The sequence below is a fragment of the Chryseobacterium culicis genome, from assembly GCF_900108365.1.
GTDB classification, from domain to species: Bacteria; Bacteroidota; Bacteroidia; order Flavobacteriales; family Weeksellaceae; genus Chryseobacterium; species Chryseobacterium culicis.
The window spans coordinates 1-57671 of the sequence record NZ_FNWQ01000006.1; the positions used below are offsets into that span (position 1 = coordinate 1).

Below are 57671 nucleotides of genomic sequence, written 5' to 3' on the forward strand. Positions count from 1 at the left end.
CAGCGCCGATGGTACTGCGAAAGCGGGAGAGTAGGCCGCCGCCAGTTTTTATTTTATTTTTAAAAAACCTTTATCATAACGATAAAGGTTTTTTTTGTTTTATACCCTATACGATACAATACATACAATACAAAAATGCACGCTCTTTCTGAGTATCCTCAATGCGTGTACAGGGAAAGTAACTCAATAGGCCTTTAACCAGAATACCGAACCTCAAACAAACTTCCGCCTCTTATACAAAGTCTTTCAAATAAGCTCGTAAATCGGTTATTCCGTACAAGGCGGAATTGTGGCAGAGAATTGCAAATGAAGAGCCAGGATCTATCTTATTTTCATCGAGAAGATATAAAGAAACCGCTTCTGTGAAGAAACGGTCCTGTTTTTATGACAGAGGTATGGTCAAGATTACATATCACTGTTTGTTTCCGGGCACTTGAAATCATCGCTGCAGGTTGCACATACGATAACTCCATTACAATAATACATACAGAAATCCTGTTCAGGAAGATTAACTCCTCCGGAAATGTTTTTTAATTGGCCTTTTTGTAGTTTTTTTAAATTTTTCATATTGTTTTAATTAAAAATTTGTAGGTAAAGTAAATTTAATCAAAAAAAAATTAACTAAACAAGATATTTGTGATTAAAAAATAAAATTTAAATAGAGACAACAGAGAGGACAGATACATCAAAACCGGATTTTATTTAAATTTTACATATTAATAAAATAAATGCTATTTTTAAATAGCGTTATCCGAAAAGCTTATAGAGTAGGAATACCAAAAACCAAAAACTATGAAAAATCAAAAAAAACTTTCAAGAGAAGATCAAAAAGGCATTGTTGCGGGAGTAGACTTTCCTGCATTTTGTTTTGAAGGCGGGGGGCCTGGCGAAGGTGGTTGTTCCGCAGGAGAAATCTGTTCAGGCGGAAAATGTGTACCTTATGCAGGAAACCCGGGTGGAGGAGAGGAGGAAATCCCGGAGGCGGGGGTAATACGTATACTTGTATCTGTCCTTGGGGAACATTCACACAAGCTACTCCTTGTCCTGAATTCTATTGTATAACAGGGTAAGATACATTGTCCTTTATTTCATCAGGTTATTTACTACCGATCAATACCTGTATAATGGCATGTAAGTTTGGTCCATGTTTGTAAGAAAATAAACGAAATGAAACAAAAAGGGCTGCCTCCAACTGAGGCAGCCCTTCTTTTATTTTTTAATCAATCCCAGTTCGATCAGTCTCTCATGCAGGAATTCTCCGGCAGTAGTATCTTCGTATAATTTAGGATTGTTTTCATCTACACAGTTATCAAGTGCATTTAAAGACATTGCACTGATGGGATGCATAAAGAAAGGAATTGAATACCTTGAAGTACTCCACATTTCTCTTGGAGGGTTTACCACCCTGTGGATAGTAGATTTCAATTTGTTGTTGGTATGTCTTGATAGCATATCTCCAACATTGATCATCAGTTCATCCGGTTCTGCAATGGCATCAATCCATTCTCCGTTGTGATTCTGAACCTGAAGACCTTTTCCCTGTGCTCCCATTAAAAGAGTAATAAGGTTGATATCCCCATGAGCAGCTGCTCTTACCGCATCATCCGGTTCTTCGGTGATTGGCGGATAGTGAATTGGTCTTAAAATAGAGTTTCCTTCTGCGATCTTGTCATCAAAATAAAATTCATCTAAACCAAGGTGCAGCGCTAAAGCTCTTAGAACATACTGTCCTGTTTTCTCAAGCATTTGGAAGGCTTCTTTACCTACTTCGTTAAATTTTGGTAATTCGTCAACGATTACATTGTTTGGATACTCAGTTTTGTATTTTGAATCATCAGACAAATACTGCCCGAAATGCCAAAATTCTTTTAAGTCTCCTTTTTTGAAACCTTTTGCAGTTTCTTTACCGAATCCTACATAACCTCTCTGGCCTCCAATTCCTGGAATTTCGTACTTCTGTTTCGTCTCCACTGGAAGTTCAAAAAAGTTTTTTACCTCACCATACAAATCATCCACTAGGTTGTCATCAAGAAAGTGGCCTTTTAAGGCTACAAAACCAATTTCTTCATAAGCTTTTCCGATTTCATTTACAAATTTCTGTTTGCGTTCCGGGTTGTCCGAAAGGAAATCACGCAGGTCTACACTAGGTATTTTATCCATTTTTAGAAATTTACGAACAGCAAAATTACATTTTTTTTAATTTAAATGATTTTAAAATCATTATTTATAAGTTAAATTTGCTGTATGAAAAAATATTCTTCTAAGAGAAGTATCCAAATACTTGCACATCTTCTTCAACAGTACGGAATTGCTGATATCGTAATTTCTCCGGGGTCAAGAAATGCTCCTTTGGCCATCCATTTTTCAGAGGTAGATCGTTTCAACTGTTACAGCATTGTAGACGAAAGAAGTGCGGCTTTCGTTGCAATGGGAATGGCGAAAAGTGAGAAAAAGCCGGTGGCGATTACGTGTACAAGCGGATCGGCGGTGGTTAATTATTACCCGGCAGTCACAGAGGCTTTTTATCAGAATATTCCACTTTTGGTGCTTACGGCAGACCGGCCAACAGATTTTGTTGATCTTTTCGACGGGCAGACGATACGACAGAAGGATGTTTTTCATCAGCATTCCTATGGTGATTTTCAACTTTTAGAAGACAGCAAAGAGAATGCAGAAGATATTAATTTCGATATCATTAAAAAAGCTATTGAACTTTGCTTTGAGAAGCAAGGTCCGGTGCATATTAATATTCCTTTGGAAGAACCTTTGTATGAACTGGTATCAGAGCTGCCTACTTTTCCTACGGTGGAGAAAACAATCAAGCATAAAGAATATGAAATTCCATCCAATCTGATTGCGGAATGGCATACTTCACAGAGAATTATGCTGTTGGTAGGAACAAGAGATTACAGTCCGGAACTGGAAAACCAGCTGACGCAACTGGTGAAAAACCACTCTGTGGTGGTACTGAGTGAAGCGAATTCAAATCTGAATCATGAAAAGTTCTTTAAGCATATAGACCGTTATATTTTTAATTTTACGGAAGAGGATTATAAAACGTATGCTCCCGATCTTTTGATCACGGTAGGCCAGAATGTGGTTTCCAAGAAGGTGAAGCAGTTTCTCAGAAGTGCCCGTCCGAAACAGCATTGGCACCTGGATGAAATTTGGCAGCCGGACACCTATTTTTCACTTACAGAAAAGATAGAAGTAAAACCGGAAGTTTTCTTCTCAAAATTGCTGAAATTTATTAATCTGGAACCTAGACCTTATTTTAACCTTTGGGACGTTTTAAGGGATAAGAAAGATGCCAAACACGAGCAGTTTTTGAATACTATTGAATTCTCAGATTTTTATTTCTTCAATAAAGCTTCACAAACAATTCCTGAAAATTATAATATTCATTTCAGCAATTCTTCGGGGATCAGGTATGCCCAGCTTTTCGATTTCGGAAAAAGAAAGATGTACTGTAACAGAGGTACCAGTGGTATTGACGGGTCTACCTCCACAGCAATGGGCTTTGCGATCAAAAATGAAAATCCTACTTTACTGATAACAGGTGACTTAAGCTTCTTCTATGATATCAATGGACTTTGGAACCAGTATATCCCTCCATTTGTAAGAATTATGATCTTCAATAATGGTGAAGGAAATATCTTTAAGATCATTCCGGGGCCCGGAAATGCCAACCCGAATACGCTGGATGAGTTTATAGCTACCAAGCACCGTAAAAATGCAGAATCTCTGGCAAAGCACTTCGGATTCTCCTACATCCGAGTAGAAGATGAGATTACTTTAGACCGGGTTCTTGAGAATTTCTTCAAACCGGATGCACAGCCAAAGATCCTGGAAGTAAATACGTACGGGAAAAACAGTGCTGATGTGCTGAAGGCGTATTTCGAGTTTATGAAATAGGTTTAGAGGTCAAGATATTCTTCACTCCCCGGGAGATTGATGATTCTGTCGATAGGATAGATAAACATATCATCAAAATCATTCAGCGCATTAATGATCTGGAAATGGGTGAATTGCTTTAAATTCTGTAAAGTGATCTCCGTTTCTTTGATCTTTTTATGCTTTAAAAGATGCTGTCTTTGTACACCATTCAGCAAATAGGTAGAAGGGGTGAACCAGTCCTTTCCTTTTAGAAACAAAAGGTTGGAGAAAGAAGTATCTGTAATATGATTATTTTTAACAATAATAATTTCTTCAGCCTTAGCTTTCATCTTCATTTTATCGAGTTCTTTACGATCTTCGAACTTAAACGAATAATCAAAGCTGTTATTCTCTACCAGCTTGAAATCATGAATTTCAGGTATTGCGTAAGGAATCATCTGTGTCCTGATTCTTTTGTCAAGGTCATAGGCAATTCTTAGCTTGAAAAGGCCATCCTCGTCATGCTGCAGATTTTTATAAATCTTGATCAGATCAATGGAGTCTTCCTTTCCAAAATGGGAAAATGTTTGATTGACACGTTTCTGATGTAGATCCAGCAGAAAAATCTCCTGATCTTCTACTTTAATGCTTTCAATGAATTGGGACATAGATTTTATTTTTCATTTCCTGATATTCGTCTTCTAATTTACTCATGTGCGTTATACCGCCTCCGCTCTTGAAATAAAGCTCGTCTCCTTCTTTTTCAATAAAGCGTATCATTACACAACTGTCCACATTTTGGCCGTCAAACCAGCCGCAAACCCCCGTGTAATATCCTCTCTCATATCCTTCAGCATCCAGAATGATTTCCATTGTTTTGGGTTTGGGAGCTCCTAAGATAGAGCCTGCAGGAAGCAGCTTCTGCATAATACTTCCCAACTTACCGCTAAATTCAGGTTTAATCTTTCCTGAAATCTCAGAGCTCATGGCATACAGATCCTTCTGTTGGGTTTTGATGAAATCAATATGCTGAAACTGGTCTACTTTTACATCATCAGCAACCATGCTAAGGTCATTCCGGAGCAGATCTACTACGGTGTAATGTTCTGCTTTTTCCTTTTTGTCATTCTTCAGAATTTCTGCTGCATTTTCAATGGAAGCATCAATGGTACCTTTCATAGGATAGGTTAAAATTTTTCCATCAATGATCTTTACAAAAGTTTCAGGAGAAAAAAATACAAAAAAATCTTTATAAAATACCTTATACTTCGCATTTGAGTGATAAAAAATTTCTTCTAGGGTTAAATTAGTCTCTATCTTTGTTTTTCTAGTATAATTTACTAAATAAGAGTTTCCTGAACGAATATTTTCCTGAACTTTATCAAAACCTATCCGAAAGCTTTCCAATGTTTCAGGAAACGATTTCCATAGTACTTTTTTGTTTAGTGCATGAGTTTCTTTTGTGTTTGAAAACCATTGAAAATCAATTATTAAACCTTCTTTTTCAATTTCGCTTTCCGGGTATATTTCAACATTCTCCGAGAGAAAGTCGATGACGAAAAAATAGGGAACCTTCCTGAGAGAAAGCTCATCCATTTCCATAAATTTTTGATGATTCACTGAAAACATTCTGCAAAAATACTTATTGATGTTTACTTTTGCATAAATTTTTTATGATGCAGAACAAATATCCTCAGAAACCGGGACTCGATTTTATATTGAAGCAGGCATTTTTTTACTGGAATAAAACACTCGTTTTTCAGTTGATGTTTTCTATCGTCTTTTTTGCCATATTACTGACCGCGGTTATGCTTTTCGGAGAAAAATATGATGTATTTTCTTATAACAAAGAATTGCAGGAAGCCTTCCAGGAAGGAACTCAGGCTTATTTGAAAAAGATGGAGGCAATAACGGCTACTGAAAACTATCAGATGTTTACGGTGGCAATTTGGGGAACTACGGCCTTTCTGTATCCTTTAAATCTGGGAATGTTTCAGATCTTCAGAAAATTAGATCTCAGAGAAAATATTGTGATAGGAGATTTGTTTGCAGGATATAATGGTCTTAATTTTTTTAAGTATGTTGGATATTTTCTTTTTTGGTTCTTTATCTACAGATTTACCCTTCCTACATTTGTGCTGGCCGTGGCCTGGGTTGCAGTAACCTTGTTTGTGGCTCCCTTGATGTTCTTTACCAATAAAAGAATATTTGAAGCCATCTCTCTTAACTTTAAAGCTCTCAAAATGTATTTCGTTGAAATAATGGTTTGCGTGATGGTTGCTTTTGTGTTTAAGTATTTAGGTTTTGCTTTATTTTTGATAGGTGGCCTTTTCACTTTTCCTTTTTGGAATGCCATGATTTACTCACTTTATAAAACTGTTTTTTCTGAGAAAAGTTGAAATTTCATCCATGTTTAATGTTTTCTTTTGCTAAAAAAAACTAAATTTGGTAAAATCATTAAATATTTAAACTATGTCTGAATTTAACGAATTTGATCAGCAGGGCTCTGTTCCTAACAGAGATACGGGGTCAATTATTTCTCATGCTTTTGAAATGTACAAAGGCGTCTTCGGTTACGGAATTGTAGCAATGATTATTTACCTTGTCGGGGGATCTGTTATTCAGATGCTTACGGGGTTTGATTCTGCTTCTATGGTTGAAGAGATGAAATCTTCAGGGGGCGATTTTAATTACTGGAGCGCTCCGGGACTTCCTTTGTATATGGGGGCATCCAGCCTTTTCGGGCTTTTATTATCTCCTTTGTATGTAGGATTGATCTACATGGTGAATAAATACAATACAAAAAACCCGATTGAGTTTTCTGATCTTTTCATTGGCTACCGTCAGAATTTTGTAAATATTTTAATTTACAGTCTTCTTTCCGGAATCATTTCTTCAATCGCTCTGGCACTGTGTGTGTTCCCTATTATTTTTGTGTACCCGTTCCTTTTAATAGGATATCCGATTCTGTTATTTGAAAATGCTTCGGCTACAGAAGCTTTGTCAAAATCTTTCAATATTGCTAAAGAGAATTATGGAACTTTCTTGTTAACAGGATTTTTAGGCTTTCTGATTTCCATAGCAGGGGTAATTCTTTGCGGAATAGGAGTTATCCTGACAGCTCCGTTTATCATGATTGTAATGTACTCCACCTATTGTGCTTTCTTAGGAAAACCAAGACAAATTATGTACAGTAAATAAAAAATAAAAAAATAAATGATGAATAAGGACAAACAAATAAGCAGTGTTGCGATTAAACAAATATCGCTGCTGGCCATCATTCTGGTTTTGGCAGGACTGATCTGTTTTAATCTCGCATTGTTTATTCCCTCAGTTCTGGGAGCCATTACCATTTATGTAGTCTGCAGGAAATATAATTTTTATCTGCAGGAAGAGAAGAAATGGAAGCCGTCACTGGCTGCTTTTGCTCTCATGTTTGCAAGTCTTATTGTTCTTATTCTTCCGATCTATTTCATTGCCGATCTGATTATTGATAAACTGGGAAATGCACAGGCTTACATGGCTAAGTTTAATGTTTTTCTGGATAAAATTCATTCTTATATTTTCTCTAAAACAGGATTTGATATTCTGAGTAAGGAAAATATGGCCAAACTGAAAGACAATGTAGGAAGAGTTTCTACATCGGCATTAAGCGGAACTTTCAATACGCTTACCGTAGTGGTGTCCATGTATTTTATTCTCTACTTTATGCTGGAAAGACCAAGACTCTTTGAAAAGATTCTGACTTCCTCCGCACCGTTGAAGAGAGCCAACATTTCTTTGATCGGAGATAAAATGAGAAAACTGATCATGGCCAATGCTATTGGAATTCCTGTTGTAGCAGTAGGACAGGGAATTGTAGCACTTATCGGCTATCTGATTTTTGGAGCGCCGGGAGCCGTTCTCCTCTTTGCACTTACGGCTGCAGCTTCAGTAATTCCGGTGGTTGGAACTGCTATCGTATATGTTCCTGTATGCATCTTTATGATCGCTGAAGGAAATACCGGCCAAGGCCTAGGATTGGCGATATACTGTCTTGTTGTAGTAGGGCTTACGGATAACCTTCTCCGGTTTACTCTTTTAAAGAAGCTGGAAAATATTCATCCTCTGAATACCGTATTCGGAATCATCATGGGAATGAACCTGTTTGGCTTTATGGGGCTTATTTTCGGACCTATTCTAATCTCGCTGACCCTTCTATTGGTTCAGGTGTACAGAAATGAATTTTCAGACGAAGATGCTCCTCCAGACCTTGAACTTCCCGGACAAGATGATATCACAGAAAAATTAATTTAATTATATATAAAGTGGAAGGACTCAATCCAGAAATATTAAAAGAAATCTGTATAATGAAAATGCCGTTCGGGAAGTATGAAGGAACAGTTCTGATTGATCTTCCCATCAGCTATCTTGAATGGTTCAATAAAAATGGAATGCCAAAGGGAAAACTGGGAATGCAGCTTTCAACGGTGTACGAAATCAAATTAAATGGTTTGATGGATCTTTTAATTCCCATCAGGGCAGCGGTAAAAAATGGATTATAAAATTTAAATAAACTTTATCCGGATAAAGTTTCGGCGGCATCGAAGATGCCGCCGAAACTTTTTTATATCCTATTAAGCTTTCAAGGCTAAAATCTCATCTCTCAGCTTGGCTGCCTTTATAAAGTCAAGGTTTTTCGCGGCTGATTCCATTTCTTTTTGCTTCTGCTCAATCATTTTTTCGATATCTTCAGTGGCATAAGTGGCTTTTGTTTCTGCCACTTTCTGAAGGATTTCCTTTTGGGTATATTTTTCATCAGGAAAATCTTTGCTTCTTCCTACAAGATTTTCAGAAATCTTTTTATTTAAAGCAGTTGGCTTCAGACCATGTTCCTCATTGTACTGCATTTGTTTGGCGCGGCGGTATTCGGTCTCATCCAATGTAGCCTGCATAGATTTGGTGATTTTATCTGCATACATGATCGCTTTTCCGTTTACGTTTCTTGCGGCACGTCCTACAGTTTGGATCATGGATCTTCTGCTTCTCAGCATTCCCTCTTTATCAGCATCCAATATAGCGACTAATGAAACCTCAGGTAAATCAAGACCTTCTCTTAATAAGTTGACGCCAATTAATACATCAAAAAGCCCTAAACGGAGATCCTGCATAATCTGGATACGTTCCAGTGTTTCAACATCTGAGTGGATGTATCGTGTTCTGATCCCGAATTTGGTGAAGTATTTTGTAAGTTCTTCCGCCATTTTCTTCGTTAAAGTGGTTACCAGCACTCTTTCATCAGCATCAGCTCTTTTCTGGATTTCTTCCATTAAATCATCAATTTGATTTAATGAAGGTCTTATCTCAATAATCGGATCCAGAAGTCCTGTGGGACGGATAATCTGCTCAATATAGGCTCCTCCTGTTTTTTCAAGCTCGTAATCGGCAGGTGTTGCAGAAACATAGATTACCTGGTTCTGAATGGCTTCAAACTCTTCAAACTTTAAAGGTCTGTTATCCATGGCGGCCGGAAGTCTGAAACCGTACTCCACCAGTGCCTCTTTTCTGCTTCGGTCACCACCGTACATGGCATGAACCTGTGGTACGGTAACATGGCTTTCGTCAATAACCATTAAAAAATCTTTAGGGAAATAATCGATCAGGCAGAAAGGTCTTGTTCCCGGAAGGCGGCCGTCCAGGTATCTGGAGTAATTCTCAATTCCTGAGCAGTATCCCAATTCTTTGATCATTTCAAGATCCAGTTCGGTTCTTTCCTGAAGACGTTTTGCTTCTAATGGTTTCCCTACAGAGCTGAAGAAATCAACCTGCTTCACCATATCATCCTGAATCTCTTTAATGGCACCATTCAAAGTTTCTTTTGAGGTTACGAAAAGATTGGCAGGGTAAATCTGGATCTGATCAAAATTATCTTCTACATTTCCTGTAACAGGATCAAAACTTTGGATTTTTTCAATTTCATCTCCAAAAAACTGAATTCTTATCGCATTATCAGTATAAGCAGGGAACACATCAATTACATCTCCTTTCACACGGAACATGCCTCTTTGGAACTCATTGAGCGTTCTGGCATACAGGGCATTAACTAATGAATGGAGAAGAGCTGTTCGGGTTACTTTCTCACCAATCGCTATAGAAATTAAAGATTTATGAAATTCCGTAGGATTTCCAATACCATAAATGCAGGAAACAGAAGCTACAATTAAAACATCTCTCCTTCCTGAAAGGAGACTCGCAGTTGCAGAAAGACGCAGTTTTTCAACTTCTTCATTGATACTCAGGTCTTTTTCAATATAAGTTCCTGTTGTAGCAATATAAGCTTCAGGCTGGTAGTAGTCATAGTAGCTGACAAAATATTCCACGGCATTATCCGGAAAAAATTCTTTAAACTCCATAAACAGCTGTGCAGCAAGAGTTTTATTGTGTGCCAATACTAAAGTCGGACGCTGTACATTTTTTACAACATTCGCAATAGTAAAGGTTTTTCCGGAACCTGTTACGCCCAGAAGCGTCTGATATTTCTCACCGATCTCTATTCCTTCGGTAAGTTTTTCAATAGCCTGAGGCTGGTCTCCGGTAGGTTTATATTCTGATTGAAGCTTAAAATCCATAGAAAAGAATGTATATAACAAAAATACGAAAGAAATTATTAGGCCATATAATCTTTTGAGGTTGAATATTTTGATATTAATTTTTTAACAGGAATTATTAAATAAAAAAGCGCTGATCATTAGCGCTTTTCATTATTATGGGCGGGCAAAACTCAGCGTTGCGGGAATCTTTAATACAGAGGCAATGGCTTTTCCGTCTTTCATTGCAGGTTTCCATTGGGTTTCATTAGTAATTTGAGTCACTGTTTTCAGAAGTTCGCGGTTCATAGTTTCATTTTCTCCGGAAGTAGTTACCTGAGTAGTTTTTCCATTTTCATTAATATGAATGTAGGCCATGGAAGTTATAGTCCCGGTGTAGCTATTCAAAGTACTTACGTCCATATCCTGGCTTATTTTGATTTTCAAATTCTTATCTCCTCCTGGATATTGTGCCGGGATTGTATTGGAACTTTGTTCAGGACTGATGGCAGTATCTGTGTTTTTACTTTCCTTTATATTGTTCACTCGTGGGACTATGGTGTCCGAAGTATATTTTATATCCTCTCTTTTGAAGCCCATTATAACAGATGATTTTCCTTCTTCTTTGGTCTTTTCATAATAGGAAGGAGTCATCAGTGTCACCTGGTATGGTTGTGGATTTTGGACTGTTCTGGCGTTCTGGTAAACCTTGCTGATATAAACATTTGAAAAGTCATTCGGAGTATAATTTTTCAAAGTGCTGTTTTCTACTTTTTTTGCATCTATCCAGACGGCATAATTTTGTTTGTTTAAAAATGATTTCAGTTCATGTTCTGTCGGAACTCTTTTTTTCAGCTCTGGTGTCGCGAAGAAAGTGATCTTCTGCTCATTTTGCTGACTTTTGCTAAGCAATGAATATAACTCACCAAGTCTTTTCTTATCACGATCTGTTACCTTGCTTGAAAATTCTACATATTTTTTGTTTTTCAAAAGATCATCATATTTTGCTAATATATCTTTGAATTCCTGATAAGGATCCTGGCCGGCAACCTGAGCCGGTATCTCTGCTATTCGTTCAGAAAGAAGAATTTGCGAAGCGTTGCCTGCATATGTTCTTTCAGAAAATAGTGCTGCTGCTGAAATCAAAACAGCAATTCCTGCTGCTTTCCTAAGCAGGCTAAACTTTGATTTTTTTGTATTCATCATAATAAATCTTTTTTTGGTGTTATTAAAATTAAAAGAATGAGTCAAATTAGGATTTTGATGGCTGAGAATTTCCTCCAGAATAAGGTGCTGATAGTCTCTGATATTATAATTATCATTCATAACCGCTTCATCGGCTAAAAATTCATGATTGGTTATCACTGCTTTTTTATAAAAGAAAAGAACGGGATTGAACCAGGTGAAAATATGCAGAAGCTCCAGGAATAAAAGATCTAAACTGTGTTTTTGCTCAATATGAGTTTTTTCATGAAGAAAAATCCTTGGGTCGATCGAGTTGTTTTTCATATAGCTTTCTCCCATATAAATCGTATTCCAAAAGCTGAAGGGGGAAAGGTTTTCCTGGGTTACGATCACATTATGATGCCGGTACTTGTACTTTTGTCCCGATATTCTTTTCACCGCAAGTATGGACCCAATACTTTTTAGCAGCAGAAAAAGAGTGATGGAAATATAGATTCCCCATACTCCATTCATCCAATCGAAACTTTCCTGCTTGTGTGGGATAAAAACCAGTTGCTGTGCTGTTTCTTCAATGATCAGTTGAGACGTTGTTATGTTGTCCCGGCTCGGTAAAGTAATGGTGATAAACGGAATGGTATAGGAGAGCAAGAGCGCGCTGAGCAAATACATCCGGTTAAATCTGTATATTCTTTCTTTTTCCAAAAACAGATAATAAACTGCAATGAATATACAAGAACACAAGATTATTTTCAGAATTATAGCAGACATGTCTATTCCTTGATCTGTTCATCAATAATATCACGGAGTTCTTTCAGTTGCTTTTGACTAAGTTTTGCATTCGAAGTAAAGAAAGATGCAAATTGAGTTACGGAGCTGTTGAAAAAACGGTCAATCATGGAAGTCATTTCCTCTTTGAAATATTCCCCTTTTTCTATTTTTGGATAGTATTCCCGGGAATTTCCATATAATTTGTAACCTACCAGTTCTTTATTCTGCATTCTCTTCAGTAAGGTGGCAATGGTAGTAGTAGCGGGTTTGGGATTCGGATAAGCGTCCAGGATATCCTTCATGAAAACAGCCTTCTTTTCCCAAATAATATCCATAAGGACTTTTTCAGAATCTGTCAGTTTAATTTCTTTCATTCTACAATATTATAATTTATTCTACAAATGTAGAATAAAAATTTATATATACAAATTTTATTGGCATTATTTTTCCATTCATTGTATAACATCTAATCATAATGCTATGAAAATCAATCAATTTTATATTCCTGTGGTAAGCCTTTTTCTTTTTTTATCATCGTGTAAGGAGAATCATGCCAATGCACAAAAGACTGGAAATGACGGTAGTGTAGAGACGGAAAATCCCAATTCTGACTATAAACCTGCATTTAAGGGACAAACACGCATTAAAGCTGTAAAAACTACGACGGCTTATAATGTAGAAATCTTGAATAAGGACTTAGGAAGACCCTGGGGAATCATCAATTTACCTGACGGAAAGTTTCTCATCACTGATAAAAACGGTCACATGAATGTTGTCTCATCAGATGGAAAACAAGTTTCTAAAATTGATGGATTTCCAAAAGTGGATTCAAAAGGACAGGGAGGAATGCTTGATGTAGCACTGGATCCGGATTTTAAAACGAATAATGTTATTTATTTCAGTTTCTCAGAGCCATTTGGTAAAGGGAATTTAACCTCAGTGGCGAAGGGTAAGCTATCCCCGGATCTTAAAAATATTTCAGAAGTGAAAGTTATTTTCCGTGCTGAACCGTCTTACGATGGGGATAAGCATTACGGTAGCCGGCTTGCCTTTGATAAAGATGGGTATTTATTTGTAAGCACCGGAGAACGATCTGACAAAGTAACCCGGGTGTATGCCCAGAAAACGGATAATTATCTTGGCAAGATTTTAAAAATAACAAAAGACGGTCAGCCTGCTCCAGGAAATCCTTTTATCGGAAAGGCTGGATATAAGCCCGAAATTTATGCTTACGGCGTCCGAAATCCTCAAGGTATGGCGATAGATCCTAACGGTAATCTATGGGATGTGGAAATGGGGCCAAGGGGAGGTGATGAAATCAATCTGATCCAGCCGGGAAAAAATTACGGATGGGGAGATGTAACCTATGGAATTGAATACTCAGGAGATAAGGTAGGAAAAGGAATTACCCAGAAGGAAGGAACCGAACAGCCTGTTTATTATTGGGATCCTGTTATTTCACCCAGTGGAGTGACTTTCTATACAGGAAATATTGAAGAATGGAAAGGAAACCTCATTATCGGGTGTCTGAGTGGTGAACATATTGACAGAATTGTTATGAAAGACAACAAAGTAGTAGGTGAAGAGCGTCTTCTCGCAGATCAGAAAGAGCGCTTCCGTGATGTACTGAATGGAATGGATGGAAATCTTTATGCAGTCACAGACAGCGGAAAACTTTATAAAATATCAAAAAAATAGAAAAAACTCCTGAAAATTTTCAGGAGTTTTTATATTAAAATTTAAAGTTAAGTCTCGCAAAAACCTGTCTTCCGGCAAATCCCATCTGTACAGGATCAAAAATACCTCCGGATTCTGTGTTTCCGCTTGTTACCTGTGTGGTCTGTAAGGTAGGGTATCTGTTGAACAGATTTTTACTGCCTAGTGTAAGATTTAGATTTTTTGAAAATTCATAGCCAAAAGAGAGATCTGTGGTTACTTTTGGATGGTATACTTGTTCAGCGTCATCATAGCCGATGAGGGTTACTTTGTCAAATCTTACCATCTGTAGATTAACATTGAACCTGTTGATTTTATAGTTTAGATTTAAATTCACTTTTGTTTTAGGTGCAGACGCCAGGATAAATGCCTTTTCTCTCTTACTGAGATAAATATCTTCTTTACCAGCCAGCTGTTCGGACGTATTTACTTTTGTGATTTCCATATCATTATAATTTCCGGCTAAAGTAGCGGTCAGTTTTCCGGGTCCCCAGTTTTCACTGTAGCTTAAAATAAGATCAACTCCTTTTGTGCGGGTATCAATGGCATTGGAAAAGAACTGTACCTGATCCACAAACGGGTTCTCGGCCTGAACTTCTGCCGGCAGGTCTGCCTGTGCAAAATATCCAGTCAGAACAATTCTGTTTTTTACCTCAATATAATATCCATCTACTGTTGCTGTAAACTTCCCTGTGTTGAATGTAAATCCGGCGCTTCCGTTCACAGAGGTTTCCTGTTTTAATTGAGGAATTCCCAAACTACCCGCCAGCTTGCTGTCATTAGACGCCAGCTGAACGGTTACCAATTGGCCACCCTGAAAATTGGTAAACTGCTGGCTGTAGTATTTCTGAGCCAATGATGGTGCTCTGAATCCTGTAGAAACCGAACCTCTGAAAGCAAACTGAGGCGTAAAAGCGTATCTGGTAGCCAATTTGCCATTCAGAGTACTTCCGAAATCGTTGTAATTTTCAAATCTTCCGGCTACACTGATCATCCAGTCTTTTGTTACATCCAGTTCAGTATCTACGTAGGCGGCAAAGTTATTTCTGCTTTTACCGATATCAGTAGAATAGCCGGGAAACCCTTGTGAACCTCCCGGGCGATACCGTATTGGATCAGATCCAGGTACTGTTACCCATAAATTTTGAGGCGTATCTTTTGTAACTACATTTCCATTGATATCATACATGGCGTAAGAGGCCTCTTCACCTTTAATGATATCAAATTTCTCATATCTGAACTCCGATCCGAAAGCAATGTTAAGGCCTTCCAGTACTTTGAACTGCCGTACCGCATTAAAACCGGTCGTGTTCTGTAATAATGAATGTCCACCAGCATTAAAGCTTGTAGGAGATTTACTGCCTAAGGTTGCATTAATGGTATTGTCGATCTGGTAAGTAAATCTATTGTTCCCAAAAGCATTGTACAAATCTACATCCCAATTGGCCACCTTGAACTTTAAGCCATTGTCAAATGTGAAGTCTGAAATATTGGTATTTTCAATAGGATTAAATCCATTAGGATAAACTTCAGGAACGTTTCCGTCAGCATCCGCAAATCTTGTCCACGCATAAGCTTTTGTATTTCTGTGTGAGAATCCCTGGCGCGAATAAAAGGTCAGTCCATCAGAGAGGGGAAGTTCAATATTCCCGAAAAAGTAAACATTTTGGGCTTTTGCATCTCCGAAACGTTGTCTGGAAGCAGTATACAAATCCGGATTTGCATTTCGTATCGAATAATCTTTATTGATGAATTCTGCTGTAAAATTTCCAAAACCGCCTTTTGAACCTATTTTAGTTCCTAAATTTCCACTGAAATCAAAGGTAGTTCCGTCTATTTTGTGATCAGAAACCACATCATTGCTGCCCGGGCTTTTGAAAAGGTTCATACCTGTGAAGAGATTTCCTTCAAAACCTTTGTTCCGGTCGTTAAGAATTACATTGATAACACCTGCTATCGCATCCGAACCATACTGTGCAGAAGCTCCGTCCCGAAGCACTTCCACTCTTTTTATCGCACCAATAGGAATGGTATTCATATCATATCCGGTGTTTCCTCTTCCTTTGGTTCCAAAAAGGTTGATCAGTGAGGACTGGTGATATCTTTTTCCATTTAACAAAAGCAAAGTCTGATCAGGGCCCAGGCCTCTTAAGGTGGCCGGATCTACGGCATCAGCACCGTCAGATCCTGATTGTTTATTGGAATTGAAGGAGGGGGCTGAAAATTGTAAGAGCTGGTTAATTTCCACCTGTCCTGTTGACTGGCTTACCTGTTTAATGTCTATAATGTCGATGGGAACGGGGGTATTGACTACCGTTCTCTTTTTATTTCTGCTGCCGGTGATGGCAACTTCCTCAATTTTCGATTCTTTCAGAGTGTCTTTTACCTGCTGGGCATACGATAATGTAGAAATTCCCAGAAAAATAGCGCTGATATATTTTATTCTCATATTGGTAATCTTAAGTGGTAATTCAATCAAAATTATCAATATTTGTTTTTAAATCAATAGTAAATTTAAATATTTGCTATGAATGTCTTAATTTTTATTTAAATTTCACTTAATTGAGAAAAATAATAGTTTAATATTAAAATTTAATGAAAAATTTTAACGCAAAAAACTTGTAATGAGTCGGTTGATTCCCTCTTCCAAAATTTCCTGTGACGTAGAAAAGCAGATTCTGACATGTCCTTCCGCCCCTTTCCCGAACCATCTTTCTGAACCCGGAACAATGGCTACTTTTCCGTGTGTCAGAGCATGCTGGGCAAACTCATCGCTGGACATCCCGTTTTCAATCTTTGGAAATAGAACAAAAGTAGCTTCAGGCAGGTTAGGCGTTACAATTTCTGAACGGTTTAATAACTTGAAAGCCAGGTCTCTGTTATTCTGTAAATGGAGTAAAAACTCTTTATACCAAGGTTTTGCCTTCTCCAGTGCTGCGCATCCGGCAATCTGAGACAAAGTAGATACTCCTTCAATGGTGGAGTTGAAGTTACATTTTTCCGTAAAATCCTCGAGAATGTCCTGATCATTACAAAGTACAGCTCCGATTCTCAAACCAGCGATCCCGAATGATTTTGAAAACCCGTATACCGTAAAACTTTTCCGTTTCGCCATCTCCGAAACGGAAGAATAGGTATAAAATTCTTTTTGGTCATAGATAATATCACTCCAGATTTCGTCACTCATTACCCAAAGATCGTGTGCGGATGCTATTTCTGCTATTTTTATCAAAACCTCTTTTGCATACACCGTTCCAAGAGGATTGTGCGGGTTGCATATGCTGATAAGCTTAGTTCTGGGATTAATCAGTGAAACCAGTTTTTCAAAATCAATTGCTCCGGTTGTCGTATCCACCGGGCACAGCATTACTTTTCCACCTGCTGTTTCTACCGACTTTTTGAAAAGAAAATCTACCGGATCCAGAATAATGGCCTCATCACCGGGATTAAGAACATAAGATGCAATAAGAAACATTCCCTGAGCAGCACTATTGACAGCCAGTACATTTTCAGGTGAAAAACTGCCATGCTTTTCCTGGTTAAAATGATCCGCAACACTTTTCTTAAATTCCGGAAGTCCGGAAAAAGGACCATAGCTGAGGTAGCCATCTTTTAGGTACTCAATGATTCCCTGTTCTATTTCTGAAGCGATTCTGAAATCCGGGTCTGCAGCGGTAAGAGGAATAATTCCGTCTTCCAGTGCGGCCCACCTTCCGTTGTAGGCTTTTCTTTTCAATGCTTCGAAGTTGATATCGTTATTGGTAAACATATTTATTTGTAGGATATGGGGATAATATTTTCTGTCTGCTGGCTTAACGGGAGGAGAAACTGGTTCAGTAATGCTCTTCCGTTGTGAATATGGGTTTCAATTTCAGGCTTTCTCTCCGTTTCATATTTACTGAAAGCCTGCTGTATATTTTTTTCTTCAACTAAATATTTCGTTAATATGAAGGCGTCTTTCAAAGCAGAAGTTACTCCCTGGCTTGTAAATGGAATTAAAGGATGTGCTGCATCCCCTATGAATACGATGTTTGTCTTGTAAAAGGGATGTAGTTTTTCCAGTTCATAAACACTCCATACATGTACATTTTGATAGTCGGATTTCATGAGGATTTCGGAAACTAAGGGATGCCAGCTTCCAAAAACTTCCAGCATATATTTTCTTAAATTGCCAGCAGAGCATTCCTGGACTGAAAATTTCTGGTTATCAAACTGCGAATACCAGAGAATGCTGTCTTCAGAAAGTTTTAGAATTCCGAAAGTAAGGCCGCCTTCTTCGTGGTGAAACTTCATGAAATCATTTTCAATAGCCTGTGCGATGTCTTTATTTTGAATGATATTCACAACTTCGCTTTCCCTTACCAGATTCATGGTTTCTTCCGCAAAAAGCTGTTTTCTGATTCTGCTCCTGGAGCCATCTGAGATAATGGCGATGTCAGCATCAATGATGGTGCCGTTGGAAAGTTTCAGCAGTCCGTTCTGCAGTTCATCAGGAATGACCGTTTCTTCGTAGGTTATCTTTTCCTGAGAAATGTTTTGCGCCAGAAGTTCTATCAATGCGTGCCTTGAAATCGCAAAAACATGGTCCAGTTCTTTTTCTGCCAGAATTTTCCCTGTGTGGGAATACTGTGTGTATTTTTTTAGAAAGTTTCCCTTTTTGTGAAGAAGATGAGAATCAATAATCTGGTAAAGATAATCCAATCCTTCTTTCGGAATGAGAAATCCGTGGCCTGCCATATCTTTCTTTTTTCTTCTTTCATAAATGTGATAGTCAATCTTATATTTTTCTAAGTAATTCGCCATGCTTAAGCCGGAAATCCCGGCTCCCACGACAGCAATTTTCTTCATTTTCGGAATAAAAGTGTTTTTCAGGTTGGTTTTTTAAGTATTTTTTTATCTCCTTAAGATCAATACAAAATTATAATTAAAAACATTCACTATTTCAAAAAACCGATTTATTTGCTTTAAGGTTTCATTAAAAATAAAATGAAAAACATTATATATTAATTGCTGTAAAAAATTATGATTGATTTATATTTGTTTTGATAAGGTCTTTTTATGTAATATCTAAATGATTATAAGTGGGTTACGAATAAAAAGAAAAAAGATATTGAAAGATGGAAAGGTTATGGGGCTTACCATATTTTGATAATCGGGAATAAAAAAACCGGAAAAAATTCCGGTTTTTTTATTAGGCTTTTTCAAGCTGAACGGTAAAATGTCTTAAGATTTCCGGTTCCCATGTTATTTTGTAGCCTTTTGCTATTTCCTGACGTCTTTCATAGACGTTTTTAATAGCGGCAGCAATATAATCCATATGGTTGTTGGTATAGGTTCTTCTTGGAATTGCAAGACGTACCAATTCCAGTTTCGGATAACGGTTTTCTCTGGTAGCAGGATCTCTGTCAGCCAGTAATGTTCCGATTTCTACAGTTCTGATTCCTGCTTCCTTATAGATTTCCAGCCCTAAAGTCTGTGCAGGATATTCTTCACGGGAAACATTCGGAAGAAAGTTTAAAGAATCAATGAATACAGCATGTCCTCCAATAGGTTTCTGAACAGGAATTCCATATTCAATAAGTTTATTTCCAAGATATTCAACCTGGGAAATTCTGCTCTCAAGGTAGGCAAATTCAGTAGCCTCATCAAGACCTACTGCCAGGGCTGCCATGTCTCTTCCGGCCATTCCTCCATAGGTAATGAATCCTTCATAGATAATGGTAAAGTTGGATGCTTTTCTGAAAACCTCTTCGTTATTTAATGCAATAAACCCTCCGATGTTGACTAAACCGTCTTTTTTGGAGCTCATTGTCATTCCGTCTCCGTAGGAGAAAATCTCCTTGCAGATGTCCTTGATGCTTCTGTTTTCCTGCCCAGCTTCTCTTTTTTTGATGAAGTAGGCATTTTCAGCAAATCTTGCAGAATCAAAGAATACAGGGATTCCATATTGATCGGAAAGCGCTTTCACGGCCTTCATATTTTCCAGAGAAACAGGCTGACCTCCTGAAGAGTTACAGGTAATGGTAATTAAGCAAAATGGAATATTTTCTTTAGAATGGCTTTTGTAAACTTCTTCCAGTTTTTCAAGGTTGATATTTCCTTTGAAAGGATGAAGGTCATTAATATCAAAAGCCTCATCAATTGTACAGTCAACAGCGTGTGCTTTTCTGAATTCTATATGACCTTTGGTAGTATCAAAATGCGAGTTTCCGGGAACTACATCACCCTCTTTTACCAATACTGAGAAAAGAACGTTTTCTGCAGCTCTTCCCTGGTGGGTGGGTAATAAGTATTTGAATCCTGTGATTCTTTCAACCGTTTTCTGTAATTGTTCAAATGAGCGGGATCCGGCGTAGCTTTCATCTCCCGTCATCAAAGCAGCCCATTGTTTATCCGACATTGCTCCGGTTCCTGAATCGGTTAAAAGGTCAATGTAAACATGTGAAGATCTTAAATTGAAAAGGTTGTAATTAGCTTCTTTAAGCCATTGTTCTCTTTCTTCTCTGGTGGACTGATAGATTTCTTCCACCATTTTAATGCGGAAAGGTTCCGCGTACGGTAAATTCATGAGTTAAGTATGTTTTAATTGTTTGTAAAGAAAATGTGCTTGAAAATAATTTTTCAAAATTCATCAATGTATAAATAAGACGGAAAAAGAGATTATTCCGGAGCCTTAAATATATTTTCATCAGAATGGAAGCCGGCTACACCGCCGCTCACTGCAAACTTCATAGCAGAAGCTGCTGTCATTCCCACTACAGGTTTGATGTTTTTTTCTTCAGTAACAATTACCCAGCCCGAGATGGCATACGAGTGGGGAAGATATACCGCAACATAATTATGCTTGTCAACGTCTGACATTTCTTTTTGGGTTAAAAAGCCAATTCTCCAGATTTCAGGATGCTCATTGGTTTTTACCCATACAGGATCGTTGAATTTTTTCTTGTCGCCTACGAAGGATGACATTACATCTTTCGTAGGAGTATAAATATGCTTTACTCCCGGAGTTTTCTCCAGCAAGCTGTCCATGGTGTCGAAAAAGAATCTTCCAACCACGAATTTATTTCCTAAATATCCTAAAATAGCAGTAAACAGAATGGTAGATACGAAAACGAGTCCCGGAATCTGCTTCGCAAGAGAGGGCACAAGATTATCAATCGCGCTTACAATATACCAGATGACAAAAATGGTAAGCCCGATAGGACCAATGATCACTAACCCCTGAAAGAAATTTTTCAGGAATAAATTGGCGATATTTTCAAAGCTTGGCTTCTTCAAGGTGTATTCTTTACTGTATTTATTTTAACCGTGTATGGTTTCTTTATTTCCGTAGGATTTTATAATGCCGGCTTCATATTCCAGCCATTCTTCCCAGCGTTTATTTACCTTTTCCGGATCTCCCAGCTGTCTTGCAAATCCTATAAAGGTTGTATAATGATTGGCTTCAGAGATCATCAGCTCTTTATAGAAAACTTTAAGCTCTTCATCTTTGATGTTTTCCGTAAGAACCTTGAATCTTTCGCAGCTTCTCGCTTCAATCATTGCCGCAAAGAGCATTTTGTCTACGATGAGGTCTTCTCTGCTTCCCTGCACAATAAATTTAGCAAGCTCATTTACATAATCATCTTTTCTTGCTCTTCCAAAAGTAAATCCTCTTTTCTTAATGATCTCATGAACCTGATTGAAGTGATCCAGCTCTTCCTGTGCAATGGCAAGAAGTTCAGTTACAATCTCAGGATGTTCCGGAAGCATCGTGATCAGGCCTATGGCATTGGTAGCTGCTTTTTGCTCACACCAGGCATGGTCTGTTAAAATTTCTCCAATGTTTCCTTCTGCAATATTTGCCCACCTGGGGTCGGTAGGAAGTTTCAACTTAAACATGTTGTAAAATTTTTGTAAATTTAAACAAATTGAGGTAAGAAATGTGACTTTATTTCAAATTGATCATTAAAGTCTTACGATGCGGTCTTTCTCCTTAAGAATTCCAGAATCTTCCAGCCGCAGGCATCTACTTTCTTCAGCCCTGCAGAAATGATGAAGGCTAATATAATATTGATCCCATAAATAATGATCATAAGAAGCCACCACGGCATATTTTCTTTCAATGGCACAACCAGAAAATACACTAGTGAAGAACTGATTCCCTGTGCGAAATAGAAGAAAATCGCATTTTTCCCGATGTGGGTAATAAAGTTCTCTTTGTTGATCTTCAGTCGGTTGTAAAGAACGAATAAGGTTGTGAGGGAGAATAATGTCCAGATGATGTAAGGAATTTTCGGCGGAAACTTATTTTTATTGATTTTATAGAAAATTTCTCCTCCATAGTACCAGAACATTCCGGCAAGAGCAGCTGCCACAATTGCATATAGTATAGGAATACCTTTGGACGGAATTTTTTTTCCACGCATTTTATTCCCTATTAAAAATACAGCAAGGTAAAATGCTACATACCCTACCTGCCCCGTTGGATAATACTCCGGGTAGCTATTAAATAATAAGGTTAAGACAAAACAAAGCCCGATGAACCCATTGATATGTTTTGGGAAAAACCTTAAGATAAGGACACCGAAGACGGTAAGTATGTAGTACACTTTGAGGTACCAGAAGCTTCCCATCACTACAGGAAAAGTGTCAGCATTGGTGTACTGATGCAGATACCAGTTTCCCAGATTCTGCCATTGAGGATAAGCTAAAATACTGGTAGTGGAATATTTGGAACCAAATGTTGAATAAAAGTTCTTAAGCCATTCCAATGAAAAGAAGGTAAGTCCAAACACTTTAAAGAAGTAATCTAAAAAGAACAGGAAGGTCACAAAAATCATATAAGTGATCTGCAGCTTCAAAAGGCGGTACAGTGTTTTTTCAATATTGGCTCCTGAGGTAATACCGCTAAGCGCATAAAACAGGGCTACATCAAAAACCAAAGAGAAAACTCTTACTTCTGCGGGAATATAAAACTGCCCGGACCAGAATGCCGTATGGATAAATATGATGGAGAGTGTAGCCAGCCCTTTGGCGAAATCAATATAGAGATCTCTGTTCATTATAAATTGCTTGAAAGTTCTTTTGTTATTTTTCCAAAAATACAAACAAATTGATTCTGTAATGCAGAAAAAGGTTTTTTAAAACAAAAGGGGCGGAACAAACTGTCCGCCTCCTTTCTTAAATATGCTAAAAATGAATGTTTCCGTTTATTTAAGATTTTTGAATTCTTCAGCCGAAATTTCTCCGGACTGAATTTTTCTCAGCTCATCAATGTATTGACTCATGTATGCGTCAATTTCAGGATTTACTTTGTTTTTCGCCATCTTATAAGTTCCGTTTAATACTCCCTGATAATAATAGAAGAAGTTATAATCGAAATTTGAAGCATTAAGGTCATACTGTCCCAAAAGGAATCCTAAACGGACAGCAGATCTTCTTTGAGCAGGCGTTCCGTGGTGATTTACACTAGTGGTCTGATAATCTCCGATACTTTGGGCAAACTCGTAAGCAGCCGCGATCTCAGAGAAGTTGGTTTTGTTATAACCGTTAGGTCTTCTCAGGTAGTATCCTGCAAAACCGTCCGCTTCAAGTTCATTAGGTCTGTACGTTGATTCTGACACAGAAGGAAGGTTGAAAATGTACTGCAGCTGATGTCCGTATTCATGGGCAAGAATCATTGCATTTACAATATCACCGCCTTTTGCTTTTGCATCGTAGTAAATAGCATAACCGTAGTAAATTCTTCCATTGCCGTAAGAGATGGCATTGTAGGTAGAATTGAAATTGGTAGGGTCATTCACAAATCGCAGAAGAGGATTGCTTCTTCCCCACATGCTTGCAATTTTAGTCATCTGCGCGTTCATAAAATTGGTGTCTGTAGAGTTTTGAAGTCCGGTCACTAAAACAGAATTATTGCTCCAGTTGTTGTCTACATAAGAGCAGATTTTTTCCAGATCACCGGGCTGATCAATTTTTGCACTAAGTGTTTCTGGCTGAGGTTGAACATTGCTGTCCATTGGGTCATCACTACATGCTGTTAATGAAAATACAGCAATGGCGCCTGCTACTAAGCAGAGATTAAAGTTTCTTTTCATATATAAATTCAATTTGGTAGAACGAAGGTAATAAATTATCTCTTAAGTGTGAGTACATTATTGTAAAAAATTATTCAAAACATAGTGAATAGGAATTAAATTAAAAAAACATTGCTTTGATTGTAAGGTGATTAGAATTTTATTTGTATATTTGCACCTCGAAATAACTAAAAATTTATAAACAATGTTTGCAATTGTAGAAATAGCAGGGCTTCAATACAAAGTTGAGCAAGACCAGAAGTTGTTTGTAAACCGTTTAAAAGGAGATAAAGGAGGAAAAGTTTCTTTCGATAAAGTTCTTCTTACTGTAAACGGTGCAATCACTGTAGGCGCCCCAGCTGTAAACGGAATCACTGTAGAAGCAGAGATCCTTGACCACGTTAAAGCTGATAAAGTAATCGTTTTCAAAAAGAAAAGAAGAAAAGGTTACAAAGTGAAAAACGGTCACAGACAATCTTTAACTCAAATCGTAATCACTGGTATTACAGGTTTTGAGGGTGGAGCTAAAAAAGCTGCTGCTAAAAAAGAAACTGTGAAAGGTGAAGTTCTTTCTGACAACGCAACTGTTAACTTTGGTGAAGATCACGAATTGAACTATCACTTAAAGAAAAACAACTTGTCTCAGTCTAAAGAGAACAGAGAAACTTTAATTACTTTAGGTAAAGCGGTTAAAGTGGAATTAGAAAAAAATATTCTTACTCATGAAGAAGTAGATGCTGCTATCATCAAGAATATTGATCAATTTAAAGCACTTAATAAATAATCCAGTAATAAAATGGCACACAAGAAAGGAGTCGGTAGTTCCAAGAACGGTAGAGAGTCTCACTCTAAAAGATTAGGTGTGAAGATTTTCGGAGGACAAGCAGCTATTGCCGGAAATATTATTGTTAGACAAAGAGGTACTCAGCACCACCCAGGTGATAACGTGGGAATCGGTAAAGATCACACTTTGTTTGCATTAGTAGATGGTAAAGTTGTTTTCAGAAAGAAAGCAAATAACAGATCTTTCGTATCTGTAGAGCCAAACGCATAATTGTAAGCGTTTTATAAAAATTAAAACCTCAGTTTTTACTGAGGTTTTTTTATTTTCAGGGTTTTAGTTATTCATTTGTTTGTGAAATATTTTATATTTGTTAACTGTCAAATTTCGAGTCAGTTGAGGGAGCCGAAAAGCATAAAGAGTAGGCCGTACTAAAACAAAATATCTATGAAAAACGTAAGAAAATTAACCCGAAAGAATTTAAAAGAAGTAACCGGAGGAGTGGCGGCAGCCTGCCCTTCTATGTTTCAGTCCTGTGATGAGTGGTGCAGATGGTCTCCATGGCAGAAATCACACTGCCTACTTTCCGAGCCGTGTACAGAATGTTTTGAATAACAGCTGCATTTCCTTAAAATAAAAATTCGGCGGCTTCAAAGAAGCCGCCGAACCTGTTTTATATCAAATAATATCTTAAAATCCTACCTGGAAACCTGCTTTAACTCCGAATTTTGAAATATCCGGCCTGTCGAGATAATTTCCTCTCCAGTTGAAATCTACTCTGAAGATCCTAAGATTTCCGATTCCTATGTTTTCAATCCCGAATCCATATTCAAAATAGATTTGCTCACTTGGTGCGGAGTATTTAAATCCTTCCACGTTAATTGCTTTGGAAGCGTCGCTTAATGTACCGTAAGCTCCTCTGATGAAGGCTACTTCTCTTAATTTCAGTTTTTTAATCAAAGGAATATAAGAAAGTATCTTACCGTTAAAATGATGTTCCAGCTGAAGCGTAGTATAAGCATCGGTAACGAACTCATAATAATTAAGCTGAGAGAATGTATTCGGAACCAAGCCATACGAAAGGTTGGCCGGAATGATATTCTGTAATGCCAGCGGAACGGTACTGAAGTTTTTTCCTGCCTCAAAATTAACGACTAATTTCCCCATGCTTCCAATCAGGAACGGCTTATTAAACATAAACTGCAGTTTGTCATAGTTGAAATCAGCATTAAATAATCCTTCAATACCTCTTGTATATCTTAAAACAATGGTAGGAGCAAGGTTTCTGGCCTGATAGCGGTCAATACCGGTTTGTGAGAATTTGGCTCCCGGTTTTGCAATTAAGCTGATGGTAACGTGAGAATCATTCACTGTTTTTCTCAGCTGCCCATCCTTGTAATACATCAGGTTGAATTTTTCAGGAATTGCAGAATGAATGCTCTGCATTACTCCGTCTACTCTGATCTGGAAGTTTTTCCAGGGTTCAATAGCAGCAAAAACACTTGTCTTGTTTACAGAACTTAAAGAAATGTTTTCTCCTCTTGCAAAAAACGTGCTGGTAGATGAAGACTGTGGAGTAACTCCGTCACCAGAGGTTAGCTGTCCACCAAGCTGAACGATATCTCTGCTGGTTCCTGCTCCGATCATAAAGCGGTTAAGCTTATTGAACATATATCTTGCCTCTACCCCATATTTGAACTGTTGATCTTTGAAACCATAAGCGGTATAAAACTGCGCTCTCCAGGTATCATTCAATCCAAAATAGGTTCTTGCCCCTAATCTTATTCTGTCACCTTCTACTTCGTTTCTTCCGTAAATTGAGAAAATAGGACCTATATCAATTCCTTTAAAGGCATTGTAATAGCGGGAGCCAAGTGTTTCAAAAAGCTTTACCATCCGGTTGAATTTCGGAGTCTGCTGAAGCTGATCAAGCATATTGTAAACTCCCTGTTCCGATTTGGAAAGACTGTCAGGTCGGGCTTTTACCCAATATGCATCATCTTTATTGGTGAATTTGTCTTCGTATTCTTCTTCGGTACGTTTAAATACTTTCGGATCAAGAGGTTTGTTAAACTGGTAATCGGAATAATCTACCGATCTTTTGGCAATGATGCTTTTAGCTCCTTTCTTTTTTGAGAATGGGCTCATTTCAAACTCAGTGACCAGTTTTTTGGGAAGAAATGTCTCATCATCAGGATTGTCATATTCCAGCTGGGTATAGACGCTGTTGACAAAATTGACATTGATTTTCTGCGTTGATTTTAGAGTAGCTCCTAAAACAGCATACGTATCAGTATCTATATAGAGGTTCCCCTGGAAGGCCAGGATGTCTTTTCTCTTAGGCTGATATCTGATCTGAAAAGCTTTTTCCCCACGAATGGTGATGGTGTCCATCAGACTGTAATCGTAAGTGCTGAATCCGTCGCTGCCAACAGGACTCTGGAATCCGATGTCAAAATAATTCAGAGTATTATCATAGATATTAATATCCCGGTATAAGTTTTTCGCTGAAACCGTAATCACCTGATTGTCCTGAAAACCGGATGTTTTTTGGGCAACTAAAGTTCTTTTGCTGTCCTTATCCGGTTTGTTTTTACCATAATTTTCATAAACGGCCTCATTCAGGAAGATAGGAAGTCCCAGTCTTCCGCTTGCTGTGGAATCAGCATAATCAAAAATGAAATCCAGTTTATTGAAAATCTTTTTCTTCATAAACGTGCTGTCTATGTTGTTAAGATCAAACTGTGTTTTTTCGTATTCTTTATAGGAATAGGTATCGAATTTTTCGAGTCCGTTATTTCTTTTACGCGCCCATACTTTCTGCATAATGGCATAAGCAGGATTTTCTTTCTTGCTCTTATATTTAGTCTTACCGCTTTGAAGAACAATTTCCTGAATGTCGCTCACTTTAGCCTGTGAAAGCTGTACAAAAATATTTTCAGCATTTTCAGGGGTAATGTCCAGCGTTTCTGCAGTATAGCTTTTTCTGGAAAATTTTAACTGGTGAATAATGCTGTCGGACTGTATAGTAAAGCTGCCTGAAGTAGTCGTCAGGGCAGGTGTTTTGTCGTTGTTGATAAAGATATCAACATTATTGAGTTCTTTGTTTGTTTTTTCGTCAACTATCCTGCCGCTTACCCGGTTTTGAGCGCATACGGAACTGGAGAGAATCAGGAAAAAAAATAAAAGATAGTGTTTTTGGGAGTTATTGTTTAACATCATTCGTTTCTTCAGGCAATTAGCATAAACAAAAAGCATGCAGTTTATTAAAAAAATAGGTGAAAAAATAAAATATTTTTATTCTATTGTATAAAACGGCAAATGTAGCGAAAATTATATACGTGTTCATTAAAATTAAATGATAAATTTTAATGCTTACTGAATAATAATCAGAGGATTAATGGCAAATGAAAAGTGTAAGCGCTGAAATGTATATTCTTATGATTTGTACATAAAAAAAGACCTACATTTCTGTAAGTCTTTTTGCTCCTCCTGCTGGGCTCGAAGCAGCGACGTTCTTACTAACAGTTAGAAGGTTTTTGTTTTTCATTATAGGTCTGTTAATCACAAGTCGTTAAAAAGCTTTATCATTATGCAGATAATATCATGAAACCTAAAAAAATAATCAACTATATAAGGTTCTTAATGTGAAAGAGCAGTATATAATCATTGAAATACAAGAACATGTTAGAGAAGTTTTTGAAAATTACTCCAGTACCAAATATTCTTTCTATTTTATGATGAGTAAATGTTGTTGTTTTCTGTACCAATCAAAGTTGGTTTTTGGAATTATGGTAAAGGGTAAGATATTCTCAGGGTATTTTACCTAAGTTTAAGTTAGCTATTGTGTAATACGAGTGGCTTAAAATAAAATGAGTGGCTTTACCTGTTTCATGGTAGAACCAATCATTTATTAGTTGATGATATTGAGTGTAAATTACTGTTTTGTAAAAATCAAATCTTTGGTTTCAGGGAGATAAATGTTAATATCTGTTCCAGGAGGACATTTGCTATCATCAAGAATTATATCATTAGGTCGGTATTCCCACGAGATTTGCGAAGACCTTATTTTTTTTGCTTTTATACTTCCCCATCCAACACCACAGTTAGTTCCTCCGTAATAGAATAGCATTGTATCCCCGCTACCCTCAGCCCATTGACTATAAATTGTATGTCTCAACTGATTTGGTTGTATGGTCATATTTTGAGTATTTTGTATAATGCTTCCTGCTGAATTCTTAACAATATACTTTATGGACAAAATATCTTTATAATATTTGTGTTGATTCTCATCAAAAAGCTTATGGATTTCTTCTGTTATATAAAGTGTAATTGTATTATTGTTATAATTTCCCTGCCAAACACCTATAAAAGAATCTAGTTCATTGTTAGTATCTTTTAAATAAGAGTAATTTGGTATTTCCGTGTAATCAGTTTTTAATGGGTATTCTTGTGCATGACAAGATGTAACATAAAAAAATGCAAATATTAATAGTAATTTGTTCATAATTTTTTTCTTTATTTAATTGCAAGGAGTTGCTGTAATTGTTCCGTTATTGTCTATAGTTATTGTTTTTATAGTACCATCACTTTCAATTCTTTGTAGTTTCATTTTTTCATCAAGTCCTATATCTGTTAATATTTTGAAAAAATTCTTCATATCCTTCAGGCGTAGAAGGTCTGAATAAAGTATTTCTCATCGTCATCAAATCTGAGTAGTAGGTAAAGTTTGTTTGAGGAAAAGTTACTGATGCATCACTATAATAACCATTGAAAGTAGCAACATAATGCATTCACTGTGAAGCAACCATTCCTACACAAGTATTACTTGCATTTACAGGAGTGGAAATTGGTTGTGCTCTTGCAAAACCTAAAAGTTGGTTTCCTATTTTGGAATTACTGTACAGGAAATGTTTTTAAGCTATTTTCAGGGTGTTTTTACCTAAGTTTAAGTTAGCTGTTGTGTAATACGAGTGGCTTAAAATAAAATGAGTAGCTTTACCTGTTTCATGGTAGAACCAATCATTTTTTAGTTGAAGATAATGAGTGTAATTATTGTTTGGTAAAAATTAAATCTTTTGTTTCAGGAAGGTAAATGTTAATATCTGTTCCTTGTGGGCATTTACTATCATCAAGAATAATATCATTAGGACGATATTCCCAAGAAATTTGTGTGGAATTAATTTTTGTCAAATAAATGTTCCCCCAACCTACACGGCAATTAGTACCACTGTAAATAAACACTACCGAATTTTGCGATTTCATTTTAGTACTATAAATATAAATTTTAGGTAGAGTATTATTCTTCGTATCTTGTAAAGTAGCTCCAGCCAAGTTTTTAACTACATATTGTACTACCAAAGCATCTCTATAAAATTGTTGATTGTTCCTTTTTACTAATTTATTTTCTTCTTTAGTGATATACAATGTTATTTCTTTCTCTTGAAAATTTGCTTTATAAGTTCCAAGGTATGGTGCTAGTTCATTATTTAAATCTTTTACATATGCATTTTGAGGGATATCTAATATTCCAGTATTTAATGGCAATGTTTGTGCTTTACAACACATAGTAGATGCAATAAAGCTAAATAGTATAATATTTTTGAAATTTATCATTTTGAAATTTTTATTTAATTTAAGAACATGGTGTTGCATTCGGAGTATTATTACTGTCCAAATTTATATTTTGTATTCCATTAGTATCAATTCTTTGTAGATTAACTTTTCCTTCCAACCCCATATTCTTTAATGTTTCAAAAAAAAGTTTTTCCACCCCTAAATTATTAATTGTCCCGTCACTATTCATGTAAGTCATTCCATTTTTTGCTTTATCTGTTAAATCGTTTTCAGTCTTAACATAATCAAGAATATAATCATCTATTTGTTCTTGTGAATAACTTTTTATAGCATACTGATAAATTCCATTAAACCAAATAATATAATGCATACCACTTAGGGCAACCATTCACACATAAGCATTATTTACATTTGGAAGTTGGTTGTGCTCTTGCAAAACCTAAAATTTGGTTTCCTACTTTGGAATTACTGCACAGGAAAAGTTTTTAAGCTATTTTTCAGGGTGTTTTACCTAAGTTTAAGTTAGCTGTTGTATAATACGAGTGGCTTAAAATAAAATGAGTGACTTTACCTGTTTAATGTTAGAACCAATCATTTATTAGTTGATGATATTGAGTGTAATTATTGTTTGGTAAAAATTAAATCTTTTGTTTCAGGAAGGTAAATGTTAATATCTGTTCCTTGTGGGCATTTACTATCATCAAGAATAATATCATTAGGTCGGTATTCCCATGAAAGCTGTGTAGAATTTATTTTTTTTAATTCAATGCCTCCCCAGCCTACTTTACAATTTGTTCCTCCATAATTAAACCATACAACGTTTTTACTTGGGTAAGTTCCACGACTATAAATTGAATGTAAAAGTTGATTAGGCTGAAAAGTCATATTTTGAGTATCTTGAAGAATGTTTCCTACAGAATTTTTAACAATATATCTTATAGATAATACATCTTGATAAATCTTTAATGACTTAATATATTTCATAGTTTCTTTGCTTATGAATAATTTAATTTCATTTCCTTGAAAGTTAGCTTTGTATTCTCCCATATAAGGATTTAATTCATTGTTTAAATCTTTTATATATGAACCTTGGGGTATTTCTTCAAAATTGGTATTAAGAGGATAAGTCTGTTGTGCTTTGCACGAAATAGAAATGATTAATAGAATTACGAGTGTTATATTTTTCATATTATTTTATTTTTTTTATTAGTTAATTAGGAACAAGGTATGGCAGTTGTGGTACCGTCATTATTTTTAATTATCATTTTTACAGTTCCATCATTTTCTACTCTTTGCAGATTGATTTTCCCATCTAATCCCATATCTGTAAGAGCCTTGAAAAAGAATTTCTCAATTGCTTCATTGCTCATATCTCCAGAAGAAGGTTTATACATTCCATATCTAGTCTGATATCTGTCTGTATATTCATCCAATTGCTCTTGTGAATAATTTTTTATAGCATCGTCATAAATTCCATTAAACCAAATAACATAATGCATGTCATTTGGGGCAACCATTCCCACATAAGCATTATTTACATTTGCAGGATTGGAAGTAGGTTGTGCTCTTGCAAAACCTAATAATTGGTCTATATCTGGTGGAGACAACATAGGTATTCCTGTTGGGGTATGGTTGTGATAACCTCCTGCATATCCTGTTTTATCTCCGAAATTTACATTGTGATCACCACCACTTATGGTCTCAGAAGGAGTTCCATCTACTTTAAATTTAACTCCCTTTTCACCCCCTAAAGTAGACTGGTTTTTTAATTCGGTAATTTTTGCCTGTACCTCTGTCTTTGCCAATAAGTTTTTCATTTTATCACATGGTGTCGCAAGATACTCATTATAAAATTCCTGCCATGTAACAGTAGGATTTAATACCAGATACTCAAAAGCCCAGTTCAAGAAGTATTGATTATTCATTTCAGAAGCTTCAGGATTACTATTGGCTTTTACATACCATGCATTTAATCCTGTTAGACGTTCTGTGATAAAAGATTTACTTTTTATCGTAATCCCCTTTTCTTTAAAATAGAAAAAAGCATAGTAAAATAAATCTGGATTGGTTACTCTTAATTGATTTAATGTATTTCCTAATGATTGAAAATAATTGGCTATATTGGTGTAATGAACATAATTTGGGTCAAGTGGGTCTTCGGTTTCATAATACTGATAACCTAAGGAAACAAAAGGAAGTGTATTATAATATCCTCCTAAATCAATAACTCCACCTGCTCCGACTTGTCCTAATCCTCCGTCACCTGTTCCTCCACCAGTGCCACCACCACCTGTTTGTGAGCATGTTTCTTCTATGGATAGTATCATTGGAGCAGGTGCACCACCTACCGTACAGGTATTATCACTGCCCGTCTGATGTATTCCTGCTGAACACCAGCCTGTTTCCCATGTAATTTTATAACAACCTACAACATCAGTCTGAACCCTTGAGGTAGTATTGATATTCAATTTATCGATATCATAAATATTTATCTTTGACTTAATATCTGTTATTTCTCCTGAAATGAATTTCTGCTGTTGTTCTTTGGTTAAATCATACTGTATCAAAACCCCAGAAAAAGTATGGTCTGAATTTTCCTTAACAATCAAGTTTTCAGTTTTACGGCTGAGATAGGTTCTGGAAACAGGAAAAGTATAGGTTTTTACCCCGTTATTTTCTACTAATAAAGCCTGATTGGTTCCGATAATAGCTCCGTCTAAAATGTCATTTTGGGCAGATTTTCCATCAATGCCAACATTTGCTTTATATCTGAACTTAGATTTTACCTGTGAGAGTTCCTTTAATAGTGGTTTTTCCCTGTTAATCTGTTCTTTGTTGAGAACGGAAACCTTGTATTTCTGTTCTTCTGTTTTTCCATCGTTTAGAAAATCTTCACTCCGGCATGAGTGTAAAAAGAAGGTAAAGATTATCAGTAATGATAACCGCAAAATAAATTTGTTTTTCATTTATGTGTTAATTAAAAGTTTTTAGCTTTCTTGGCGATAAAGATATAAAAATCACCAAATTACTAAATACGGGAAACCATAATTTGTTTGTTAATACAAATATATATTGTCAGAGCGACAGAACTTGTTGTATAATATTAGTAATGTAATATTTTATTGTCTGATTTAAGGTATTTTCTCTCTTAAAATTTTTCCGATTGTTGTGTTTAATATGTTTTGATATTTATATCAGTAATGCGTATAGGCTGTCCTTACTATTTGTTTATCTCCTGCGGGTCTTCACTGCCCCCTTTACTTTTCTACAACTTTCCAGACGGTTATTTTTTTTGTTTTGTGTGGTCTTGTGGATATTTTTACCTGTGGCTCTTTGTGGTTTTTATTTCTACTTCTACTTATTTTGATGAAAGTTAGAGTTTTGACAGTATTAAATAATGTTTTTAGAATGCTTATTAAGAATCCGTAGCTGTTCTATTGCTTAAAGATTTTACATTGAAATTTTGAAGTTTGTGCAAGAGATATGCAAATAGGATATTACAAAATGCTAAATTTTTATGCAATTTGTACAAAAAAAGACCTACATTTCTGTAAGTCTTTTTGCTCCTCCTGCTGGGCTCGAACCAGCGACCCTCTGATTAACAGTCAGATGCTCTAACCAACTGAGCTAAGGAGGAATTTCCTTTGTTTTAAGTGGTGCAAATATAATAGGAATATTAATATCAGTCAAGTTTTTATTCTTGAATATGCAGCGAAAAAAGCTATCGGTTTATTTTTCAATAAATTAAATTTTAAATATTTTTCTATGACAGGCAGGGGATATTCATGACTTCATAAATTCAAGCCTGTAGGCTGTGGGACTTTTGCTTCGCTGCGATTTGAAAAATTTGTTAAGATGGCTTTCATCTGTGAATCCAAGCTCATCAGCAATTTCGGAGATTCTTTTATTACTATGTTTTAAGCGATGTTCTATTAATGTCGTTTTATAATTCTTCAGATAAGACTGAAGAGTTTCGCCACTGTGTTTTTTAAAATATTTTCCCAGGTAATTTTCAGAAAATCCAAATTCTTTAGATATATTCTCAGTTCTTACTTTTTCCGGTTCATAAATATTGGACTGAATATAGTTCAGAATAGTAATAATTCTGGATTCGGAGGTTTCGTCTATTTTCTGAGGAAGATACTTGGCAATATTGCGGGCAACAATAACAATAAGGGTATTAATGAGTTGTGCAGTCATATCGCTGTGGTATACATCTTTGTTTACGGCTTCTCTTATAAGAGCTTCTACGATAGGCCTTACGAGAGCCTTGTCTGTTTGATTCTTTAAAATACATCCCGGTTTATGATTGGCATTTTCCAGAATAAACTCCAGCCGTTTAATATTCTCTTTTGATATCTTATCATTTTTTAAATAAATATTGCTGAATCTAAGGAAGAAAAACCGTGTTTTGGTATCAATCCAGAATTGGCTGCAATCCTGTGGTGTCAGAAGAAACATATGATTCTCCATATATGAAAAGCTGTGCTTATTAATACAGTGCTGTCCTGTTCCGGATAAAATGAAAACCAGTTCAAAAAAATTCTTTCTGCTTTCCTTATCAGGGAATGTCTCTAGTGTTTCAAAATGAATACTGTAAGGTTCATATAATACATCTCTGTTCATTGTTATTATTGGGTATGTATGGCAAAATTATACAAAAATAAAGAAAATTTGTACCGGTAATTTGCTAATAATCAGTATAATTTTGCTCTGTTGATTATTGATTTTATCCATTGGAAAAATAGTACTCCCTACAGGATTCAATTTCGTTACTAAAAATTAAAATATAACAATTACCAAACAAATGAAAACCAATACATTATTTTTTATGTCAGCAATGGCCGCCTCGCTTTTCTTCAATTCCGTTCAGGCTCAGCAGAAAGAGGGGCAAGCCGATTTTAGCAGAAAGAGTACAAAAAATCTTGAAATTGTAGCGCAGTTTAATGACGTGCGGCCGGGAAATGTGACGGTAAGTCATAACGGCAGGGTGTTTGCCACAATGCATCCTTTGTCCGGTCCCAAACAGCAACTGGTAGAAATTATCAATGGCAAAGCAATACCTTTTCCTTCGTCTGACGTACAGAAAAGTGGTCAGCCATCCGAAAACAAATTTGATACTCCCCTCGGAATTATTACCGATAAGAAAAACCGGGTATGGATGATTGATATGGGATTGGATCTTGGAAAGACGCGGCTATGGTGTTTTGATCTGAAAAAAAATAAAATCGCAGAGAAGATAGATCTACCGGATGATATTGCCCCTAAAGGCAGTTTTATACAGGATGTTGCCATTGATGAAAAGAATGGCTGGGCGTACTTAGCAGATATAGCCAATCCCGGAATCATCGCTTTGAATCTTAAAACGAAGAAAATAAGACGTTTCAGTGGGCATCCGGCTTTACAAAGCGAAGATTTGGATATGATTATTGATGGAAAGGTCATTGATTTTGGAGGCAAGCCTGCACGGGTAGGAATAAATCCAATTACACTGTCAGATGACAGAGAGACTCTATTCTTTGGCTCCATGAATGGGACATCGTGGTACGAAGTTCCAGCCAGACTGTTCAGAGAAAATAAAGATGATGAAAGCATAGGAAATTCTATTAAGAAATTTGGAGATAAACCTGTAAGTGATGGTGCTGCTACAGACCGACATGGTAATCACTACATTACCGATCTTGGAGGTCATGGCATCAGTAAGCTGGACAAAAAAGGAAAACTCACGGAATTTATTAGAGATCCGAAACTGCAATGGGCAGATAATGTAGCAATTTCTGATGACGGTTATCTTTATATTTCAGTAAATCAGCTTCATACAACAACTGCATTTTCAGGAAAGCCAGATACCGGTAAACCTCCTTATTTTATATACAAGGTTAAATTGTAAGCTTAAATTTACTTTAAGTCAAATAGTTAACACCATGAATAAAGAGTTTAAATCAGTAGCGGTGCTGAAATCTAAACCGGAAAAAAGAGAAAAACTGAAACATGCTCTGCAACAACTTATAGATCCTACGCGTAATGAAGCCGGATGTATCTATTACATTCTTTTTGAGGATAAAAATGTCCCGGGAACATTTTATATGTGGGAAGCTTTTAAGGATGACAAAGCTTTCGAATTTCATACCCAAACCGAGCACTTTAAGAATTTCACAGATCAGATGGACGAACTGATGAGTGATCCGATACAGCTTATTGAACTGGAAAAAATTTCAGAATGATAAATGAGTATTTATAGCAAAAAAGACTTACAGCATGGTAAGTCTTTTTATTTTGGGTTCTGAAATGATATTATTTTTTCAAATCTTTAAGGATTTCCTGAACAGCTCTTTCCAGCTGAGGATCATGATCCTGAAGACGGTCGATAAAGGTGTTTTTAACATAAATATCAGGTTTTACACCTGTTTTCTCAAGGTTTTGTCCATCCAGAGTATAAGTACCCCATGAAGGCAGTCTGTAAGAAGAACCGTCTACCAGGCCTTTAGCTGAAGTGAAAATGATCCATCGGTAGGTATCCTGGCCGATGATTTTACCCAGTTTCAACGCTTTGAATCCGGCAGCTGTCATTTCAGCATCACTTAAGGAAGCTTCATTAATCAAAAGAACAATAGGTTTTCCGGAAGGAGCAAAATTAGGCTGCGTTGTTATTTTTCCTTCACGGTATTTCCATTGAAGGTAAGGTCTTTGGGAAAGGAAGTTCAGCACCTTATCATGAACATTTCCGCCTGTATTGTAGCGAAGATCCAGTATAACTGCGTCTTTTCTGTTTTCCTGTTCTACCATATCCAGTAGGAAACGGTCAAGTTCATCAGTTGACATGTTTTTCATGCAGGAGTAGGCGATACGGTTGTTGCTGAGCTTATCAACACGCTGGTGATTATTGTAGATCCAGTCATCATACAGCAGTGCTTTTAGTTCTCCGTTAGAAATAGGGTGTACTTTGGCTGTTATATTTTTACCATCACGATTGAAAGTAAGTATAAGCTCCTCCTGTTTTTTCGGGCTTGTAAAAAAGGTTTCTATATTTTCATTCGGGTCTACTTTTTTTCCGTTTACGGAAGTCAGCTGATCGCCCGGCTTAATGTCAACGCCTGAGCGGTAGGCAGGTGATTTTCTCAGAATGCTTTCTACCGTATAAGGCTGGTCTTTCTTGAAGATAATTCCTGTTTCGTTGGTAAAATAGTTCAGATACATGGTTTCTTCTTTTCCGGTAGAAGAAAATCCGGTGTGTGAAGAGTTGAGTTCACCTAAAAGATCATTCAATAAAATTCGGAGATCATTTCTGTTGTGTACATACGGTAGATATTTTGCGTACTGTTCTCTTTTGGCTTTCCAGTCGATGCCATGGAATTTCTCATCATAGAAATTTTCTTCCACACCCGTCCATGCTTCGGCATACATCTGAGTAAATTCGGACGCCAGATCTTTGTCAAAACTGTATTGAATGTTTATTTTTTCAGGTTTTAACGCTGCTATGGTTGTTTTATAAATATTACCTTCTATCAGCGCAAACAGGTTTTTCTCATTTTTGGTTAAGTAATATGCTGCTTTATCAAAAACTTTTTCAGACTTAGCGGGCTCAAAATCTGTGAAAACCTTTTTAAACAGCTGTCTTTTTCCATTGTCCTGATTAGAATTAAAAAGCAGGATTTCCTTTTTATCATCAGCGAAAACAGCCGGGTCGTCCTGATATCCGTACCGGTCGGTAACAAGCTCAATTCTGTCCAGTGTATCTTCAGGATTTACTTTCAGCTCTTTAATTACCGGTTCTTTTTCTTCCTTTTTGTCTTTTTCCTTATCGCCTTCTTTTTTGTCCTTCTTGTCCTTCTCTTTATCCTTCGTTTTATCAGAAGATTTTTCTTCCTTCTTTTCTTCCGTAAAGAGACTGTCGAATTTTTCAGATTTAAAAGGTTCATCAAACCAATCTAAGGCCATACGGTAGATATTAGACTTCTGCATCCCTAAAGGATAAGACGGATTGGTTCTGTCGCTGGCGAAATAAATATACCTGCCATCAGGGGACCACACCGGATCTTCCTCTGAAACACCCGTGTTGGTGAGATTCAGGGTTTGTGCTTTTTTAATATTATAAATGAAAATATCAAGCTCAAAGTTTCTTTTCGCGGAGAACAATACATATTCATCATTAGGAGAAAAAGAAGGTCTTGAGTTTTGAAATGCCCAGATTTCATCTTTTACAATGGTGGTAGATTTGAAATTTTTTAAATCCAATAATCTTACTTCATCTCTTCCGCTTAAGTACACTGCTTTTGTGAGGTTGCTATTCAGTGTTATATTACGGTTGTTGCGTAAATCCTCGGTGAGCTGTTTGGGCTGTCCTTTTCCGTCTGCCTGAATGGTAAACCAGTTCTGATATCCGTTATAGGTTTGGCTGTACAGTAAAGTTCGGTTGTCTTTCAGCCATTTTACTTCCATGGCGCGTTCTTTCCCGTCAGAAATCTGCTGTGCAAATTTACCTTCAATGTCAGACACGAAGATGATACCGCGGCTTATAAATGCCAATTTTTTACCATCAGGAGATACATCATAATAGGAAATGTTGTTTTCCACATTGAAATTCTGTGCTTTTTCCAGTGTCTTGTTCGTATTCAGGCTGATATTAAGAGGAGTTGTATTTTTTGAGGCCACATCATACGTGTAAAGCTGATAATCCCTTTCGAAAATAACTTTGGATCCGTCTGCTGAAACAAAAGGTTTTTTAATCGAAGTATCAAATTGGGTGAGTGCAGTCTTTTTACCATTTTCGAGCTTATAGAGATTGTATTCTCCATTGTTTTCGTCGGAGATAAAATACATAATACCATTTTTATCTACGCTCGGATTGAAGTCTTTTCCTTCGTAATTGGTATACTGCTTAAAAGAATTGTTTTTTGGATTGTATCCAAGAATATCCGGATTGTTTTCTCCTTTATAACGCTTACGCTGTACCTGGTAAGCGCTTTCCGAAGAGCTTGTGAAAAGGTATTCTCCAGCAGGTGTTTCTACCAGGCCATTGGTATTGTTAAAATAATTATTGAATAGCTTTTGAGGTGTTTTTCCTTCAATTGTCGTTTTAAAACTGCCGAAATTATTATTTCTGCTGGAAGTAAAGTAGATTGTTTTGCTGTCCCAAGCCCAGCTTTCCATTTCGTCCCTTCCGGTGTGGAAGGTAAGCTGCTTAATGGTTCCTCCTCCTGCAGGCATTATATACACATCATAATTTCCGTATTGGTTGGAGCTGAATGCAAGCCATTTTCCATCAGGTGAAAGCCGCGGATTGATTTCTTCTCCATCCAGTGCCGTAATTCTTGAAGCATTTCCGCCGTTGGAGTCTGCTTTCCAGATATCACCGTCATAAGCGAAATAGGCTGTTTTTCCATCAGGACTCAATGAGGGACTTGATAAAAAATACGACTTTTCCTGCGCCGAAATCCCTACAATAGAAAATGCTGTTAATAACGAAATAATAGTTTTCTTCATGGTACAACTGGGTATTTATACAATACTATATCTTGGTTTTATTATTCTTCGTCTTTATTCATTTACCAGAGAATTTTCTCATTTTGAATAACTCTAAAAAAGAATAGTCGAAGTATTGGCGAAATAGTTACAGATAAAAAGCGTTGAAGATTGATTATATTCAATGAAACTGATCAATATTTTATGAAAATGAAGGAAAATCGCAAATACTTGTTGGCTTATATAGTTGTAAAAACGTAAAGATTTAATTATCTTATTGTAAAAAAAGCTAAGATACCAAGAATATCCCTGATGAAGCTAATTGGTTATGCGTACGTTTCGAAAGAATCAGCTTTGCTGATTCCGGTCTTTGCTCCCTTAAAATGAACTGTCAGATGCTAAGCGTTTGCGTTAAATCTAACTTGAAGAGAAGCAGGACTTGGTGTAACTAAGAATCTGTTCAGTTTAAGACACAAAAAAAGACTCACATTGCTGTAAGTCTTTCTGCTCCTCCTGCTGGGCTCGAACCAGCGACCCTCTGATTAACAGTCAGATGCTCTAACCAACTGAGCTAAGGAGGAATGTCCTTTGTTTTAAGTGGTGCAAATATAGGACGAATATTTATACCCTACAAATATTTTTAGGAAAAAATTGTAAAAAAATTATAATTTCCCTGTAAATACCTTGAAGATATCACTTCCGAAGATCAGTAACATCAAGCCTAACAGGAAGATAACTCCAATCATCTGTGCGTTTTCCAAAACCTTTTGCGGAACCGGTTTGCCTACGATAATTTCATATAAAGTAAATAAAACGTGCCCTCCGTCAAGTCCCGGAATCGGAATAAGATTCAGGAATGCCAGCCAGATGGAGAACATTGCTGTAAAGCTCCAGAAAGCAACCCAATTGATTGTAAAGCTTCCGTCTGCATCTTTATCTACAGGCATATTCTTAACAATTGCGATAGGACCTCCTACATTCTTATAACCCTGCACTTTAGAGTTGAACATGATTTTGAACTGCTTAACCTGAGTCGTTAACGCTTCAATAGTTCTTGTAAAACCTCTTGGAATAGCCTCTCCGAACGAATATTTTTTATTCGTTACAATAGATTTTGCAATTCCTTTAGTGTCAATTGCAATCCCTAATTTACCGTTTTTATCCACAGAAACAGCGGGTAAGGTCTGTACAGTACCGTTTCTTTCAACGTCTACAGAAACTGTTTTTCCTTTGTTTTCACTTAAAAGTGTGCTTACTTCGTCAAAGAAAGCGGCTTTCTTACCATTAATTCCTACAATTTTGTCTCCTTTCGCAAGACCTGATGTCTGGGAAGAAGGAGTCGCCAGAGAATCAATCACCATAGATACCCTTGGCGTGATGTATAGTTTTGCTTCTCTCTGTTTAAGGACATCTGCTACACCGTCTGCATTGACAGGGAAAGTAACTTCCTGCCCGTTTCTTACTACTGTAACATGATCTCCCAAAAGAATATTGATAGATGTATTTTCAAGTCTTTCTGCAGGTTTTCCGTCCACACTGATGATTTTATCACCATTCCGGAATCCCATTTTCTTTCCGGCAGAAGTAGCTTCAATTCCATTTTTGAATTTCGTGATATCCGTATAGGTTTCGCCGTTGAAGAAAGAAAGACAGCTGTAGATTAGCCATGCAAGGAAAAAGTTAACAGTAACTCCTCCCATCATAATAATCAGTCTCTGCCAGGCCGGTTTTGATCTGAATTCCCATGGTTCTGCCGGTTTTTTCATTTGGGCAGTATCCATGCTTTCATCCACCATCCCTGCAATTTTTACATACCCTCCGAAAGGAAGCCATCCAATACCGTATTTGGTCTGTTCAGGATGTTTTCTCCAGTCGTTTTCCGGAAGCTTTGATATATCGATAGGCACTTCTTCCTTTTTCCCGTTCACCTCTATGACTTCAGAATCAGGCAGGTTCTTGGATAAAAACTTATACTGCCATTTTCCGTTGATTTTCTTCATGGAGAATATGGAGAAATAAGGATCAAAAAACAGGAAAAACTTCTCTGCTCTGGTCTTGAACCATATTGCCGGTAAAAAATGCCCAAGCTCATGAAGAAGCACAAGTATAGAGATGCTCAGAATGAACTGAAAAAGTTTGATTGCTATTTCCATTAATAAATTTTAGATTTTAATTTGCAAAGGTAACAATTATCAAAACTATGCCAAATAAAAAAGCTCCCCGAAACGAGAAGCTTTGTCATATTTAAAGACGATTTGATTATAAATTGAAAGAAACCCCGAGGCTGCCGTTATTACCTACTTCAGCAAACACTCCTATTTTCTCTGTAAAGAAATAGCGGGCTCCGATGTGGGCGCCTACTCCGAAGTCTTTCCCCAGCACCCCAAGGTCCACGCCGGGATAAATATCCCATTTAGCGGGTAAATTTAAAGCATCCTGTAAGTGAAAATTCAGTCTTCCGAAAACAAAAACACGGTTATCCTTATCGTTATTTTTGTAGTTATCAAAATAGCCGTTGATTCCGGCTCCTACTGAAATAAGTTGATTGAGTCCATAGTCATAAGTTCCCGTTATTCCGGTTCCATATCCCCAGGCACTCAGCCCCAGCTGTATTTTCTGATCTCCCTTTCCTGTCCAGGCCTGAGCATTAGCCATAGCACCAAAAAAGAAGACCGTCACCATAAAAAACAATTTCTTCATAAATTTCTAATTTTTAAGGATATTAATAAAAAATATCTCTATCAAAAATGAAACCGAAAGAATCTGTAGGCTGGAAAAATGTCTGACTTTAATAAATTATTAAGAAAAGCGGCTTTATTTTTACGGGCAAAACTTACTTTTAACCCTTTTAATTCTCTTTTTGTAATTATAAAAGCCGTATTTTTATACTTCATATTTGGAATAATTTTAAAAAGAATAAAGATGAAAGTGGTAGGGTTAAATTTAGATATCATCTGGAAAAATAAAACTGAGAATTTTAAACTCATAGAAAATGAGCTTCACAATGTGGAAGCTGACCTGTTTCTTCTCCCGGAAATGTTCTCAACAGGTTTCTGTATGGATGCTTCTGAAGTCTCAGACAGAAATAATGAATCACTGGAGTTTTTGAAAAAGATCTCAAAAGAAAAAAATGCAGCTTTCTGCGGAAGCGCTCCTGTGGAACACAACGGAAAGTTTTACAACAGAATGTATTTTGTAAGACCAGATGGCGAAACATCTTACTATGATAAAAGGCATTTGTTTTCCTTTTCTGGAGAAGATAAAGTGTATACACCGGGAAAAGACAGGGTAATTGTTGAATATAAAGGAATACGCTTCCTGCTTCAGGTATGCTATGATCTTCGTTTTCCTGTTTTCGCAAGAAATAATGATGACTATGATGCTGTTTTATATGTTGCCAACTGGCCTGAAAAAAGAGTAGGAGCGTGGGAGCACTTGCTGAAAGCCAGGGCGATCGAGAACTTATCTTTTGTATTTGGTCTGAACAGAATCGGGACAGATGGTAATGATCTTTTTTATCAGGAAAGTTCTCACTGCTTTTTTGCTGATGGAAAAGAAATTTCCGAGAAACAAGATAATCTCGTAACTGCAGAATTGAACAGGGAAGAACTGAAAGATTTCAGAACCCATTTCCAGTTTCTGAATGATAGAGATTCTTTTTCTCTTGAATTTTAGATTATTCCCACAGTTTTCGCAGATCTTCAAAGGTTTTTTAATTTCTTTAGAAAGAAGGTAAGCATAATCATCTGTGAAAATCTGCGCGGTCTGGGGGAATTATAAAAAAAAACTGTGAAAAAATCACAGTTTTAAGCATATTCCTGTAAAAGTTGTGTAAGGGTATTGACATCATGAACACCGCTTTCCTTCCATAGCATTTCTCCTTTTTTGAAAATCGCCAGCGTAGGTACTCCACGCACTCCATATTGAGCTGCCAGTGCGGGATATTGGTCTACATCTACCTTGATGATTCTGGCTCCTTCGCCAATGTTTTCCTTTACTGTATTTAAAACAGAAGACTGTACTTTACAGGGTTGGCACCATGTTGCGAAAAAGTCGATCAATACAGGTCTTTCCGAATTAATGATTTCCTGAAATTTTTGTGACATAGCTTAGTTTTATGAATTAAAGTGTTTTGGATTGGCATACAAAATCCGAGGTAGGAAGTTTTTCCGTTTTTTTGATTGCGTTAAAACCGCCTTCGATTTCTGTAAAGTTTCTGATCCCGTGAGAGTTAAGAATGCTTGCTGCAATCATGCTTCTGTATCCGCCTGCGCAGTGCAGGAAGAAATGTTCAGAATCATCAATAGTACGGGCCCACTCACTGATGGTGTCTAATGGCTTATTATAAGCGTTGTCAATATGTTCTGCAGAATATTCAGTCAGTTTCCTTACATCCACCACGGTAGCATCTTTTGTAAACTGCTCTGCAAATTCAGCAGGAGAGATTCTTTTGATTTCATCAGTTTCCTTGCCTGCATTTTTCCATGCTTCAAAACTTCCTTTAAGATATCCCACTACATTATCAAAGCCTACACGGCTGAGTCTTGTAATAACTTCCTCTTCGGTACCTTCATCGGTAACAAGTAATAAAGGATGTTTTACATCCACAATAAGAGTTCCTACCCATGGGGCAAAATCTCCTTTCAGTCCTATATTGATAGAGTTCGGAACAAATCCTTTATGAAAATCGGCGGCTCCTCTTGTATCTAAAATTAATGCTCCTGTTTCCTCTGCCAAAGCTTCGAAATCTTCCGGTAAAACAGGTTGCAGTCCTTTGTTCATCACCACGTCCAGACTTTCATATCCTCCTTTATTTAAAGCCACATTCATTCCGAAATATTTAGGCGGAGCCGTTAAACCATCCAGAACTTCTCTGATAAAGGATTCTTTATCTGGCTGATTAAGAGCGTAGTTTGTTCTCTTTTGGTTTCCTAAAATGTCTATCGTTTCTTTCTGCATATTTTTTCCACAGGCAGATCCGGCGCCGTGGGCAGGATAAACCGTGATGCTGTCATCCAGTGGCATGATTTTGCTCTGAAGGCTATCATACAGAATCCCCGCAAGGTCTTCCTGAGTAAGGTTAGTCGCTTTCTGAGCAAGATCCGGTCTTCCTACATCTCCTAAAAATAGGGTGTCTCCCGTAAAAATGGCAGTTTCAACACCATTTTCATCTATTAAAAGATAAGTGCTGCTTTCCATAGTATGTCCCGGAGTGTGCATTACCTTTATTTTTACTTTTCCGATCTCAAAGATCTGATTGTCTTCAGCGATGATAGCCTCAAATTCAGGAGCGGCAGTAGGTCCGTACACAATAGGAGCACCTGTCTTCTTGCTTAAATCAAGATGTCCTGATACGAAATCAGCATGGAAGTGAGTTTCAAAAATATATTTTAAAGTGACATGGTCTTTTACCAGACGATCCAGATAAGGTTTTACTTCTCTTAAAGGATCTATAATCACTGCTTCATTCTCTGATACAATATAATAGGCTCCCTGAGCCAGACAGCCCGTATATATTTGTTCAATTTTCATTGGGTCTTTTTTTAATGAGTTAAAGATACGAAGTATTAGATAAATTCTAAATGAAATGTTAAATTCCATTGATAGTTTCTTTCAATACTTTGTTAAACGAACGTTTAGTATCGTTATCCTTTTAAGCAAAAAGAATGCCTTATAGGGGGACAAAAGAGAAATGCTGTTTTATATCATGTTTATCTATAGAATAGATTGCCTGTTCAGGATTTTACGGGCATGGTGTAATACTTGCTTAGGGTGGCGGAAATTTTTATTAAAGAAGAATAGAGAGAGGTTTATCAGAAAATATTTTAAAATATTTTACAAAAAATTTTATATTTATAAGTTTAAAAAAGCAATTAAATGGCAGACATAACACAATTTGTTGAAGAACTCAACGCGAGATACACTCCTAAAGGAGAGCATATAATATTAGGAAAAGGAATGCTGGATGGTGAAGTCGTAAAAGAAGTCAATGTAACCATTCCCCTTAAAACCATTAACCGTCACGGTCTTATTGCCGGAGCTACAGGAACAGGTAAAACTAAAACATTACAGGTTTTTGCAGAGCAGCTTTCACACGCTGGAATTCCCTCTTTGGTTTTAGATATTAAAGGAGATTTCTCCGGAATTGCAGAGGCAGGCCAGATGAATCCTGTCATAGAAGAAAGATATGCTAAAACACAGCTTCCCTACAATCCGCAGGGCTTTCCGGTAGAATTAATGAGTATTTCCGGAGGAAAAGGAGTGAAATTGAGAGCTACCGTTACCGAATTCGGCCCGGTTTTACTCAGTAAAATCCTTGAGCTCAATGATACTCAGCAAAGCATCATGTCTATCGTCTTCAAATATTGTGACGATAAAGGCCTTCCATTGATTGATCTGAATGATCTGAAAAAAGTATTGCAGTATGTAACTGATAATGCACAGGGAAAAGCTGAGCTGGCAGCCAATTACGGATCTATTGCATCGGCATCTCTGGGTGCAATTTTGAGATCTATTGTAGCTTTGGAACAGCAGGGAGCAGCAGGTTTTTTTGGAGAATTAAGCTTTGATGTGCATGATTTACTGGAAACAAGAGACGGAAAAGGTGTTGTTAATATATTAAGAGTAGCAGATATTCAGAATAAGCCGCAGCTTTTCTCCACCTTCATGCTTTCGCTGTTTGCTGAAATTTATATGACTTTTCCGGAAGAGGGAGACAGCGGCAAGCCAAAGCTGGTGCTGTTCATAGATGAAGCTCACCTGATTTTTGATGAAGCATCCAAAGCGCTTCTTTCACAGATTGAAACAATGGTGAAGCTGATCCGTTCCAAAGGAGTGGGAATTTATTTTATTACCCAGATACCTGGTGACGTCCCAGAAAATGTACTGTCTCAATTAGGATTAAAAATACAGCATGCCCTAAGAGGGTTCACAGCAAAAGATAAAAAAGAAATTACCAAAGCCGTTGAAAATTATCCTACTACAGAATACTATAACGCAGCCAGTCTTATCCAGAACTTAGGAATAGGAGAGGCATTTGTCACTGCTTTGGATGAAAAGGGAATTCCTACACCGCTGGTCCATACGTACCTGATTTCTCCGGAATCAAGAATGGATGTCTTAAGTGAAGCAGAAATCTCTGATCTGACTTCCAGATCAGCAATGGCCGCAAAATATGAACAGGCTGTAGACCGGGAATCTGCTTATGAAATGCTAACAAACAGAATGGAACAGGCGGCACAGAACCCAACTCCCGCACAAAAAACAAAACCGGTGAAAGAAGAACCCGGCATGTTTGAGCAGGTATTGCAGAGCAAAGCCGGCCGTACTTTTACGTCCACACTCATGAGAGAAGGAGCAAAAGCAATCCTTGGAATGCTTGGCCTGGGAGGAAGAAGAAGATAACTTTGAAGGATAATCTGCTGTATTTTGATATATTTTTTGTTATTTTAGCAGGTTATCTTTACAAATAGTACAAACAGAACCTGATTTTATTGGGGAATAAAATTCAGGTTTTACATATAAATGACACAACAGCAGTTAACACACATTCAATGTATTCAATTATAGATATAGAAAGTAATGGTGCAGGTTATAGAAATGAATGCATTATTGATATCGCCATCTACAGATATGACGGTCAAAAAATTACGGATCAATTTATATCCCTTGTCAATCCTGAAGGTGATATCACTCCATTTGTACAAAAACTGACCAGTATTACCCCGAAAATGGTCAAAACTGCTCCAAAATTTCACGAAATAGCAAAAAGAGTAATTGAAATCACTCAAAATACAACACTGGTAGGTCATAATATAGATTTTGATTACAGAATGCTGCGTCAGTCATTCAAAAGGCTCGGTTATGACTTTAAAATCAACACTTTAGATACAATCCCGCTGGCGAAAAAACTCATTCCTGATGAGGTAAGTTATTCGCTTGGGAAATTGGTTAAATCGCTTGGAATTCCTTTGACCAACCACCACAGAGCTGAAGGTGATGCAAGAGCCACATTAGAGCTCTTCAAGCTATTGATTTCTAAAGATGTTGAAAATGAAATTATTCAGAAACAGCATGACGAATCGAATGCAAAAACCTACATCAACAAAATCAAAGAACTTACCCAGGATCTTCCTAATGATAAAGGGTTTGTCTATTTTCAGGATGAAGCAGGACGTATCATGTTCTCGGATTATGTTCAGGATATCAACAAATTTTCCAAAAAAGTTTTCAATTCCAAGTCAAAAAAATGGGAGCAGATTCAGAAAGATGTTGAACAGATTAATTTTGAGCTTACCGGTACAGATATTATTGCCAAGCTGATCCTCAATTCCAAGAATATCAAAAAGAAAGAAGTTTTACCGTTCGGGCTGTATTTCAGGAATAATAAATATGTAGTAGAGAAAAATACACTCAATAAGACCGAAAAACCCGCTTTAAAATTCAGATCATTTACCCAGGGAACAAAAGCTGTTCAGTTTATCGGAACGCAGGAACAGTTTAAAGACTTTTCTGTACTGAAACAGAAAATTGAATTCAGAAAAAGGAATGAATTATGGCTGGGGCAGGGAAGGAAACTGGGCGAGAAATTATTTTTAATCATAGAAAACGGTAAAGTGGTTTCATTTGGTTTTTATGAATTGTTTACACAAATTCAGACTTTAAGCAAGCTGGCTAAATTGAAAATTGACCTTCCCTTATCTTCCACAGATCTGAATAATGAACTGCAATTGGCACTCCTTCGCGGTGATTTTGAAACACTGCCTCTGCCGAAATGATATAGGAATTAGCACTTTACAGTTTGATCTGAAAGAAGGGGCTTTTCAAATCAATTCCCGGAAAATAAAAAATAAATAGTATTTTTGCAAAAAATAAGTAGAAGCAATGCAAAATTTTAAACAAATTAAAACTGGAAAAAAGGGAGCTGTAAGGTTCTCTAAGGTTTGGAATATTTAAAAGAGTTGTCTTGCATAAAAAATAATCAATGCGGCAGGCTCTTTTCATAAGAATCTGCCTTTTTTTATGTTAAAATGAAATTATGAATTCAAAAGAATTATTAAAGATCGCCAATGAGTTTGGCACCCCGGTGTACGTTTATGATGCAGAATCCATCAAAGTTCAATACGAAAAACTTACATCTTCTTTTTTAAAACATACAAAGTTCTTCTATGCAGCGAAGGCGTTGACCAACATCAATATCCTTAAGTATGTCAAGAATCTGGGCGCTTCTTTGGATTGTGTATCCATTAATGAAGTAAAGCTGGGACTCAAGGCGGGATTTCCAAAAGAAAAGATTTTGTTTACTCCCAACTGTGTTGATCTTGCTGAAATAGAGGAAGCAATGACTTTTGGAGTTCATATAAACATTGATAATATTTCTATCCTTGAGCAGTTCGGGAATAAATACGGAAATACCTATCCTATTTTAGTAAGAATCAATCCCCATATTTTTGCGGGAGGTAACTATAAAATTTCAACAGGACATATCGACAGCAAGTTCGGTATTTCCATTCACCAGGTGCGTCACATCGAAAGAGTAATGAAAAGTACAAACCTGAATGTGGAAGGATTGCATATGCACACAGGAAGCGAGATCAAAGATCCGGATGTTTTTCTTCAGGCTTTAGATATCATGCTGGAACTTTCTGAGCATTTTCCCAACCTGAAATACCTGGATATGGGAAGCGGTTTCAAAATTCCTTATCAGGACAGCGAAGAAGAGACTGATGTGAGAACATTAGGAAAAAAGGTAGAAAAAGTCATTTCCGAGTTTTCAAAATCTACAGGAAAAAAATTCGAATTATGGTTTGAACCCGGAAAATTTCTGGTGGGAAAAAGCGGATATTTATTGGTGAAAGCTAATGTGATCAAGCAGACAACCGCTACAGTTTTTGTTGGTGTGAATTCAGGATTCAACCATTTGATCCGTCCCATGTTCTACGATTCCTACCATATGATTGAGAACTTATCCAATCCAAAAGGAGCAGAAAGAATTTATACTGTGGTAGGAAACATCTGCGAAACAGACACCTTCGCCTGGGACAGAAAACTGAATGAAGTAAGAGAAGGAGATATCCTCGCTTTCCATAATGCGGGGGCCTATGGTTTTGAAATGAGTTCCAACTTCAATTCGAGATTAAAGCCTGCAGAAGTATTATTTTTAGATGGAAAAGCACATTTGATCCGTAAAAGAGACGAGTTTGAAGATTTGCTGAGAAATCAGATTGAAATAGTCATGTAAAATCTTGAAGATATTTTAGTAGCAGCCACCTTTCGGGTGGCTGTTTTATTTGGAGTTAATTGGTTCAGTATTTATGGAGGTCTTAAACGTCAAAGGTTTTCTTTAAAAAGGAAAAGAACCTGGGATAAATTACCAATTTTTAACATTGAATCCGGATGGATGTTCCAATTTTATTAGCTAAATTTGATAGGAATAGGAAAATTATTATCCTTTTTAAATCCTATTTTCACCTAAAATCAACCAAAACAGAGTAATTATGGCCAGAAACATAGCAGAGCAGATTGTTGAAGTGCTCGAAAATGCCAATGTGAAAAGAATTTATGCAGTAACCGGCGACAGTCTCAATCATCTGAATATTGCAGTTAAAAAAAGCAGTATCCAGTGGATTCATGTAAGGCATGAAGAAGTAGGGGCTTATGCCGCAGCCGCGGAGGCTGAACTTGATGGTTTGGCAGTATGTGCCGGAAGTTGTGGCCCAGGTCACGTTCATCTTATTAATGGGGTTTATGAAGCTCACCGTTCCCACGTCCCAATGCTGGTAATTGCATCCACAATTCCCAGTGATGAAATGGGAATGGATTACTTTCAGGAAACCAATACCATAAAGCTCTTTGATGACTGCAGCTATTACAATCAGATGATTACAAGGCCGGAGCAGGTGCAGAGAACGGTTCAGACGGCTATACAGCATGCCATTTCCAAAAAAGGAGTTGCTGTGATAGGGCTTCCCGGAGATGTTTCTGAGCTTGATGCCGAAGAAGGAGCAACTTCTGCCCAGATATTTAAAACAAATCCTGTAATCAGGCCGTCCGATGATGAGCTGAAAAATTTATCCGAATTAATTAATACAAGTAAAAAGGTAACTTTATATTGTGGAATAGGTGCGGCGGAAGCCCGTGATGAAGTCATAACCTTATCCAATCTGCTAAAAGCTCCTGTAGGGTATTCATTCCGTGGGAAAATGGCCATCCAGCCAAACAATCCTAATGAAGTAGGGCTTACAGGGTTACTAGGATTTCCTTCAGCTTACCACGCCATGCATGAAGCAGATCTGGTGATTCTTCTGGGAACGGATTTCCCGTATCAGAAATTCATGCCTGTAAAAAATAAAATAGTACAGATTGATGAGAGCCCCGAAAGATTAGGAAGAAGGGCAAAGCTTGAGATGGGTCTTGCAGGGGATGTTAAAGAAACCATTAAAGCATTGCTTCCCTTGCTGGAAGAAAAAACTGATGTTCATTTTCTGAACGAACAGCTTGAATTTTATGATAAAGTAAAAGAAGGCCAGCTGGAGTATGTAAAGGATTTTGGAAAAGAAAATGCCATTCAGCCGGAATATGTTGCACATACTTTAGACAAGCTTGCCAAGCACGATGCTATTTTTACGGTAGATACCGGAATGTGCTGCGTGTGGGGTGCCCGTTTTATTACGGGAACCGGAGAAAGAAAAATGCTGGGATCATTTAACCACGGATCCATGGCGAATGCAATGCCAATGGCCATTGGGGCAGCCTTGGCCCATCCCGAAAAACAGGTGATTGCTCTGTGTGGAGACGGAGGATTATCCATGTTATTGGGAGATATGGCTACCATTTTTCAGTATAAATTACCCGTAAAACTGATTGTGTTTAACAACAGAGCATTGGGAATGGTGAAACTGGAAATGGAAGTTGGCGGAATGCCCGATAACGAAACCGATATGATTAATCCGGATTTTGCAATGGTTGCCCACGCCATGGGGTATCCCGGTAAAAATGTACATCTTCCGGAAGATGTGGAAGGCGCCATCAAAGAATGCTTAGCTTACAATGGTCCTTATCTTCTGAATATTTTTACCAATCCCAATGCGCTGGCTCTTCCGCCAAAAATTGAATTTGACCAGATTATGGGAATGACCAAGTCTATGGCCCAATTAATGCTCGGCGGTAAAATGGATGAAGTTTTTGAAACGGTAAAGACAAACTATAAGCATATTAAAGGTCTTCTGTAAAACAAGAGATAATTGATTTTCGGCGTATGTCCAAAGCGCTGAATCAGTCTGTAAAAACTTCATACTTTGTGTGAAGTTTTTCTTTTTTATAACTCACCTAATTAGTTACCTTTGCTGATTATTAGGAAACAAAACTATGAGAACGATATTTCTATTTTTAGCCTTATTCGTGATGAATTTTTCATTCGCACAGGATCAGGAAGACCGTGATGATTCTTTTATCAGAGAAAGTAATAAAAATGTTCTTAAGATAGACATTAAAGAACCTTTTATGCAGGTTGCCGTAAAGTGTAATGATTTCAAACCCGCGTCTTATGAAGGCGGTGTTGCCGCCTATAAAGAAATTCTGAATAAATATATGTATGCCTATCTGAATTCCGATTTCTATGCCCTTACAGGTGATTTTACATTTACACTGGTGCTTGACGCTAAAGGAAAGGTAGTGGATGTGAAAGGAATGCCTAAGGTAGAAAACAGTGAAGTCTTTTTTGATGATATGCAATATGTAGTAAGAAGAATAAAGAAAAACTGGACGCCGGCTTCCTGTAACGGGCAGCCTGTAGCTTCACAGATTAAAGTTAAAATGAATTTCTCCTCCATTTCAGCAGATATAGACTAATTCCCAATACATGAAAAAATACCTCATTATTTTACCTTTATTGCTTGTGTGTTTTAAAGGTTTTTCACAGGAAACAAAAGCTCAGATTCAGGTACAGTCCGGAGAAGATTTCAGAAAAGCAGAATTCCCGGGAGGAGATGATGCCTTCAGAAAAGAATTTCTGAATATGGTGCATGCCTATATTGATGTGGCTCTATATGCAATCAAAGGCGAAGTAACTTTTGTTTTTAATATTGATCCAAAAGGTAAAATTGATAAAGTAGATATACTTCCCAGGTTCAAAAATGATGAAACATTTATTGACGATATGAAATTTGCGGCTAAGAAGGTAAAAGGAAAATGGAAACCTGCCACTAAAAATGGCGTACCTGTAGATTCTAAAACCATAATGAAGATCAGGTTTGATAATCATACGTATGATCATGATTAAAAAAGAATTCCAATACTTTTTTTAATTTATGATTTTGTTAAAATTTTAGCGCTGACATTCTGTCACAATATTTTGTATCTTTGCAGACTTACTTATTCGTAATTTAAAATTACGGACCTTAAATTGATTATTGTGCAGGAAAAATATATAGACGAAACAAAACAGGGCGAAGCTTTTGCTATTGCAGAAAGACCGGAAAACTCTAAAAAATTATTTTTAGAAAGCTACGGTTGTCAGATGAATTTCTCTGACTCTGAGATTGTTGCCTCTATCCTTAATGAACAGGGATATAATACAACCATGAAGGTGGAGGAAGCAGACCTTATCCTTTTAAATACATGCTCTATCCGTGAAAAAGCAGAGCAGACCGTAAGAATGCGTCTTTCTCAGTTCAAAAATCTCAAAAAAGAAAAACCGAATATGACGGTTGGAGTGCTGGGCTGCATGGCGGAAAGACTGAAAACTAAATTCTTAGAAGAAGAACAGTTGGTAGACCTTGTTGTAGGTCCCGATGCTTACAGAGACCTGCCTAACCTTTTAAAAGAAACGGATGACGGAAGAGATGCCATCAACGTAATCCTCTCCAAAGAAGAAACCTATGCAGATATTAACCCGGTTCGTTTAGGCGGAAATGGAGTTACAGCTTTTGTTACCATTACCAGAGGTTGTGATAATATGTGTACATTCTGTGTGGTTCCTTTTACCAGAGGAAGAGAAAGAAGCCGTGATCCGCACTCTATCATAGAAGAATGTAAAGACCTTGCCAATAGCGGGTATAAAGAAATTACCCTTCTGGGACAAAACGTAGATTCTTATCTGTGGTATGGAGGAGGTCCTAAAAAAGATTTTGCCAAAGCCTCTGAAATGCAGAAGGCCACGGCCGTGAACTTTGCCCAGCTCCTTGATTTGGTGGCTAAAGCGGTTCCTGAAATGAGAATCAGATTTTCCACGTCAAATCCGCAGGATATGAGCCTGGATGTATTCAGAATGATGGCAAAGCACGACAATATCTGCAAATATGTACACCTTCCTGTACAAAGCGGAAGCAATAATATGCTTGAAGCAATGAACAGACAACATACAAGAGAAGAATATCTGGATCTGATTAAAAAAGCCAAGGAAATTGTTCCGGAAGTAGCTTTTTCTCAGGATATGATTGTCGGATTCTGTAATGAATCAGAAGAAGATCACCAGGATACCTTAAGTCTGATGAAAGAAGTGGAATATGACTACGGTTATATGTTCGCCTACTCAGAAAGGCCGGGAACTCCCGCTCACAAAAAAATGGAAGACAATATCCCTGCTGATGTAAAACAAAGACGTCTGGCTGAGGTTATTGCCCTGCAGGGCGAACTTTCTAAACAAAGAATGAGATCTTATGTAGGCAGAAATCATCAGATTCTGATTGAAGGAATTTCCAAAAAGAACAAAAACCAATGGAAAGGAAGAAATTCTCAGAATGCCGTATGTGTCTTTGATAAGCTTGAAGGTCAGAAAATAGGTGACATTGTGAACGTTTTTGTGTATGACAATACACAGGGCACGCTTTTAGGAAGAACAGCAGAATAAAAGTAGAGTACTATCAGTATTTAACCTATAAAATTGAAAATGGAAAAGTTTCAGAGGTATTACCTTAGCTTTTTGTTACTTATCGTTTACACCAATACTATTGCACAGGTCAACTGTAATGCAGTAGAGGGTGAGAACTGTACAAAAGCGTGTGAGTTATACAACTGGGCTTCAGATTTGCAAGGCTATGCAGAATCTCAGGAAAGCTTTGATAAAGCTACAGAATTATGTCCTGATTTGTCCCTTTCGTATAGGGAAAATGCAGTTCCGTATCTTAAAAACGAAGATTTCGCTGCCTGGAAAATTTTAATTGATAAAGCGGTTGCTTTAAATCCCCAATTGCATCCTGGCTTTAAAGGCTGGATGAAGTTTCAGTTTTTAACAGATGACAGAGGGAACATTCAGAATGCAGAAGCGTTAAAAAGATATTATTCCGGAGACTCAACCAGTTCTCAAAACGGAGAATATAATCTGGATATAGTGAGATCTATGTCCTACAGTGTGGCAGGGCAGAAAGAAAAAGCAGCCGGAATTATAGAAAGACTTCTGACTGCCAGAAGTTACATGAAAGGAATGTTTGATCATTACCAGACCGGTGTCAGCTATTTTGAGCTGGGAAGGTATGACAAAGCGCTGGAAAATTTTGAAAAACAAAGCAAAGAGTACGGCTTTGCCGAGAATACATACTTTAAAAGTAAAGTTTCTAAGATCAGAAACAAAGATTATTTAGATTTAAAAATGTTAGCCCTGCAAACGTATGGGTGAGACAATGAAGATGTCTACACTCATCATTTCAACACAGTCTACAGAAAAGAGATTGAAATACTGTAGAAGATTAACATTCAATCAATAATCAAAAATTTACTTATGAGCAACGAGTTACAAAACATAAAAAACCGTTTCGGAATTATCGGGAACTTTCCGGCACTCAACCGGGCACTGGAAAAATCTATTCAGGTAGCACCTACAGACATTTCTGTGCTGGTAATAGGAGAAAGTGGGGTAGGAAAAGAATTTATTCCGAAAATTATCCATTCAGAATCCAAAAGAAAGCATCAGCCCTACATTGTGGTCAACTGCGGAGCCATTCCGGAGGGAACCATAGATTCTGAGCTCTTCGGACACGAAAAAGGAGCCTTTACAGGTGCTACGGCTACAAGGAAAGGGTATTTTGAAGTAGCCGATGGCGGAACCATCTTTTTGGATGAGGTAGGAGAGCTTCCTTTGCAGACTCAGGTACGTCTTTTAAGAGTGCTGGAAAGCGGTGAATTTATGAAAGTAGGATCTTCACAGGTGCAGAAAACCAATGTGAGAATTGTAGCCGCTACCAACGTCAATATGATGAAGGCCATCCACGATGGAAGATTCCGTGAAGATTTATATTACCGTTTGAATACCGTTCAGATAGATATGCCGCCTTTAAGAGAAAGAAAAGGAGATATTCATCTGTTATTCAGGAAGTTTGCAATAGATTTTGCAGAAAAATACAGAATGCCGGAGCTTGAGCTTGAGCAGAGTGCAGTCCACTATATAGAAAGTTATTCCTTCCCGGGAAACGTCCGCCAATTAAGAAACTTAGTAGAGCAGATGACTGTGGTGGAAAGAAACAGAAATATCACTGCAGAGAAACTTGCCGAGTATATTCCTATGGAAACACACCTTCCTATGGTGGTGAATACCCAGAGTACTCCCAAGCAAAACGATTTCGGAAGCGAAAGAGAAATCATGTATAAAATTCTATTCGACATGAGGAATGATATTAATGATTTAAAATCCTTAACTTCGGAATTGATTAAGAACAGAGGAACGGCAGATCTCAGCAGCCATGAGAAAAACCTGATCAACAGAATTTATACCCCTGAAAATCAGCAGCAGGTAAATTCCGGATCTTTAGTATATTTTGAAAATAATAATGATGCGCCGGTAGTTCAGAATCCTACCATTATTTCTACTCCGGATGACAGCTATGAAGATATTGAAGATATCGAAGTGGAAGAAAACAGACCGGAGTCACTTTCTCTTCAGAATAATGAAAAAGATTTGATTATCAAAGCATTGGAGAAACATAAAGGCCGCAGAAACAGAGCGGCAGATGAGCTGGGCATTTCACAGAGAACTTTATACAGAAAAATAAAACAATATAACCTGGAAGATTAGCACAACATAAAGAATGAAAGTAAATTTAAAACCTAAACCGGTCAATTTTAAACTCGGAGAATATATTAATAAAGGGTTCGAACTTTTAAAGAAAGATTTCGGGAATATATTTATAGCATGTTTAGTATGCCTTATCATGTCTGTTATTCCATTTTGCGGGCTGCTTGCAATGGGTAATCTGTTCAAATATCTTCAGAGACTGAACAGAAATCAGCCGGCAAGCCCCGGAGATATCTTTGATTTTAAAGACTTCATGCCTTACTTTATACTGCAGTTAATTGTTTTTGGAGGGGTTATATTACTGTATATTCCTATGATTATTATTATGACCGTATCGGGTGCCATGTCTGAAGGTAATCAGCCTAACCCGATGATTATGTTTTTGATATTTCCTTACATTTTTCTGATGTTCGCTGCGATATATTATTTTGTATTGAAGGGGTTTTATATCATTCCGTTAATCAGCCTTAAAGGAATCACAGAAATAAAAGAAGCCTGGAATATTTCAAAAATAATGAGCAAAGGAAATCTATTGTCAATCTTTCTTTTCTCTTTAGTAGTGAGTATCTTGGCTCAGATCGGTATTTTGGCCTGCGGTATAGGGCTTTTCCTTACCATCCCATTTTTATATACAGCAAAATATTTTGCTTATGAAGATGCCATGCAGCAAATTGAGT

At 37.1% G+C, this 57671-nt stretch carries 50 protein-coding genes and 2 tRNA genes (1 of these 52 running past the window's edge); 23 read left to right on the forward strand and 29 right to left on the reverse strand.

What is annotated here, in order from left to right; all coding sequences use genetic code 11:
- Positions 1–405: 405 nt before the first annotated feature.
- Positions 406–567 carry a bacteriocin-like protein gene (locus tag BLW74_RS22555; RefSeq protein ID WP_167358470.1) on the reverse strand — a complete coding sequence of 54 codons (162 nt, stop codon included), beginning with the start codon at positions 565–567 and terminating at the stop codon, positions 406–408.
- A gap of 225 nt (positions 568–792) precedes the next feature.
- On the opposite strand from BLW74_RS22555, the gene BLW74_RS18210 reads away from it, so the two are divergent.
- Positions 793–1062: a bacteriocin-like protein gene (locus BLW74_RS18210; RefSeq protein WP_089694752.1), complete on the forward strand. Its 270-nt coding sequence runs from the start codon at positions 793–795 to the stop codon at positions 1060–1062.
- Positions 1063–1209: 147 nt separating this feature from the next.
- On the opposite strand, the gene BLW74_RS18215 is transcribed toward BLW74_RS18210, so the two are convergent.
- Positions 1210–2160 carry an isopenicillin N synthase family dioxygenase gene (locus tag BLW74_RS18215; RefSeq protein WP_089694753.1) on the reverse strand — a complete coding sequence of 317 codons (951 nt, stop codon included), beginning with the start codon at positions 2158–2160 and terminating at the stop codon, positions 1210–1212.
- Positions 2161–2244: 84 nt separating this feature from the next.
- On the opposite strand from BLW74_RS18215, the gene menD reads away from it, so the two are divergent.
- Positions 2245–3915 carry a 2-succinyl-5-enolpyruvyl-6-hydroxy-3-cyclohexene-1-carboxylic-acid synthase gene (gene menD / locus BLW74_RS18220; RefSeq protein WP_089694755.1) on the forward strand — a complete coding sequence of 557 codons (1671 nt, stop codon included), beginning with the start codon at positions 2245–2247 and terminating at the stop codon, positions 3913–3915.
- Between the two features lie 2 nt (positions 3916–3917).
- Here the strand turns inward: menD and BLW74_RS18225 are convergent, their stop codons facing one another.
- Together BLW74_RS18225 and BLW74_RS18230 are read right to left on the reverse strand one after the other, a co-directional pair.
- Positions 3918–4544: an aminotransferase class IV gene (locus tag BLW74_RS18225; protein WP_089694757.1), complete on the reverse strand. Its 627-nt coding sequence runs from the start codon at positions 4542–4544 to the stop codon at positions 3918–3920.
- Positions 4528–5505: an aminodeoxychorismate synthase component I gene (locus BLW74_RS18230; protein WP_089694760.1), complete on the reverse strand. Its 978-nt coding sequence runs from the start codon at positions 5503–5505 to the stop codon at positions 4528–4530. Before BLW74_RS18230 ends, BLW74_RS18225 begins: the two co-directional genes overlap by 17 nt.
- Before the next feature lie 44 nt (positions 5506–5549).
- Between BLW74_RS18230 and BLW74_RS18235 the strand changes: the two genes are divergently transcribed.
- From BLW74_RS18235 to BLW74_RS18250, 4 genes are all read left to right on the forward strand, one after another.
- A complete protein-coding gene (locus tag BLW74_RS18235; RefSeq protein WP_089694762.1) occupies positions 5550–6275 on the forward strand; it encodes a hypothetical protein in 726 nt (241 codons plus the stop codon).
- A gap of 73 nt (positions 6276–6348) precedes the next feature.
- Positions 6349–7077, forward strand: a complete 729-nt coding sequence (locus BLW74_RS18240) for a beta-carotene 15,15'-monooxygenase (protein ID WP_089694764.1) — start codon at positions 6349–6351, stop codon at positions 7075–7077.
- Positions 7078–7092: 15 nt separating this feature from the next.
- Positions 7093–8172 carry an AI-2E family transporter gene (locus BLW74_RS18245; RefSeq protein WP_089694766.1) on the forward strand — a complete coding sequence of 360 codons (1080 nt, stop codon included), beginning with the start codon at positions 7093–7095 and terminating at the stop codon, positions 8170–8172.
- A gap of 11 nt (positions 8173–8183) precedes the next feature.
- A complete protein-coding gene (locus BLW74_RS18250) occupies positions 8184–8420 on the forward strand; it encodes a DUF3820 family protein (protein WP_089694768.1) in 237 nt (78 codons plus the stop codon).
- A 72-nt stretch (positions 8421–8492) separates the two neighbouring features.
- Here BLW74_RS18250 and uvrB read toward each other — a convergent pair whose 3' ends face one another.
- The 3 genes from uvrB to BLW74_RS18265 all read right to left on the reverse strand — a co-directional run bounded on the left by uvrB (position 8493) and on the right by BLW74_RS18265 (position 12769).
- Positions 8493–10484 (reverse strand): excinuclease ABC subunit UvrB, encoded by a 1992-nt coding sequence (gene uvrB, locus BLW74_RS18255; protein ID WP_089694770.1) that lies wholly within the window; start codon positions 10482–10484, stop codon positions 8493–8495.
- Positions 10485–10619: 135 nt separating this feature from the next.
- The gene (locus BLW74_RS18260) at positions 10620–12296 is read right to left on the reverse strand and encodes a M56 family metallopeptidase (protein WP_228424963.1); all 1677 of its coding nucleotides are present in this window, start codon (positions 12294–12296) and stop codon (positions 10620–10622) included.
- Between the two features lie 101 nt (positions 12297–12397).
- Positions 12398–12769, reverse strand: a complete 372-nt coding sequence (locus BLW74_RS18265) for a BlaI/MecI/CopY family transcriptional regulator (RefSeq protein ID WP_089694773.1) — start codon at positions 12767–12769, stop codon at positions 12398–12400.
- Between the two features lie 106 nt (positions 12770–12875).
- Here BLW74_RS18265 and BLW74_RS18270 point away from each other — a divergent pair, with 106 nt between their 5' ends.
- Entirely contained in the window at positions 12876–14093 is a 1218-nt protein-coding gene (locus tag BLW74_RS18270; protein WP_089694775.1) for a PQQ-dependent sugar dehydrogenase, read from the forward strand.
- Between the two features lie 34 nt (positions 14094–14127).
- On the opposite strand, the gene BLW74_RS18275 is transcribed toward BLW74_RS18270, so the two are convergent.
- From BLW74_RS18275 to BLW74_RS18310, 8 genes are all read right to left on the reverse strand, one after another.
- Positions 14128–16560 (reverse strand): TonB-dependent receptor plug domain-containing protein, encoded by a 2433-nt coding sequence (locus BLW74_RS18275; RefSeq protein ID WP_089694778.1) that lies wholly within the window; start codon positions 16558–16560, stop codon positions 14128–14130.
- Positions 16561–16716: 156 nt separating this feature from the next.
- Positions 16717–17880: a pyridoxal phosphate-dependent aminotransferase gene (locus BLW74_RS18280; protein WP_089694780.1), complete on the reverse strand. Its 1164-nt coding sequence runs from the start codon at positions 17878–17880 to the stop codon at positions 16717–16719.
- A gap of 2 nt (positions 17881–17882) precedes the next feature.
- Positions 17883–18959 carry an FAD-dependent monooxygenase gene (locus BLW74_RS18285; RefSeq protein ID WP_089694782.1) on the reverse strand — a complete coding sequence of 359 codons (1077 nt, stop codon included), beginning with the start codon at positions 18957–18959 and terminating at the stop codon, positions 17883–17885.
- Between the two features lie 343 nt (positions 18960–19302).
- Positions 19303–20679: a tryptophanase TnaA gene (locus tag BLW74_RS18290; RefSeq protein WP_089694784.1), complete on the reverse strand. Its 1377-nt coding sequence runs from the start codon at positions 20677–20679 to the stop codon at positions 19303–19305.
- Between the two features lie 92 nt (positions 20680–20771).
- Positions 20772–21389: a DUF502 domain-containing protein gene (locus BLW74_RS18295; protein WP_089694786.1), complete on the reverse strand. Its 618-nt coding sequence runs from the start codon at positions 21387–21389 to the stop codon at positions 20772–20774.
- 24 nt (positions 21390–21413) lie between these two features.
- On the reverse strand, positions 21414–21992 hold the full coding sequence (gene miaE, locus BLW74_RS18300) for a MiaE family protein (protein WP_089694787.1): 579 nt from the start codon (positions 21990–21992) through the stop codon (positions 21414–21416).
- Between the two features lie 74 nt (positions 21993–22066).
- Positions 22067–23155, reverse strand: coding sequence for an acyltransferase family protein (locus BLW74_RS18305; protein WP_089694789.1), 1089 nt, complete (start codon positions 23153–23155; stop codon positions 22067–22069).
- 147 nt (positions 23156–23302) lie between these two features.
- Positions 23303–24190 (reverse strand): neutral zinc metallopeptidase, encoded by an 888-nt coding sequence (locus BLW74_RS18310; protein ID WP_089694792.1) that lies wholly within the window; start codon positions 24188–24190, stop codon positions 23303–23305.
- A gap of 184 nt (positions 24191–24374) precedes the next feature.
- Here BLW74_RS18310 and rplU point away from each other — a divergent pair, with 184 nt between their 5' ends.
- The 3 genes from rplU (at position 24375) to BLW74_RS22560 (ending at position 25565) form a co-directional block, all read left to right on the forward strand.
- On the forward strand, positions 24375–24953 hold the full coding sequence (gene rplU, locus BLW74_RS18315) for a 50S ribosomal protein L21 (protein WP_076597840.1): 579 nt from the start codon (positions 24375–24377) through the stop codon (positions 24951–24953).
- 12 nt (positions 24954–24965) lie between these two features.
- Positions 24966–25223: a 50S ribosomal protein L27 gene (gene rpmA, locus BLW74_RS18320; protein ID WP_027372929.1), complete on the forward strand. Its 258-nt coding sequence runs from the start codon at positions 24966–24968 to the stop codon at positions 25221–25223.
- A 174-nt stretch (positions 25224–25397) separates the two neighbouring features.
- Positions 25398–25565, forward strand: a complete 168-nt coding sequence (locus BLW74_RS22560; RefSeq protein ID WP_167358472.1) for a bacteriocin-like protein — start codon at positions 25398–25400, stop codon at positions 25563–25565.
- Between the two features lie 75 nt (positions 25566–25640).
- Here the strand turns inward: BLW74_RS22560 and BLW74_RS18325 are convergent, their stop codons facing one another.
- From BLW74_RS18325 to BLW74_RS18360, 8 genes are all read right to left on the reverse strand, one after another.
- A complete protein-coding gene (locus BLW74_RS18325; RefSeq protein ID WP_227413331.1) occupies positions 25641–28172 on the reverse strand; it encodes a DUF5686 family protein in 2532 nt (843 codons plus the stop codon).
- Positions 28173–28887: 715 nt separating this feature from the next.
- The gene (locus BLW74_RS18330; RefSeq protein WP_089694795.1) at positions 28888–29457 is read right to left on the reverse strand and encodes a DUF6705 family protein; all 570 of its coding nucleotides are present in this window, start codon (positions 29455–29457) and stop codon (positions 28888–28890) included.
- Positions 29458–30002: 545 nt separating this feature from the next.
- Positions 30003–30566: a DUF6705 family protein gene (locus tag BLW74_RS18335; RefSeq protein ID WP_139265769.1), complete on the reverse strand. Its 564-nt coding sequence runs from the start codon at positions 30564–30566 to the stop codon at positions 30003–30005.
- Positions 30567–30585: 19 nt separating this feature from the next.
- Entirely contained in the window at positions 30586–30915 is a 330-nt protein-coding gene (locus BLW74_RS18340) for a hypothetical protein (RefSeq protein WP_089694799.1), read from the reverse strand.
- Between the two features lie 233 nt (positions 30916–31148).
- Positions 31149–31715: a DUF6705 family protein gene (locus BLW74_RS18345; protein ID WP_089694801.1), complete on the reverse strand. Its 567-nt coding sequence runs from the start codon at positions 31713–31715 to the stop codon at positions 31149–31151.
- Positions 31716–31741: 26 nt separating this feature from the next.
- Complete coding sequence (locus BLW74_RS18350; RefSeq protein WP_089694803.1) at positions 31742–33493, reverse strand: hypothetical protein; 1752 nt, start codon at positions 33491–33493, stop codon at positions 31742–31744.
- A gap of 597 nt (positions 33494–34090) precedes the next feature.
- Positions 34091–34164: transfer RNA gene (locus tag BLW74_RS18355), tRNA-Asn, on the reverse strand.
- Positions 34165–34310: 146 nt separating this feature from the next.
- Positions 34311–35153: an AraC family transcriptional regulator gene (locus tag BLW74_RS18360; protein WP_089694805.1), complete on the reverse strand. Its 843-nt coding sequence runs from the start codon at positions 35151–35153 to the stop codon at positions 34311–34313.
- Between the two features lie 181 nt (positions 35154–35334).
- Between BLW74_RS18360 and BLW74_RS18365 the strand changes: the two genes are divergently transcribed.
- Both BLW74_RS18365 and BLW74_RS18370 read left to right on the forward strand, forming a co-directional pair.
- Positions 35335–36417: an L-dopachrome tautomerase-related protein gene (locus BLW74_RS18365; RefSeq protein ID WP_089694807.1), complete on the forward strand. Its 1083-nt coding sequence runs from the start codon at positions 35335–35337 to the stop codon at positions 36415–36417.
- 34 nt (positions 36418–36451) lie between these two features.
- Positions 36452–36751: a putative quinol monooxygenase gene (locus tag BLW74_RS18370; protein ID WP_089694809.1), complete on the forward strand. Its 300-nt coding sequence runs from the start codon at positions 36452–36454 to the stop codon at positions 36749–36751.
- 70 nt (positions 36752–36821) lie between these two features.
- On the opposite strand, the gene BLW74_RS18375 is transcribed toward BLW74_RS18370, so the two are convergent.
- The 4 genes from BLW74_RS18375 to BLW74_RS18390 all read right to left on the reverse strand — a co-directional run bounded on the left by BLW74_RS18375 (position 36822) and on the right by BLW74_RS18390 (position 42689).
- On the reverse strand, positions 36822–40010 hold the full coding sequence (locus tag BLW74_RS18375; RefSeq protein WP_089694811.1) for a S41 family peptidase: 3189 nt from the start codon (positions 40008–40010) through the stop codon (positions 36822–36824).
- A 486-nt stretch (positions 40011–40496) separates the two neighbouring features.
- Positions 40497–40570: transfer RNA gene (locus BLW74_RS18380), tRNA-Asn, on the reverse strand.
- An 81-nt stretch (positions 40571–40651) separates the two neighbouring features.
- Complete coding sequence (rseP, locus tag BLW74_RS18385) at positions 40652–42142, reverse strand: RIP metalloprotease RseP (RefSeq protein WP_089694813.1); 1491 nt, start codon at positions 42140–42142, stop codon at positions 40652–40654.
- Positions 42143–42248: 106 nt separating this feature from the next.
- Entirely contained in the window at positions 42249–42689 is a 441-nt protein-coding gene (locus tag BLW74_RS18390; protein ID WP_089694815.1) for a DUF6646 family protein, read from the reverse strand.
- A gap of 222 nt (positions 42690–42911) precedes the next feature.
- Between BLW74_RS18390 and BLW74_RS18400 the strand changes: the two genes are divergently transcribed.
- Positions 42912–43664 (forward strand): nitrilase family protein, encoded by a 753-nt coding sequence (locus tag BLW74_RS18400; RefSeq protein ID WP_089694818.1) that lies wholly within the window; start codon positions 42912–42914, stop codon positions 43662–43664.
- 131 nt (positions 43665–43795) lie between these two features.
- Here the strand turns inward: BLW74_RS18400 and BLW74_RS18405 are convergent, their stop codons facing one another.
- Both BLW74_RS18405 and BLW74_RS18410 read right to left on the reverse strand, forming a co-directional pair.
- On the reverse strand, positions 43796–44095 hold the full coding sequence (locus BLW74_RS18405; protein WP_089694820.1) for a thioredoxin family protein: 300 nt from the start codon (positions 44093–44095) through the stop codon (positions 43796–43798).
- Between the two features lie 16 nt (positions 44096–44111).
- The gene (locus BLW74_RS18410; RefSeq protein ID WP_089694822.1) at positions 44112–45521 is read right to left on the reverse strand and encodes an MBL fold metallo-hydrolase; all 1410 of its coding nucleotides are present in this window, start codon (positions 45519–45521) and stop codon (positions 44112–44114) included.
- 345 nt (positions 45522–45866) lie between these two features.
- Here BLW74_RS18410 and BLW74_RS18415 point away from each other — a divergent pair, with 345 nt between their 5' ends.
- From BLW74_RS18415 to BLW74_RS18465, 10 genes are all read left to right on the forward strand, one after another.
- Positions 45867–47393, forward strand: coding sequence for a helicase HerA-like domain-containing protein (locus BLW74_RS18415; RefSeq protein WP_089694824.1), 1527 nt, complete (start codon positions 45867–45869; stop codon positions 47391–47393).
- A gap of 149 nt (positions 47394–47542) precedes the next feature.
- On the forward strand, positions 47543–48766 hold the full coding sequence (locus BLW74_RS18420; protein ID WP_089694826.1) for a 3'-5' exonuclease: 1224 nt from the start codon (positions 47543–47545) through the stop codon (positions 48764–48766).
- 260 nt (positions 48767–49026) lie between these two features.
- Complete coding sequence (gene lysA, locus BLW74_RS18430) at positions 49027–50229, forward strand: diaminopimelate decarboxylase (protein ID WP_175579921.1); 1203 nt, start codon at positions 49027–49029, stop codon at positions 50227–50229.
- Between the two features lie 256 nt (positions 50230–50485).
- Positions 50486–52219, forward strand: coding sequence for a thiamine pyrophosphate-dependent enzyme (locus tag BLW74_RS18435; RefSeq protein WP_089694832.1), 1734 nt, complete (start codon positions 50486–50488; stop codon positions 52217–52219).
- Positions 52220–52355: 136 nt separating this feature from the next.
- A complete protein-coding gene (locus BLW74_RS18440; RefSeq protein ID WP_227413332.1) occupies positions 52356–52838 on the forward strand; it encodes a hypothetical protein in 483 nt (160 codons plus the stop codon).
- A gap of 10 nt (positions 52839–52848) precedes the next feature.
- The gene (locus BLW74_RS18445) at positions 52849–53268 is read left to right on the forward strand and encodes an energy transducer TonB (protein ID WP_089694836.1); all 420 of its coding nucleotides are present in this window, start codon (positions 52849–52851) and stop codon (positions 53266–53268) included.
- Between the two features lie 132 nt (positions 53269–53400).
- Positions 53401–54837, forward strand: coding sequence for a tRNA (N6-isopentenyl adenosine(37)-C2)-methylthiotransferase MiaB (miaB, locus tag BLW74_RS18450; RefSeq protein WP_089695245.1), 1437 nt, complete (start codon positions 53401–53403; stop codon positions 54835–54837).
- 39 nt (positions 54838–54876) lie between these two features.
- A complete protein-coding gene (locus tag BLW74_RS18455) occupies positions 54877–55602 on the forward strand; it encodes a tetratricopeptide repeat protein (RefSeq protein ID WP_089694838.1) in 726 nt (241 codons plus the stop codon).
- 102 nt (positions 55603–55704) lie between these two features.
- Positions 55705–56994: a sigma-54 interaction domain-containing protein gene (locus BLW74_RS18460; protein ID WP_089694840.1), complete on the forward strand. Its 1290-nt coding sequence runs from the start codon at positions 55705–55707 to the stop codon at positions 56992–56994.
- Positions 56995–57007: 13 nt separating this feature from the next.
- On the forward strand, positions 57008–57671 hold the 5' portion of the coding sequence (locus BLW74_RS18465) for a hypothetical protein (protein WP_089694842.1). Its footprint extends 41 nt past the window's final position; the window shows 664 of its 705 coding nt (coding positions 1–664); it begins with the start codon at positions 57008–57010; its stop codon lies beyond the right edge, outside the window.

Bases quoted from the DNA above. Each gene is read 5' to 3' on its own strand.
- BLW74_RS22555 (WP_167358470.1), bottom strand. From the start codon at position 567: ATGAAAAATTTAAAAAAACTACAAAAAGGCCAATTAAAAAACATTTCC.
- BLW74_RS18210 (WP_089694752.1), top strand. From the start codon at position 793: ATGAAAAATCAAAAAAAACTTTCAAGAGAAGATCAAAAAGGCATTGTT.
- BLW74_RS18215 (WP_089694753.1), bottom strand. From the start codon at position 2,160: ATGGATAAAATACCTAGTGTAGACCTGCGTGATTTCCTTTCGGACAAC.
- menD (WP_089694755.1), top strand. From the start codon at position 2,245: ATGAAAAAATATTCTTCTAAGAGAAGTATCCAAATACTTGCACATCTT.
- BLW74_RS18225 (WP_089694757.1), bottom strand. From the start codon at position 4,544: ATGTCCCAATTCATTGAAAGCATTAAAGTAGAAGATCAGGAGATTTTT.
- BLW74_RS18230 (WP_089694760.1), bottom strand. From the start codon at position 5,505: ATGTTTTCAGTGAATCATCAAAAATTTATGGAAATGGATGAGCTTTCT.
- BLW74_RS18235 (WP_089694762.1), top strand. From the start codon at position 5,550: ATGATGCAGAACAAATATCCTCAGAAACCGGGACTCGATTTTATATTG.
- BLW74_RS18240 (WP_089694764.1), top strand. From the start codon at position 6,349: ATGTCTGAATTTAACGAATTTGATCAGCAGGGCTCTGTTCCTAACAGA.
- BLW74_RS18245 (WP_089694766.1), top strand. From the start codon at position 7,093: ATGATGAATAAGGACAAACAAATAAGCAGTGTTGCGATTAAACAAATA.
- uvrB (WP_089694770.1), bottom strand. From the start codon at position 10,484: ATGGATTTTAAGCTTCAATCAGAATATAAACCTACCGGAGACCAGCCT.
- BLW74_RS18260 (WP_228424963.1), bottom strand. From the start codon at position 12,296: ATGTATTTGCTCAGCGCGCTCTTGCTCTCCTATACCATTCCGTTTATC.
- BLW74_RS18265 (WP_089694773.1), bottom strand. From the start codon at position 12,769: ATGAAAGAAATTAAACTGACAGATTCTGAAAAAGTCCTTATGGATATT.
- BLW74_RS18270 (WP_089694775.1), top strand. From the start codon at position 12,876: ATGAAAATCAATCAATTTTATATTCCTGTGGTAAGCCTTTTTCTTTTT.
- BLW74_RS18275 (WP_089694778.1), bottom strand. From the start codon at position 16,560: ATGAGAATAAAATATATCAGCGCTATTTTTCTGGGAATTTCTACATTA.
- BLW74_RS18280 (WP_089694780.1), bottom strand. From the start codon at position 17,880: ATGTTTACCAATAACGATATCAACTTCGAAGCATTGAAAAGAAAAGCC.
- BLW74_RS18285 (WP_089694782.1), bottom strand. From the start codon at position 18,959: ATGAAGAAAATTGCTGTCGTGGGAGCCGGGATTTCCGGCTTAAGCATG.
- BLW74_RS18290 (WP_089694784.1), bottom strand. From the start codon at position 20,679: ATGAATTTACCGTACGCGGAACCTTTCCGCATTAAAATGGTGGAAGAA.
- miaE (WP_089694787.1), bottom strand. From the start codon at position 21,992: ATGTTTAAGTTGAAACTTCCTACCGACCCCAGGTGGGCAAATATTGCA.
- BLW74_RS18305 (WP_089694789.1), bottom strand. From the start codon at position 23,155: ATGAACAGAGATCTCTATATTGATTTCGCCAAAGGGCTGGCTACACTC.
- BLW74_RS18310 (WP_089694792.1), bottom strand. From the start codon at position 24,190: ATGAAAAGAAACTTTAATCTCTGCTTAGTAGCAGGCGCCATTGCTGTA.
- rplU (WP_076597840.1), top strand. From the start codon at position 24,375: ATGTTTGCAATTGTAGAAATAGCAGGGCTTCAATACAAAGTTGAGCAA.
- rpmA (WP_027372929.1), top strand. From the start codon at position 24,966: ATGGCACACAAGAAAGGAGTCGGTAGTTCCAAGAACGGTAGAGAGTCT.
- BLW74_RS22560 (WP_167358472.1), top strand. From the start codon at position 25,398: ATGAAAAACGTAAGAAAATTAACCCGAAAGAATTTAAAAGAAGTAACC.
- BLW74_RS18325 (WP_227413331.1), bottom strand. From the start codon at position 28,172: ATGATGTTAAACAATAACTCCCAAAAACACTATCTTTTATTTTTTTTC.
- BLW74_RS18330 (WP_089694795.1), bottom strand. From the start codon at position 29,457: ATGAACAAATTACTATTAATATTTGCATTTTTTTATGTTACATCTTGT.
- BLW74_RS18335 (WP_139265769.1), bottom strand. From the start codon at position 30,566: ATGATAAATTTCAAAAATATTATACTATTTAGCTTTATTGCATCTACT.
- BLW74_RS18340 (WP_089694799.1), bottom strand. From the start codon at position 30,915: ATGGTTGCCCTAAGTGGTATGCATTATATTATTTGGTTTAATGGAATT.
- BLW74_RS18345 (WP_089694801.1), bottom strand. From the start codon at position 31,715: ATGAAAAATATAACACTCGTAATTCTATTAATCATTTCTATTTCGTGC.
- BLW74_RS18350 (WP_089694803.1), bottom strand. From the start codon at position 33,493: ATGAAAAACAAATTTATTTTGCGGTTATCATTACTGATAATCTTTACC.
- BLW74_RS18360 (WP_089694805.1), bottom strand. From the start codon at position 35,153: ATGAACAGAGATGTATTATATGAACCTTACAGTATTCATTTTGAAACA.
- BLW74_RS18365 (WP_089694807.1), top strand. From the start codon at position 35,335: ATGAAAACCAATACATTATTTTTTATGTCAGCAATGGCCGCCTCGCTT.
- BLW74_RS18370 (WP_089694809.1), top strand. From the start codon at position 36,452: ATGAATAAAGAGTTTAAATCAGTAGCGGTGCTGAAATCTAAACCGGAA.
- BLW74_RS18375 (WP_089694811.1), bottom strand. From the start codon at position 40,010: ATGAAGAAAACTATTATTTCGTTATTAACAGCATTTTCTATTGTAGGG.
- rseP (WP_089694813.1), bottom strand. From the start codon at position 42,142: ATGGAAATAGCAATCAAACTTTTTCAGTTCATTCTGAGCATCTCTATA.
- BLW74_RS18390 (WP_089694815.1), bottom strand. From the start codon at position 42,689: ATGAAGAAATTGTTTTTTATGGTGACGGTCTTCTTTTTTGGTGCTATG.
- BLW74_RS18400 (WP_089694818.1), top strand. From the start codon at position 42,912: ATGAAAGTGGTAGGGTTAAATTTAGATATCATCTGGAAAAATAAAACT.
- BLW74_RS18405 (WP_089694820.1), bottom strand. From the start codon at position 44,095: ATGTCACAAAAATTTCAGGAAATCATTAATTCGGAAAGACCTGTATTG.
- BLW74_RS18410 (WP_089694822.1), bottom strand. From the start codon at position 45,521: ATGAAAATTGAACAAATATATACGGGCTGTCTGGCTCAGGGAGCCTAT.
- BLW74_RS18415 (WP_089694824.1), top strand. From the start codon at position 45,867: ATGGCAGACATAACACAATTTGTTGAAGAACTCAACGCGAGATACACT.
- BLW74_RS18420 (WP_089694826.1), top strand. From the start codon at position 47,543: ATGTATTCAATTATAGATATAGAAAGTAATGGTGCAGGTTATAGAAAT.
- lysA (WP_175579921.1), top strand. From the start codon at position 49,027: ATGAATTCAAAAGAATTATTAAAGATCGCCAATGAGTTTGGCACCCCG.
- BLW74_RS18435 (WP_089694832.1), top strand. From the start codon at position 50,486: ATGGCCAGAAACATAGCAGAGCAGATTGTTGAAGTGCTCGAAAATGCC.
- BLW74_RS18440 (WP_227413332.1), top strand. From the start codon at position 52,356: ATGAGAACGATATTTCTATTTTTAGCCTTATTCGTGATGAATTTTTCA.
- BLW74_RS18445 (WP_089694836.1), top strand. From the start codon at position 52,849: ATGAAAAAATACCTCATTATTTTACCTTTATTGCTTGTGTGTTTTAAA.
- BLW74_RS18455 (WP_089694838.1), top strand. From the start codon at position 54,877: ATGGAAAAGTTTCAGAGGTATTACCTTAGCTTTTTGTTACTTATCGTT.
- BLW74_RS18460 (WP_089694840.1), top strand. From the start codon at position 55,705: ATGAGCAACGAGTTACAAAACATAAAAAACCGTTTCGGAATTATCGGG.